49 protein-coding genes, 1 tRNA gene and 1 pseudogene (2 of these 51 only partly in view) are annotated in these 57671 nt (G+C 43.4%); 45 read left to right on the top strand and 6 right to left on the bottom strand.

Going from position 1 to position 57671, the window contains the following annotated elements; translation table 11 throughout:
• Nucleotides 1-552, top strand: partial view of a histidine phosphatase family protein gene (locus DESDI_RS09970; RefSeq protein ID WP_015262488.1) — the 3' portion only. The gene continues 111 nt to the left of window position 1, outside the view; 552 of the gene's 663 nt are visible here — the last part of the coding sequence; its start codon lies beyond the left edge, outside the window; the stop codon is at nucleotides 550-552.
• Nucleotides 553-610: 58 nt separating this feature from the next.
• On the opposite strand, the gene DESDI_RS09965 is transcribed toward DESDI_RS09970, so the two are convergent.
• The gene (locus DESDI_RS09965; protein WP_015262487.1) at nucleotides 611-1657 is read right to left on the bottom strand and encodes a phospholipase D-like domain-containing protein; all 1047 of its coding nucleotides are present in this window, start codon (nucleotides 1655-1657) and stop codon (nucleotides 611-613) included.
• A gap of 396 nt (nucleotides 1658-2053) precedes the next feature.
• Nucleotides 2054-3520, bottom strand: a complete 1467-nt coding sequence (locus tag DESDI_RS09960) for an ISLre2 family transposase (RefSeq protein WP_015262486.1) — start codon at nucleotides 3518-3520, stop codon at nucleotides 2054-2056.
• A gap of 194 nt (nucleotides 3521-3714) precedes the next feature.
• On the opposite strand from DESDI_RS09960, the gene DESDI_RS09955 reads away from it, so the two are divergent.
• From DESDI_RS09955 to surE, 8 genes are all read left to right on the top strand, one after another.
• On the top strand, nucleotides 3715-6042 hold the full coding sequence (locus DESDI_RS09955) for a M28 family metallopeptidase (protein ID WP_015262485.1): 2328 nt from the start codon (nucleotides 3715-3717) through the stop codon (nucleotides 6040-6042).
• A gap of 61 nt (nucleotides 6043-6103) precedes the next feature.
• Nucleotides 6104-6346 (top strand): YkuS family protein, encoded by a 243-nt coding sequence (locus DESDI_RS09950; RefSeq protein ID WP_015262484.1) that lies wholly within the window; start codon nucleotides 6104-6106, stop codon nucleotides 6344-6346.
• A gap of 197 nt (nucleotides 6347-6543) precedes the next feature.
• The gene (locus tag DESDI_RS09945) at nucleotides 6544-7824 is read left to right on the top strand and encodes a class I SAM-dependent rRNA methyltransferase (RefSeq protein ID WP_015262483.1); all 1281 of its coding nucleotides are present in this window, start codon (nucleotides 6544-6546) and stop codon (nucleotides 7822-7824) included.
• A 64-nt stretch (nucleotides 7825-7888) separates the two neighbouring features.
• Nucleotides 7889-8350 carry a Fur family transcriptional regulator gene (locus DESDI_RS09940; RefSeq protein WP_015262482.1) on the top strand — a complete coding sequence of 154 codons (462 nt, stop codon included), beginning with the start codon at nucleotides 7889-7891 and terminating at the stop codon, nucleotides 8348-8350.
• Nucleotides 8351-8516: 166 nt separating this feature from the next.
• Entirely contained in the window at nucleotides 8517-9668 is a 1152-nt protein-coding gene (locus DESDI_RS09935) for a tetratricopeptide repeat protein (RefSeq protein ID WP_015262481.1), read from the top strand.
• Between the two features lie 170 nt (nucleotides 9669-9838).
• Nucleotides 9839-10411 (top strand): GTP cyclohydrolase I FolE, encoded by a 573-nt coding sequence (gene folE / locus DESDI_RS09930; protein ID WP_015262480.1) that lies wholly within the window; start codon nucleotides 9839-9841, stop codon nucleotides 10409-10411.
• A gap of 62 nt (nucleotides 10412-10473) precedes the next feature.
• Complete coding sequence (locus DESDI_RS17645; protein WP_015262479.1) at nucleotides 10474-10647, top strand: YpmA family protein; 174 nt, start codon at nucleotides 10474-10476, stop codon at nucleotides 10645-10647.
• A gap of 14 nt (nucleotides 10648-10661) precedes the next feature.
• Nucleotides 10662-11423 (top strand): 5'/3'-nucleotidase SurE, encoded by a 762-nt coding sequence (gene surE, locus DESDI_RS09925; protein WP_015262478.1) that lies wholly within the window; start codon nucleotides 10662-10664, stop codon nucleotides 11421-11423.
• Between the two features lie 146 nt (nucleotides 11424-11569).
• Here the strand turns inward: surE and DESDI_RS09920 are convergent, their stop codons facing one another.
• Nucleotides 11570-11794 (bottom strand): alpha/beta-type small acid-soluble spore protein, encoded by a 225-nt coding sequence (locus DESDI_RS09920; RefSeq protein ID WP_015262477.1) that lies wholly within the window; start codon nucleotides 11792-11794, stop codon nucleotides 11570-11572.
• A 120-nt stretch (nucleotides 11795-11914) separates the two neighbouring features.
• Between DESDI_RS09920 and DESDI_RS09915 the strand changes: the two genes are divergently transcribed.
• Entirely contained in the window at nucleotides 11915-12172 is a 258-nt protein-coding gene (locus tag DESDI_RS09915) for a hypothetical protein (protein WP_041219397.1), read from the top strand.
• Nucleotides 12173-12193: 21 nt separating this feature from the next.
• On the opposite strand, the gene spoVB is transcribed toward DESDI_RS09915, so the two are convergent.
• On the bottom strand, nucleotides 12194-13735 hold the full coding sequence (gene spoVB / locus DESDI_RS09910; RefSeq protein ID WP_015262475.1) for a stage V sporulation protein B: 1542 nt from the start codon (nucleotides 13733-13735) through the stop codon (nucleotides 12194-12196).
• A 267-nt stretch (nucleotides 13736-14002) separates the two neighbouring features.
• Between spoVB and iadA the strand changes: the two genes are divergently transcribed.
• The 4 genes from iadA (at nucleotide 14003) to DESDI_RS18425 (ending at nucleotide 19135) form a co-directional block, all read left to right on the top strand.
• A complete protein-coding gene (gene iadA / locus DESDI_RS09905; RefSeq protein WP_015262474.1) occupies nucleotides 14003-15223 on the top strand; it encodes a beta-aspartyl-peptidase in 1221 nt (406 codons plus the stop codon).
• 25 nt (nucleotides 15224-15248) lie between these two features.
• The gene (fusA, locus tag DESDI_RS09900) at nucleotides 15249-17270 is read left to right on the top strand and encodes an elongation factor G (RefSeq protein WP_015262473.1); all 2022 of its coding nucleotides are present in this window, start codon (nucleotides 15249-15251) and stop codon (nucleotides 17268-17270) included.
• A gap of 306 nt (nucleotides 17271-17576) precedes the next feature.
• Nucleotides 17577-18947, top strand: coding sequence for a sigma-54-dependent Fis family transcriptional regulator (locus DESDI_RS09895; RefSeq protein ID WP_041219899.1), 1371 nt, complete (start codon nucleotides 17577-17579; stop codon nucleotides 18945-18947).
• Nucleotides 18948-19009: 62 nt separating this feature from the next.
• Nucleotides 19010-19135, top strand: a complete 126-nt coding sequence (locus DESDI_RS18425; RefSeq protein WP_015262471.1) for a hypothetical protein — start codon at nucleotides 19010-19012, stop codon at nucleotides 19133-19135.
• A gap of 179 nt (nucleotides 19136-19314) precedes the next feature.
• Here DESDI_RS18425 and DESDI_RS09890 read toward each other — a convergent pair.
• Together DESDI_RS09890 and DESDI_RS09885 are read right to left on the bottom strand one after the other, a co-directional pair.
• Nucleotides 19315-19388, bottom strand: a tRNA-Trp gene (locus DESDI_RS09890).
• Between the two features lie 325 nt (nucleotides 19389-19713).
• On the bottom strand, nucleotides 19714-21180 hold the full coding sequence (locus DESDI_RS09885; protein ID WP_015260846.1) for an ISLre2 family transposase: 1467 nt from the start codon (nucleotides 21178-21180) through the stop codon (nucleotides 19714-19716).
• A gap of 229 nt (nucleotides 21181-21409) precedes the next feature.
• Between DESDI_RS09885 and DESDI_RS09880 the strand changes: the two genes are divergently transcribed.
• The 31 genes and pseudogenes from DESDI_RS09880 to DESDI_RS09735 all read left to right on the top strand — a co-directional run.
• The gene (locus tag DESDI_RS09880) at nucleotides 21410-22252 is read left to right on the top strand and encodes a PHP domain-containing protein (RefSeq protein ID WP_041219897.1); all 843 of its coding nucleotides are present in this window, start codon (nucleotides 21410-21412) and stop codon (nucleotides 22250-22252) included.
• Nucleotides 22253-22392: 140 nt separating this feature from the next.
• Nucleotides 22393-23280 carry a BON domain-containing protein gene (locus DESDI_RS09875; protein WP_015262469.1) on the top strand — a complete coding sequence of 296 codons (888 nt, stop codon included), beginning with the start codon at nucleotides 22393-22395 and terminating at the stop codon, nucleotides 23278-23280.
• 248 nt (nucleotides 23281-23528) lie between these two features.
• Complete coding sequence (locus tag DESDI_RS09870; RefSeq protein ID WP_041219895.1) at nucleotides 23529-24503, top strand: metal-dependent hydrolase; 975 nt, start codon at nucleotides 23529-23531, stop codon at nucleotides 24501-24503.
• Nucleotides 24504-24655: 152 nt separating this feature from the next.
• A complete protein-coding gene (locus DESDI_RS09865) occupies nucleotides 24656-27268 on the top strand; it encodes a DNA translocase FtsK (protein WP_015262467.1) in 2613 nt (870 codons plus the stop codon).
• A gap of 144 nt (nucleotides 27269-27412) precedes the next feature.
• The gene (locus tag DESDI_RS09860) at nucleotides 27413-27778 is read left to right on the top strand and encodes a DUF1540 domain-containing protein (RefSeq protein ID WP_015262466.1); all 366 of its coding nucleotides are present in this window, start codon (nucleotides 27413-27415) and stop codon (nucleotides 27776-27778) included.
• Nucleotides 27779-27969: 191 nt separating this feature from the next.
• Nucleotides 27970-28410, top strand: coding sequence for a DMT family transporter (locus DESDI_RS09855; RefSeq protein ID WP_015262465.1), 441 nt, complete (start codon nucleotides 27970-27972; stop codon nucleotides 28408-28410).
• A gap of 121 nt (nucleotides 28411-28531) precedes the next feature.
• Nucleotides 28532-29752, top strand: coding sequence for a M48 family metallopeptidase (locus DESDI_RS09850; protein WP_015262464.1), 1221 nt, complete (start codon nucleotides 28532-28534; stop codon nucleotides 29750-29752).
• Between the two features lie 25 nt (nucleotides 29753-29777).
• Nucleotides 29778-30407: a 3'-5' exonuclease KapD gene (gene kapD / locus DESDI_RS09845; protein WP_015262463.1), complete on the top strand. Its 630-nt coding sequence runs from the start codon at nucleotides 29778-29780 to the stop codon at nucleotides 30405-30407.
• 92 nt (nucleotides 30408-30499) lie between these two features.
• The gene (locus DESDI_RS09840) at nucleotides 30500-30844 is read left to right on the top strand and encodes a toprim domain-containing protein (protein ID WP_015262462.1); all 345 of its coding nucleotides are present in this window, start codon (nucleotides 30500-30502) and stop codon (nucleotides 30842-30844) included.
• A gap of 213 nt (nucleotides 30845-31057) precedes the next feature.
• Nucleotides 31058-32347, top strand: coding sequence for an aminotransferase class I/II-fold pyridoxal phosphate-dependent enzyme (locus tag DESDI_RS09835; protein ID WP_015262461.1), 1290 nt, complete (start codon nucleotides 31058-31060; stop codon nucleotides 32345-32347).
• A gap of 16 nt (nucleotides 32348-32363) precedes the next feature.
• Complete coding sequence (locus DESDI_RS09830; protein ID WP_015262460.1) at nucleotides 32364-34685, top strand: ATP-dependent DNA helicase; 2322 nt, start codon at nucleotides 32364-32366, stop codon at nucleotides 34683-34685.
• A 189-nt stretch (nucleotides 34686-34874) separates the two neighbouring features.
• Nucleotides 34875-35666 carry a site-2 protease family protein gene (locus DESDI_RS09825; protein WP_242825385.1) on the top strand — a complete coding sequence of 264 codons (792 nt, stop codon included), beginning with the start codon at nucleotides 34875-34877 and terminating at the stop codon, nucleotides 35664-35666.
• A 71-nt stretch (nucleotides 35667-35737) separates the two neighbouring features.
• Entirely contained in the window at nucleotides 35738-36094 is a 357-nt protein-coding gene (locus DESDI_RS09820; protein ID WP_015262458.1) for a hypothetical protein, read from the top strand.
• Between the two features lie 70 nt (nucleotides 36095-36164).
• Entirely contained in the window at nucleotides 36165-36794 is a 630-nt protein-coding gene (locus DESDI_RS09815) for a ribonuclease H1 domain-containing protein (RefSeq protein WP_015262457.1), read from the top strand.
• A 53-nt stretch (nucleotides 36795-36847) separates the two neighbouring features.
• Nucleotides 36848-38542, top strand: a complete 1695-nt coding sequence (locus DESDI_RS09810) for a M3 family oligoendopeptidase (RefSeq protein ID WP_015262456.1) — start codon at nucleotides 36848-36850, stop codon at nucleotides 38540-38542.
• Between the two features lie 14 nt (nucleotides 38543-38556).
• Nucleotides 38557-38964 carry a PaaI family thioesterase gene (locus DESDI_RS09805; protein WP_015262455.1) on the top strand — a complete coding sequence of 136 codons (408 nt, stop codon included), beginning with the start codon at nucleotides 38557-38559 and terminating at the stop codon, nucleotides 38962-38964.
• 12 nt (nucleotides 38965-38976) lie between these two features.
• A pseudogene (locus DESDI_RS09800) lies at nucleotides 38977-40157 on the top strand (amidohydrolase family protein).
• A 238-nt stretch (nucleotides 40158-40395) separates the two neighbouring features.
• The gene (locus DESDI_RS09795) at nucleotides 40396-41082 is read left to right on the top strand and encodes a response regulator transcription factor (protein WP_015262452.1); all 687 of its coding nucleotides are present in this window, start codon (nucleotides 40396-40398) and stop codon (nucleotides 41080-41082) included.
• Nucleotides 41057-43150: a sensor histidine kinase gene (locus DESDI_RS09790; RefSeq protein ID WP_015262451.1), complete on the top strand. Its 2094-nt coding sequence runs from the start codon at nucleotides 41057-41059 to the stop codon at nucleotides 43148-43150. Before DESDI_RS09795 ends, DESDI_RS09790 begins: the two co-directional genes overlap by 26 nt.
• 198 nt (nucleotides 43151-43348) lie before the next feature.
• Entirely contained in the window at nucleotides 43349-44293 is a 945-nt protein-coding gene (locus tag DESDI_RS09785; protein ID WP_041219394.1) for a hypothetical protein, read from the top strand.
• Nucleotides 44294-44446: 153 nt separating this feature from the next.
• A complete protein-coding gene (locus tag DESDI_RS09780; RefSeq protein WP_015262449.1) occupies nucleotides 44447-44785 on the top strand; it encodes an arsenate reductase family protein in 339 nt (112 codons plus the stop codon).
• Between the two features lie 10 nt (nucleotides 44786-44795).
• Nucleotides 44796-45218 (top strand): YbaN family protein, encoded by a 423-nt coding sequence (locus tag DESDI_RS09775; protein ID WP_015262448.1) that lies wholly within the window; start codon nucleotides 44796-44798, stop codon nucleotides 45216-45218.
• Nucleotides 45215-45670, top strand: a complete 456-nt coding sequence (locus tag DESDI_RS09770; RefSeq protein WP_015262447.1) for a type II toxin-antitoxin system RatA family toxin — start codon at nucleotides 45215-45217, stop codon at nucleotides 45668-45670. The genes DESDI_RS09775 and DESDI_RS09770 overlap by 4 nt, the downstream gene beginning before the upstream one ends.
• 73 nt (nucleotides 45671-45743) lie before the next feature.
• Complete coding sequence (locus tag DESDI_RS09765; RefSeq protein ID WP_015262446.1) at nucleotides 45744-46886, top strand: PGRP and LysM peptidoglycan-binding domain-containing protein; 1143 nt, start codon at nucleotides 45744-45746, stop codon at nucleotides 46884-46886.
• A 388-nt stretch (nucleotides 46887-47274) separates the two neighbouring features.
• The gene (locus tag DESDI_RS09760) at nucleotides 47275-51522 is read left to right on the top strand and encodes a 2-hydroxyacyl-CoA dehydratase (RefSeq protein WP_015262445.1); all 4248 of its coding nucleotides are present in this window, start codon (nucleotides 47275-47277) and stop codon (nucleotides 51520-51522) included.
• A gap of 82 nt (nucleotides 51523-51604) precedes the next feature.
• Nucleotides 51605-52798 carry a uroporphyrinogen decarboxylase family protein gene (locus DESDI_RS09755; protein WP_015262444.1) on the top strand — a complete coding sequence of 398 codons (1194 nt, stop codon included), beginning with the start codon at nucleotides 51605-51607 and terminating at the stop codon, nucleotides 52796-52798.
• Nucleotides 52799-52834: 36 nt separating this feature from the next.
• Nucleotides 52835-53005: a hypothetical protein gene (locus DESDI_RS18085; protein ID WP_015262443.1), complete on the top strand. Its 171-nt coding sequence runs from the start codon at nucleotides 52835-52837 to the stop codon at nucleotides 53003-53005.
• A 109-nt stretch (nucleotides 53006-53114) separates the two neighbouring features.
• Nucleotides 53115-53894, top strand: a complete 780-nt coding sequence (locus tag DESDI_RS09750) for a GntR family transcriptional regulator (protein WP_041219392.1) — start codon at nucleotides 53115-53117, stop codon at nucleotides 53892-53894.
• Nucleotides 53887-54543, top strand: coding sequence for a cobalamin B12-binding domain-containing protein (locus DESDI_RS09745; RefSeq protein WP_015262441.1), 657 nt, complete (start codon nucleotides 53887-53889; stop codon nucleotides 54541-54543). The genes DESDI_RS09750 and DESDI_RS09745 overlap by 8 nt, the downstream gene beginning before the upstream one ends.
• Nucleotides 54540-56786: a DNA helicase RecQ gene (gene recQ, locus DESDI_RS09740; RefSeq protein ID WP_015262440.1), complete on the top strand. Its 2247-nt coding sequence runs from the start codon at nucleotides 54540-54542 to the stop codon at nucleotides 56784-56786. The genes DESDI_RS09745 and recQ overlap by 4 nt, the downstream gene beginning before the upstream one ends.
• An 85-nt stretch (nucleotides 56787-56871) precedes the next feature.
• Nucleotides 56872-57671, top strand: partial view of an MFS transporter gene (locus tag DESDI_RS09735; protein ID WP_015262439.1) — the 5' portion only. Its footprint extends 394 nt past the window's final position; only the first 800 of its 1194 coding nucleotides appear in the window; the start codon lies at nucleotides 56872-56874; its stop codon lies beyond the right edge, outside the window.

Raw genomic sequence — 57671 nt, 5'->3', positions numbered from 1 at the left:
AAGCTCGGTCAGCGTCTCCAAGGAGAAGGAATTACGAGAATCTATTCCAGTGATTTGCCTCGGGCCCAAGCTACGGCTGACGAAATCAGGCAGGAACTGAGCTTGCAGGAGGTTATGATTCATCCTAGTTTGCGTGAATTATCCTTCGGAGAATGGGAAGGTAAGAGCTGGTGGGAGTTGCGGAAGCTCCATCCTGAACTGTTTACGATTTGGGATAAAGGGCCTCATCAGATCCAGATTCCCGGAGGGGAAACGATGTGGGAGGTAACCGACAGAGCTTGGCACTTTATTCAAGAACTTCCACGACTCCATGCGGGTGAAACACTTTGTATCGTCACTCACGGTATGACCCTGCAGTTGATTGTTAAGAAAGCACTAGGAATTCCAGTAGAACAGTGGGAAGATGTTCCTTGGCAACATAATACGGCTGTTAATATTTTTGAGTTTTATGATGATGGTCATATTAAACCCTTGGTGCTCGCTGATCATTCTCATTTAGATGATGAAATTAAACCTGCCAGTGGTTTCACCACAAAGAACAAGCCAGAATAGGATGCCTCCTATCTGGCTTGTTGCTTTTCGTATCCTGTACATTTTCTATCTCGGCTTCTTAGGAAGGGTTCTGAGGGGGAGAAGTAGGGGAGCTTTTACCCCAATCTTGGTCATAGTGCATAATCAATTCCTGGGTAGCGTTGGGCGAGGGAACAGTAAGAGAGAGCTCATGGTTCATAACAAAGGCTTTGTATCCCCATCCAGAGCTACTAAAGATAAAGGTATTACCATCAAATATCCCATAATTCAAATCCAAGGGAGCCTGAGCTTTCGAATCGTAATAGCGAAGCTGCACTCCAGCTTCCTTAAGCTTTTGTAAAGTTTCAGGATAGCTACTGGGCATGATACCAGAATCGAGGATCAACTTCACATCTAAGCCCTTTGCGGCAGCTTCGACGAAGGCATTGACTATCTCTGTATCAGTCGCATGAGACACAATGGCCCAGATGGTTTTCTCGCTGTTCTTGATCTGATCAAGAATCTGATTTTTAACATTAACATCAGCAGCCACGATGATATTATCTTCCCCTAAATCAGTATCTTTGGGAATATCCAGGGAGAGGGTCGTAGTAAAAATCCAATCGCGATTAAATACGTTAGCTAGCTTCGCTACTGAACGCCCTGTTAAATTAACGGCTAGATGATGAGTGTTAAATCCATCGTTGGTCCAAGGGAATGAATAAATGATAGCATCCTTTAAATCAACAATAAGGAACTTGACCTCATTCGTTTGACCTTTTTGGGCAGGGTAATATTGAACAGAGATGTTCTGACTTTTAAACTCATTTAAGGTTGATTTATTGGCTGTTTCAAATTGGTCGAGGAGAATTCGAACTTCTATGCCGCTCGATGCCTTCTTGATGATTAATTCCTTGATAGCTACATCAGAGAGTACCTTTTGCTCGATGTATATTGACTTTTGGGCAGAAGAAATTAGCTCTAGGGTTCTATCGCGGACAGTATTACCGTCAAAATACAAGGCTTCGGCGGCAAGATTGGAGATGGGAGCATCGTCATCTTTTACAAACAGGTTCTTAATATTTATTGAGCAGCCTGTAAGGAAAAGGCAAAGTATCAGGATGATAGGTAGAAACCGTTTCCTCATAAGTTCTTCGACTCCTAAGTAATTTTAAAGCACTCATCTCAATTTACTATGGTTCAAAAAAAATTTTGAAATTAGAAACAGTTGAGCCTTCCATAACATTATAGCATAAAGAGCTCAGTACAAAAAATCTGGTTGGCATAGAGTTGGTGTCAAGTAGACGTGGGCAAAAATTCTATTCCTCGTAGTTGTGTAGATACGTAATAAAATCCCTTTATTTTCAGAATGCAGTCCAACTCTGGGGTAGACTTGACATGGGACCCCACGGCGGATGCTTCCATGGGTCAAGGCATGGGGCTCACAAGATGTATTCCTTTGGGGTAGGCCCCATCCCCCTGATTTAGGGTAGCATCAACCGCCCCCATGTCAAGTCTTGATCTGGGGTCTTTTGGTTAAACCTTACCGGTAGATCATCTCGCTAAATGTTTTGAGATTGAACATATTGCGAATGACTTTTCTTCCGTTTGTTACTGAACAGTTTGTGTAGGGCAGTTCTCCTCTATGTAGCGTGTATATTGACTTCTTAACAGCCTTCTTCAGTCCGCTTTTGCTATTCGTTATTGTTTCTACAAAGCGCTCAGCGAACCGGTCCGGGAGCTTTCCTGACACTAGGGCTGCTATCTTTTCCTTGAAGCCTTCTCCCATTTTTAAAGCGATTATTTTGGAGAGATGGGTTGCTCCTTGTTCGCTCCAGCTTTTTGCTCCTTTCATGCGGGAAGCGAAGACCCTCACTTGCCTTTCCATCGTGCCTAAATTCCTGTATTCTAAGCCCTCAGGGGCTTTGGGTAACGTAATATCTTCTCTGTCCTTATAGGGTACTATCCCGTCAATATTATTTCTTATGTAGCTTTCTAGTCTACTCAGTTTTTCTACCTCTTTAGCTACTCCGCCGCTTTCATATTTGAGCTCTTCAAGCTTCTCGAATACCTTTTCAAATTCTCCTTTCTTAAGCCATTTAAGGAGGGTTCTTCTGGCCTTTTTGTCCGATACATTTCGGGTGACTGCTTGGGCAAGATGAAAGGGGTCGAGTTGAAATTTATCCGTTTCTTGGTCATGATCTCGTCTTATCCAAGATGCTCCATCTCCATTTAGGACCCGATAAACAATTTCATCGACATTGTAATTCTGAGATAGTGTCGCATCTCTTAGTTCTTTCATCTCTTCAGCTTTCATGTAACCTGCAAAAGCCATTTTACCCACGGTTTCATACTCTTTGGATGATGGATATCTTGGCTTCCAGCCTTCATATGTGACGCTGATCTTAAGCTCTTTTCTCCCTCTGGAACTTCCCTTTTCTCTGCTCTTTCCTTGCATGGATAACCACAAGCCATCTGCTTCCTCAAAGAGAATGGGAACTTCTTTGCTCCCGCTTAATTCGTTTTTCTTAAAGGAGTCCACCCGTACCTTTTCTGCTTCAATTTGTTTTTCTCCCACGGCTTGAACGATGTTCCAAACTCCCTGGTGACTTATGGTTTGATTCGTTAAGGTTGAAACTGCTTGTGCTACCTCTCGGTAGGACATTTCACAACTGTATTCCAGGATTTTCTCTACGAGATTGGGAGACATAAATCCTATTGTTTCCATTCCCAAAGCTTCATCCAAAAGATAAACATACTCCTGACTGCCATCGTCTTTGGCTTTCCTATATATTGCTCGATCGACTGGCACTTCTCCCATCAGGGTCTTTATTGAGGTTGACTTTTTACCTCTATGCCTTAGAACTGCTTTATCCCTGCTCTCTGCAAGCTCGGCATCCATTTCTTCCAGAAAATTTTGGAGGAGCAGTTTGGCAACCTCACAACCTATTTTATAAAAATCTTTCTCAATATCCTTGAATGTTATCTTTTCTTTGGTTAAACTATTCATGTCACGCACCCCTGTATTTTGTTTGTGTGGTAACTACAAACTACAAGAAGTTCGTGATTTTGGGAAGAGTTTTTTTAGCTCTTCCCCTATTTTTTTGCTCTTTTGCCTACGATAATTTTACTCTAAGTGGCATAGAATTTCCCCTTTTCACATAGACATACTCAAGTACAGAAATGAAAAGGGGCAGGATCTTGATGAGGAAAAATAGACATGGATTTCTCTTGTTAGTCATAATCCTGTTTGTATTTTGTTCATTAACCATTAAGGAAAGTATAACGCCACAAGCTGGGCATGTCGCTTCGACACCAGTCAGAGGGGTAGCGGAATTTTCAGCAGATAAAGCCTATGAACATATCCGTCATTTATCGGAAAATATTGGACCTCGACCAGCCGGAAGTAAAAATGAGCAGAAGGCCGCCCAATATTTATATTATATTTTAGAACAAAATGGCTGGAAGGTAAGGGAGCAGCCCTTCAGCAAAATTGTGGTACCTAACAACCCCTTGAAGCCTGAGCATAAAATACAAGTGATTAATAGCCGAAATATAATTGCCGAGTTACCGGGAAAGCGACCAGAGACGATCCTTCTCGGTGCCCATTATGATAGTGTCGATGTGTCAGCTCCCGGAGCCATTGATAATGCTTCGGGTGTGGGTGTGTTGTTGGAAATCGCTAGGGTATTAGGAAAGCAAGAGCACGAGAAAAGCTACCAAATTGTTTTTTTTGGAGCAGAAGAGAGTGGGCTGGTTGGTTCTAGCTATTATACTGCTCAAAGTGATCTGTCCGCTATCCAGTGGATGTTGAATCTGGACATGGTGGGCATCCCTTTAGAGATAGACATAGCTGGAAAGACCTCCACTCCTCCGGAGTTGGTTCAACAAGTAATAAGGATCGTTCGTCAGGAACAAATTCCTTTCCATGTGAGCCGAGATTTTGCAGTAATGACTAGAGAGGGATCTCAAGGGGGAAGTAGTGATTTTAGTCCTTTCTTAGATCAAAGCATTCCCGCCCTGGGACTTGGTATCGCGGGTCCTGCCGATGGATCTTACCATCGCCCCGAGGATCGTATTGAGAAAGTCACCCTCCAGAGCTTGGAAACCATGGGTCAATTGATATCCAAGCTTGTCGAACAGGTTGCAGTGACTGGTAGTGGTCAAAAGAGCTGGGATACTTATTACATGCCCTTCCAATTGGGCTCCTACCTGTTCATTATCCCGACCCTTGGGTTAAGAATTCTCTTTGTTTTGGGCGTTTTCTTGACTATTTTCACGATTGTGCATAGCTTAAGAGCAAAGGAGTCACTGTTCACAGGAGATGTTAAAGGATATTTGTTTATGGGGATAGGAATTCCCTTGGCCGCAGTATTGGTTAGCTTAATGAGTGGCACAGGGGAGTGGCTTTGGCAGCTCATCAAAGGAAGAATGTTTATTTGGCAAGCTTATCCTGAGGTGTTTTTAGTTCTAAGAATTATCTTGGTTGTCTGTTCTATGCTTATCGCCTTGCGGATTCTGTGTAGTTTACCCAGACTAAAGGAGGGAAAGCTTTATTGGTTAGTAGGAACGGTGCTGCTCCTGCTTCTGACGATAGTGCTAGGACTTTACCGGATTGATTTGGCGTTTCCGTTCCTCTTTTGGCTCATCTGCTTTAACCTGTTACTCTATTTCCCGAGCATAATTTGGGTGTTGATCGGGCCATACTTTATTTATCGAACGCATTGGGAGCTTTTAAATTCTCAACAATGGTCAAGTTTTTATGAAACTATCCATGTCTATCCCCTTCTCTTTAGCTTGTTGTATGGCATGCTCTTAATACCTGTTCTTTTTGGGGCAATGTTTGCCATCGGGCAAGGTAATAGACCTTGGGACAAGGTTCTTCAGCGCTTGTCTCTTCCGGCCCTTGTTTGTTGTATGAGCATTATCCTCGGTGCTGGATTGATTCCTAGTTATAACAAAGTCCATCCCCAGCCAATCCGGGTCCAAACGATTTGGACTGCTGCGGAAGGGGTGAAATTAGGAATCTCCAGTAGTGATACCCTCCCCCCTAATCTAATCAAAGGGCTGGATTCCAAAGGATTAAGGCTAGGAGAAGACCGTAAAAATCTCGAATTACCCATACCTGACGAAAAAGCTCCCTTGCAGGCGGAGGTCTCCGTCTCGGATACGGGCGAACGTATTTTGAACTTCAAACTGGCTATGAAATATAGTCGTGATCCCTATAGTGTGAGAATCAAGTTAGAAAGTCATAAGCCCTTTACTATCCTCGAGATGGATGATTTTGTACCAGTGGCAAAACTCCCTCGCAAAATTTCCTTGGAGGGAAAGGAGCATAAAGGGGCTTACTCCTTGATTTTAGAACGAACTCCACCTCATCTTGGAGCCATACAATGGAAAATAGGAGCCACAGGAATTGTTCGCTGTAGTGTGGAGATTCTCTTGGCAGACCCCTCACCCCGCTATCTCATCGAGATTCCCCAAGTCTCACCAAATTATGAAGAAGTATATCTTGACGTTTTTGAATTTTAATTGCCAATTTCCTCGGCATAGATTGTCAAAGTTATGGAAGAATAATGGTGAGGAGGTTGATATGATGTACAAAAAGATTGCTGTCGAAGATGGCCTCACCAATGTATTACAGGAATTACATACGGCCGGATTCCATACCATGCCCTTAGAAGACGATGTATTAAGAAATGTAAGTGCTATTGTAGTCAAAGGAGATGGAACTGATATTTTGGCTGAGGAAGCGAAATTTCGGGTGCCGGTGGTTCATGCGGCGGGGCGAAGTGCCGAAGAAATCGTGGAGATTTTGCGAGACCGTTTATCTTAAAACGTAAAATTACTTTGAGGAAAGTATAAAAGCTTTCCTTTCTTTAATTTTCGCGGTATATTTTAAAGAGAATATTAAGACTTGAAGATGGTTCTCAATCTTAGCTGCGTTAGAGAATCATAGTTGAGCTATATCTAAAAAACGAAAATGGTTAAGGTTTTTCCATTGGAATACCTAAAGAAAGGTCGGGCACTCCATTGACAGATGTAAAAGTTTTTTTAGTAGCCAATCGCCGAAAAAGATTGGAACAAGGACATCCTTGGATTTATAAATCCGAGATTCAAAGGATTGAAGGGGAGGCGAGCGCTGAACAGGATCTCGTACAAGTCGTCAATCATGCGGGATTTTTTCTCGCCCAAGGCTTTTATAATGCCGACTCTCAAATTGCGGTTCGGATCGTTTCTTATAATCAGGAAGAGAAGATTGATCAAGAATGGTTTCTCCAGCGGGTTAGGCAAGCCTGGTCAAGACGAGAAAGGCTCTTACCCGAAGCCAGCTCCTGTCGAGTCATCCATAGTGAGGCGGATTTTCTCCCGGGAGTGATTGTGGATAAATATGAGGATATCCTGGTCGTGCAAATCCTTGCGAAAGGGATGGACAAAAGGAGAGAATGGCTGTATTCTGCCCTTAGACAGGTCTTTACCCCTCGTGGGATCTATGAACGTAGTGATGTGCATGTACGCGAATTAGAAGGGCTTGAGCAAAGAGCGGGTTTCATTGGTGAACCCTTTGATACTCAAGTCACGGTCGTGGAAAACTCGTTAAAGATTACTGTAGATGTTGCTGAAGGTCAAAAAACGGGATATTTTTTTGATCAGAGAGAGAATCGAGCCTCCCTTAGGTCACTGATGAAGGGCTGGGGGTTGAGGAACGGGGTAACTCTTAGGGAAAGTATTCCCTTTGATCAGCGGGGGAAAGAAATTAAAAATCCATTCTGGGATGGAGCAGAGGTTTTGGATTGCTTTTCACATACCGGCTCTTTCATGCTTCATGCTTGCTTATATGGGGCTAAAAAGGTAACCAGCGTGGATATCTCGGCTAAGGCTATTGAAATGGCCAAACACAATGCTTTGCAAAATGGTTTTTTGCATCGAGCGGATTTTGTTCTTGCCAATGTGTTTGACTATCTACGCGAACAAGTAAAGGAGGGAAACTCCTGGGACGTGGTCATCTTGGATCCTCCAGCCTTTACTAAGAACCGCAAGGCCTTAGAAGGAGCTCTCCGCGGTTATAAAGAAATTAATTTGCAAGGCTTAAAGCTTGTTCGTCCCGGCGGAATCTTAATTACCGCATCCTGCTCCCACCATCTTAGTATGGATAAATTTTTGGAGATGGTGCAAAGTGCGGCAGTGGATGCCAAAAAGATTTTAAGGCTGATTGAGATTCGCCGTGCTGGGGTGGATCATCCTGTGCTTTTAGGAAGTCCTGAAACAGATTATCTTAAGTTCGCCGCTTTTGAAGTTTTGGACCGTGGCTAAATTGGGTAGTACAAGTGCGCAGGACTCGAAAATTTGCAATGAAGTGATGATGGGGGAGACGCGGGTGTTTAAACTAGAAGAACGTAAAGATGAGTATCAGAAAATATGTGATCTTTTACGTCATCATTCCTATAAATTAACCCCACAAAGACAAACCATTTTGAAAGCCTTTTTAGAACATGAGGATCAACATCTGAGTGCGGAAGATACGTTTATGATGGTTAAGCATAACTATCCTGATATTGGGCTAGCCACTGTCTATCGGACTTTAGACCTTCTAGCGGAGCTGGGCATCCTCCAGAAAAATGATTTTGGCGATGGTCGAAGTCGCTATGAATTTAATCGTCAAGATGAACATCATCACCACCACCTAATTTGTGTTCAATGCGGTGAGGTTTCAGAGTTCGATGAGGATTTGTTAGAATCCTTAGAAGCTCAAATCGAGAAACGCAATGGTTACCATGTCATAGACCATGATCTCAAGTTCTATGGTTATTGCGAGAAATGTAAGAGTGCGTTAGACTAACGCGCTTTTTGCTTTATCATCACGATTCTTAAGGCCAAAAACTAAGATTACGTGGGATCCTTTGGATTCAAGGCATGATTTGACGGATGTTTTAGGGAGTTGAAAGAAGGAAAATTATTCCAGTCGCTCGAAATATACACAAAACGAGGTAAAGGAGCGACGCCTTATGTTTCCTCTAGCAACAGAAAAAAATGCGCTAAGAGAATATTCATGGCTTACCCGTCTGAAGAATTCCTCTTGGCTATTTAGCGGCAAAGACAGTAGATCCATGGAACAGTGTTTGGTGCTGTTGCAGCAAGATGCGGACAAGCCCCAATTTGATGTCGTTAAGCAAGTTATTGACCCGCAGGCTTATCAAGAAGCCCGGGATTATTTAGAACGAATCTGGGGTAGGTATCCCAGCAATGAGGGAGAAATTCAATATTTAATGGCTCGCTGCTATATGGGCCAGGGCTTGATTCAAGAAGCCTTAGTATGCTTGAATAAAATATTGGCTGCATCACCAGAACGTTCAGAATGTCTCGAGTTACAAGCAGATTGCCTATTGGAAAAGGGGGATTGGCAGGGAGCTGCTGATGCTCTGAGTAAGGCCATTCGGACCAATCCAAAAAAGGCAGAAACTATTTATCGTCTAGGAACAATCTATTCCTTACATGGCGAAAATCACGAAGCTTTATGTTGTTTCCAAGGGTGTTGCGAACTGAAGCCGCACAACTCTCTTTATTGGGAAATGAAAGGAGAGACACATCTTCAATTAGGGCAGATGTCCCAAGCGATTTTCAGTTTTGAAAAAGCCCTTCGTTACGATTATTATCCGGATCTTAAAGCGCGTTTAGCTTATTGCTATATCCAAGTCAATGAACATAAAAAGGGAATACGCTTATATCGCCAGGTTTTAAAACACGATCCCGCTCATTATGATTCTTTATGTAACCTTGCGGCTGTTTACCAAAACCTAGGTCAATCACTTGAAGCGCTGCTACTACAAGAACGGGCTCATAGTTTATGTCAGAATGACCCCGTTTTACTCAATAACATGGCTTATACCCTTGTTCAGTTGGGAAGAACAAGAAAAGCTACGGAATATTATCAAGAGGCACTTCACTTGGCCCAAGCGAATGCGGTAATTTTATATAACCTAGCCGTCTGTTATGCGCAGAAAGGGAATTGGGAGGGCGGGATTGAGATTCTCAATCGTTTATTGAAAATTGACCCGGAGCATTCCGAAGGGTGGGCGTTGCTCGGTAACATCTATGATCACCTTTTAGATTATGAATTAGCCGTCGATTGCTATAACAAGTCATTAAAATTAGCGTAAAAAATAAGAAGGCTTTAAGCCTTTTTTCTTTTTCTGATTTCTAGTTGCCTTTTTTTGTAGATTTGTTATGATTTGCTAGGAGAATGAATAGCAGTCTGCTAAAATATAGGGCAAGTATCTTATTTTTCTTAGAGTGATAATTCCGATAATTTATCCCTACGGGAGGAGTAGTGGAGAACTTGAGTATTGATTTAGAAAAGATTGAAGAAGCGGTAAAGATGATTCTGGATGCGATTGGCGAAGATCCCCAACGGGAAGGATTATTAGACACGCCCAAACGAGTTGCCCGAATGTATCAAGAGGTCTTTTCCGGAATTCATGAGGATCCCAGCCAACATTTAAAGGTGCAGTTCTCCGAAGATCATGAAGAAATGATCATTGTCAAGGATATTCCGGTGTATTCTATGTGTGAACATCATCTTGTTCCCTTCTATGGTAAAGCCCATGTGGCCTACATACCTCGCAAAGGAAAGATTACAGGTTTGTCAAAGATTGCTAGGGTAGTTGAAGGGTATGCTAAACGACCGCAGCTACAAGAGCGTTTAACTGGGCAGGTTGCGGACTCCGTGATGAGTATGCTCAATGCCAGAGGGGTACTTGTCGTCATTGAAGCAGAACATATGTGTATGACCATGCGCGGAGTTAAAAAACCGGGTTCACGGACCTTGACTTCTGCAGTACGGGGGATTTTTAAAACCAATGAAGTGACTCGTGCCGAAGGGTTTGCGCTCATAAAGCAATAATGCTAGTAATTAACTCAGCTGTTTCTGGCAACGAGAAGGCTTAAGGCTAAAGGAAGAGAATTATGGATAGAAAATCGGGAAAGATAGAGCTCATAGGAACCCAAAAACTTAAAATGAATGCAGAACTCTACAAAGTCGTAGATTTTCTGAACAAGAATCTTAAAGAACATCAATTAATGTTTGGGCTCAGCAAGAAAGAAGATACTATGACTATTTCGGTATATGAAGTAGAGTAATTTGGAGTGTAGCAATGCATATTTTATTGACGAATGATGATGGCTATTTTGCCCAAGGGCTGCAAACCTTATATTCAGTCCTCGCGAACGAAGGATATCAATTATCTATCGTAGCGCCGGATAGTCAACGATCGGCCACAGGACATTCTATCACCTTATTTGAACCCTTATTTATTACCAAGCACCCACTTGAACATGGAACTGGATATGCTGTCAGTGGTAAGCCTGCGGACTGTGTAAAATTGGCCATCCAAGGAGATATTATTCCGCGGCCGGATTTGGTGATTTCAGGGATTAATAATGGCCCGAATTTAGGTACGGATGTATTCTATTCCGGGACAGTTTCTGCTGCCATGGAAGGAGTGCTGCTGGGAGTACCTGCCATAGCAGTTTCTTTAGCTGCCTTTTCTGCTTCAGATTATAAACCGGCTGCTGATTTTGTGGCGAAAATCCTGCAAGAACCCAACGTATTCAGCTCAGACTTACTCAATGTTAATATTCCACCCCTGTCCGAAAACGAATGGAAAGGGGTTCGCATCACTAAGCTTGGTAAAGCTGTCTATGAAAATGTCTTTGAACATCGAAAAGCCCCCTATGGCAAGGAATATTATTGGCAGGCAGGTACTGTATCACCGGAAATGGATCAAGAAACAGACCTTTATGCTATCCACGAAGGCTATATCTCATTAACCCCAATGCACAGTGACTTAACCGATTATAAGAAACTCAAACAAATGCGTGAGGGTCTTGCTTCTTTTAACTTCACAAATGAATAGGAGTACAGACTTGCTGTACTCCTTTGCTTGATTTAACACCGGACTAACCCGCCCTAAATCCCCCTATCGGCAGTGGTGGTAAAGGGCGGTTAAGTCCAGTAGGGACTCGACTATCGTTCAGAGTGCCCCTCTGGACGAAGTCTCGTTTAAAGATTATCGTTTTTAAGACTCTCTTCAGCTCGGCGAATCATGGCTTTTACCATGCTTCCACCGATTCTACCTCCTACATGACCACATTCGCGAGAAGTCATGTTGGCCCAACCTTGTGATTCGATTTTTTCGGTTAGACCTAATTCGGAAGCAACCTCCATTTTGAACTCGTCCAAAACAGACTTGGGCAAGATGCCAGCGGAGCGGTTAGTGCGACTCATAGATATCCATCTCCTTTCATCTGTTTAATCGAGACAATTCTATCTTTTGCAATGATGAAAGGAAATATAGTAAAGAAATTCTGGAGAATTTAAGCTTAATTGTTAAGGGAGGAAGCTGTGTTGATTATTGGAACCTTTTTGTTTTATTTTTTCTTGTTCCTTTTTGTATTTTCCTCCCCAGAAAAACTCAAAAACAGAGATAAAAGGTGGACTAAGATTTTAGTCTTACCCGCTATTTTTGCCTTATTGCTAAGCGTGCTCACCGTAATAAAGGTTTTCTTTATTTATAAAATATTATTGATTATTGTTGCGGGGATAACGATGCTCCTGACCTATTGGCAATACGGAAAGGAAATCAAGCAGTGGCTTGAAAAATAATCTTTTAGGCAACAGTCAACTTTAGCGAGGAATAAATTTACCTAACCATGGGATTCTGCGTAAATCATCACGATTGATTCCACCGTTTAGGAATAATATTACGAAGTAGATTCCTGTGCCCAGAATGATTTCCGGGAAAAAGGCTAGAGGATGGAAAGTAAAGAAGGGATGGAGGAGTCGGAAGGTTAACATCATACCGATTCCGCCGATGAGGGGTTGCAGTATGAATTCCCTAAGGTCCACAGGCATCCCCGTATAACGGACAATCGCTGCTAGGTTTAAGGTTGACGAGACAAAAAAACCGCAGACATAAGCGAGGGCGGTTCCTTTGAGTCCCCAGAGAGGGGAGGCTGTTAAGGTAAAGAGGATGGGGATACGAACCCCAGCGCCAATGATGGAGTTAAGCACCGGGAGTTGCACTTTTCCCAGGCCTTGAAGAATTCCGGTAGAGGTTTGTTGAAGGTAGGAAAATATCCCCCCTAAGGCCAGCAGGCGTAGAACATTGCTGGTATTTTTGCTTTTAAAGAAGGCACTGAAGGGGTCGGCAAAGAAAAACAGGATAATCAGACTGGGAACCCCAATGAAAATCGTTAGGCGAATTGCTTGAGCACTGCGGAGCTTGACGATTTGCATCTGCTTTCTGGCCGCTGCTTCCGAGATGGCGGGGACGAGGGAGGTAGCCAAGGCAAAGGTAAATACGCTGGGGAAATTGAGTAAGGTAAAGGCTGCTCCGCCAAGTTGACCAAACAGTGTCGTGGCTTCACGGGCAGTATAGCCTGCTACTTGTAAGCGTTGAGGTATCAGCATAGCATCTAAGGAGGATAAGCCAGTCGAAAAGAGCCTCCCGATGGTTACCGGATAAGCTAAGTGAAAAAGCTCTTTCATGGTTTGAAGCGGGTGCTCCGATTCATTAGCATGAGAAGGCTTTTTGTTTTTTTGGAGCTTATATTGAAGTATAATGACGCACGAGCCAACGATTTCTCCGGCTAACATACCTAAAGCTAGACCTGAGGCTGCCCATTCTATACCGCGAGGCAATAAGGTATAGGCAGTCATAAACCCAACCGATACTCTTACCAACTGCTCGCAGATTTGACTGATTGCTGTGGGAAGCATGTTTTGCATGCCTTGGAAATAGCCTCTAAAGGCAGATGAAATTGAGACCACAAAGATTGCCGGAGTACAAATTAAAAAAAGTCTGAGCACACGTGGATCGGGAAATAAACGTTCTGCTAGATAAGGGGAAATAAAGAAGAGAACGAGTGAAATCACGGCACCCGAACTGGTCAAGAAAACAAGGGCTGTACGGAAGATAGATTGAGCCCGTGCCGTATTATTCAGGGACACAGCTTCAGAGATCATTTTAGAAACAGCTAACGGTATACCTGCAGTAGTAAAGACAAGAGCTAGCATATACATGGGAAAGACCATGTTAAATAGGCCAAAAGCCTCTCCACCGATGTGGGTCATGATTAGGTATTGATAGATAAATCCTAAGACACGATTTAAAAAATTTGCGGTCAATAGAATGACAGCACCGTAGACAAATGTTCGTTTCGTCATCCTTCCCCCAACCCCCAAGTCCCACATATCCAGAATAACTTTATGCCTAAGGAAGGAAAGAAATGACAATTTTATGAAAGATTGTCTGAAAGGATGTCCTAGGTGTTAGAAAATTAATGATTTTCAAGTGCAATGGGTAATAAGAAAGGATTTTTATCTTTAGTGGAGAAATACTCTACTATTGCTGATTTGCTCAAACTTTCTAACTAATTAGAATAAGATTGAGGAGATTGAGCATTCTACTTCCCATAAAGGGAGGGGTTACCTGTGTGGAGCTTAATCAAGAATGCTAAAATATTTGCACCGGAACCACTTGAGGAACATGATCTTCTTATTGTGGGAAACCACATTGCTGCCCTAGGTAACGATTTATCTCTTCCTTCCTACATCAAGGGTCAAGTCTATGATCTGGATGGGAAGTACCTTGTGCCGGGTTTTATCGATGCTCATGTCCATATTTGTGGTGGTGGTGGAGAAGCGGGACCCAGTTCAAGGACACCGGAGGTCCAACTCTCACAGCTAACTCGAGCTGGGATCACCACAGTAGTAGGTTGCTTAGGGACGGATTCTTTATCCCGTTCTATGGAAGGACTTTTAGTTAAAGCTAATGCCCTTGAAGAAGAAGGATTAACGTGCTATGTCTATAGCGGAGGATATCAAGCAGATCGCATGCTTTTTGATAATCTCAGTAAGGACCTAGTCTTAATCGATAAAGTCATTGGGGCGGGTGAGATTGCTATCTCTGACCATCGCTCAGCCCAACCCCAGATTTCCGAGCTGGAACGCCTTGCTGCAGGAGCTCGTGTAGGAGGGATGCTAGGACACAAAGCGGGAATTGTTCATATCCATCTAGGTGAAGGTAAAAGAGGTTTATCCCCCATCAGGAGAATTGTGGCGGAAACTGAAATTCCTATTACCCAATTCATGCCAACACATATCAATCGAAAGGAAAAGCTCTTAGAGGAAGGTGTAGAGTTTCTAATAGCGGGTGGCACAATTGATCTAACAGCAGGTTGCGACGATTTTGAACCCCATTTACGAGTTCCCTTCGTTTTAAATACCCTCTATGAACAAGGATTATTAAATGACCGTGTAACCGTCACTTCCGATGGAAATGGTAGCTTACCTCAGTATAATGAGGCTGGCGCCTTAGTCGGGATGGGAATTGGTTCGGTTCATGTTCTTTGGCGCGATGTTCGAGAGGCCATAGTTCAGTATAAGATACCCCTAGAAACAGTTTTACCAACGATTACTACCAACCCTGCCCGTATTCTGCATTTAAAAGGAAAAGGCATGATTCGGCAAGGCTATGATGGTGATTTAGTTGCTTTGACCGATGATCTTAGGATTGATAAGGTTTGGGCTAGGGGTAAATTAATGATTCGTGACCGTATGCCTGTTGTTTTTGGGATGTTTGAGACATCATTGGCGAGTCATCTTCAGACTGTAGAAACTCCACGATTAGTCAAAGGTAAAGATCCTTTCTAATACACATTAAGGAGGTTGATTTGTCTTGAAGACCTATGACACTATGAATCTACGCAACATATGCCTAGTAGGGCATGGGGGGGCAGGGAAGACGTCATTGTCGGAAGCTTGTCTCTTCAGCTCAGGCGCTACTACCCGGATGGGGAAAGTGCCTGAAGGGAATACTATGTCGGATTCTTTGCCGGAAGAAATTAAACACAAGGTGTCTATCAGCACGAGTCTTATTCCTGTAGAATGGCAAGATTTTAAAATTAATATCCTTGATACTCCAGGATATTCTGATTTTTTTGGAGAGGTCAAGTCTGCCCTGAGAGTGGCAGAGAGCGGGGTTGTTGTTCTGTGTGGCGTATCAGGTCTAGAGGTACAAGCTGAGCTTATACTTGACTTGATGGAAGAGCAGAAATTGCCTCGCGTTATTTTTATTAATAAGCTAGAGCGGGAAAACGCCAGCTTTAGTAAAACAATTGAACAATTGAAAGAGTCTTTTCCGAATACGCGATTTGTGCCCTTGCATATCCCCTTGGGTCTTGAAAACGATTTCCAAGGAGTAGTTGATATTCTAGAACAGAAGGCTTACGTCTATGAAAATGACGCCAGTGGGAAATATACTTTGAAGGATATCCCATCAGAATATGCTTCTGTGGCGGAAGAATATCGAGAAATATTGGCAGAAGCTGTGGCTGAAGCTGATGACGATATATTGACCAAATACCTAGATGGTGAAGTTCTAAGCAATGAGGATCTTCGCCAAGCCTTAAAAAGTGCTCTCGAACAAAATTTAATTGTGCCAGTCCTCGCGGGCTCAGCTCTGAAAAATATAGGGACTGGAAATTTGCTTGATTTTTTTGTCCAATATGCACCGGGTCCTCAGGTGAGAGAAGAACGAAGCGCTCTTGTCTTCAAAACCTTGGCAGACCCTTATGTTGGCAAAATGAGCTTTGTTCGAGTCTATGGAGGAAAGATTCAGGCTGACAGCTTAGTCTACAATACTCTGAAGGAAAAAGAAGAAAAAATTAGTACTCCTTTTATACTACGGGGTAAAAATCAGGATCCTGTTCAATCCATACCCGCCGGAGATATTGCTGTTATAGCTAAACTCCAAGACGCTGCCACAGGGGATACCCTTTGTTCCAAAGATGATCCTGTTCAATTGAAAGGTATTGATTTTTCAATCCCCCGTTTACCTGTTGCGATCGCGCCTAAGAGCAAGGGTGATGAGGATAAACTGGGCAATGCTCTGGTCCGCTTAACTGAAGAAGACCCCACCATGCGGGTAGAAAAAAATATTGAAACTAAAGAGCTGATTCTTTACGGTATGGGTGAGATGCATGTGGAAATCCTCATGGAAAAGCTCCAACGGAAGTTCGGGGTGGGTGTCGAGATGAAAGTTCCTCGCGTTCCCTATCGGGAAACCATTAGAAAATCCGTGAAAGTGGAAGGTAAGCATAAAAAGCAGAGCGGCGGCCATGGACAATATGGTCATGTCTGGCTCAATCTTGAACCGATAACAGATGATGAGTTTGTCTTCTCTGAAGAAGTTTTCGGCGGGGCTGTACCTAGACAATACTTTCCGGCCGTCGAGAAAGGAATCCGTGAAGCTATGCTGGAAGGTGTATTGGCTGGATATCCTGTCACAGGATTTAAGGCTACTCTGACCGATGGCTCTTATCATAGTGTGGATTCTTCGGAAATGGCCTTCAAGCTGGCCTCCATCATTGCCTTCCGCAAAGGAGCTGAGATGGCTACTCCTACCTTGTTAGAACCGATTGTCGAGGTCGAGGTCCGGGTGCCGGAGGCTTATATGGGTGATGTCATCGGAGACATCAATGGCAAAAGGGGTAGAGTTTTGGGAATGGATGCTGATGGCAAATTCCAAGTGATTAAAGCCCATGTCCCGCAGTCCGAAATGATGCGTTATGCCATCGATCTCAAATCAATGACCCAGGGTCGTGGAAGCTTTGATATTCGCTTTCTAAAATATGATGAGGTGCCCTCCCGCATAAGCGAAGGAATAATCAACGAATTGAAAGCAGCTCAAGGCAATTAAAGAGACGAGCATAGTAAATCATCAGCTTTAGGAATTTGAAATTTATGATAGAAACAGTCAGTTCACCCTGGCTGTTTCTTGAATTTTGATGGAAAGCATACACAATACATTATACATTTACTGTTCAGAATTCTGTGCAGAGGCACTTAGTACCGTTAAATAAGAATCATAAAATAAATATAATTAAATAAATGATTCAGTTCCAGAAGGGGATTCGCTTAATGCGTTGAATATTCAAATTATTAGATATATTATAAATATTATAAGAGGTAGAAGAGTGGAGGGCTCAAATTGAGACGGGTGGAGATGAGAGACAGCCTACGGATTGAAGAGGAATTACATGTACTTTATAATTCAATTCAAGAAGGCATTGAGGTTGCAGGAAAAGATGGTACCATACAATATGTCAACCCCTATTTTAGTCGTTTGACAGGCATATCACCTCATGAAAGGATCGGCAAGAACATCTTTGAACTCTCGCCGGAAGGTGCCTTAGCAAGAGTATTGAGAACACACGAGCCCATCTATGCTCATCGTTCGACTATTGAAGAATGCGCTACAAATGTGATTGCCAACGCCTATCCTATTATTATCGAGGGAAATATTGAGGCCGGCTTAGTGGTTTTCAAGCCTCTAACCGACGCCTCCAAGCTGAGTGATGAGCTTGAAGTTTATAAACAAAGAATTCAAGTCCTATCAAATCGGATCAATCAAATGGCGCCCAGTATTTATAGCTTCGATGATATTTTGGGTAGTCATCCCGATTTTGTGTTTGTACGCAATAAAGCTCGCCGTGCCGCCGAAACCAATACCCCCGTGATGATTAGAGGGGAAAGTGGTTCAGGGAAGGAGCTTTTTGCCCATGCTATCCATAGTGGCAGTTTACTAAGCCACAATCCTTTTATGAAAATTGATTGTGCAGATCTTCCCGAAAGCCTTTTAGAAAGTGCACTCCTTGGTTATGAAAAGAACAGCCAAGGAAATAGTAGTGATCAGAAGTTAGGTAAACTGGAGTGTGCCAGTGGCGGAACTCTTTTTCTTGACGAAATTGGTTTGCTTAATGAACATATGCAGAATAAATTGCTTAATATCCTCCAAAAAAAGAAATTCCAACCGCTTAATGGATTACGAACCATTGAACTCGATGTCCGAATTATCTCAGCAACGAACCGTGACTTAAAGCATATGGTAGAGAATGGTGAATTCTCAGAGGATTTATATCATCTACTCAACGGGGTTGATATCCCCATCCCTCCCTTAAGGAAGCATAAGGAAGATGCTCTGACTTATGCTCAGAATTTTATCTATAAGGCGAATCGGAAACTGGGTAAGAATGTCATTGGTATAACAACTCAAGCAGAGCAGCTTTTGCTAGACTATCATTGGCCGGGAAATATCCGCGAGTTAAAAAATGTGATAGAAATGGCGATGGATTCTGTAGAAGGAGATATGCTCAATATTAAGGATTTTGCGAGTTTGATTGAGGTTGTGAATAAGACCGAGGAAATTCACTTTCGTGAGCCGATGGCTCTTGATCAATTAGAGAAAAAAATGATTCGTCTGGCCTTAGAACGTTACGGTAATTCCGTGGAAGGGAAAAAACGAGCTGCTGGAGTTTTGAAGATTTCTTTAGCTACTCTCTATAATAAGTTGAAAACTTTAGAAGATAATGCTTGAATTAATGAGTATGCTTTTGTGGAAAATCGCTTATCCTATAGATAAAAAAGGAGGGATTTTCCATGGGGTTTTTCAGTTCCAAGGGTAGAGACCCTAAGAAGAAGTCTGACCCGGACAAGAAGCAGCATCGACGCGGCGATGCTATCAAAGAAGATATGGAAGGATTCAAGGACTTGTATTGGCCCTAAGGGGTCTGCTTAGGTCGTATCTATGTTATGATTTATAAAAGCTCTCAACCGATCGGTGAGAGCTTTTATAGTTTATTCTCAAGCTTAAATAATGACGCAAAGGGTAGGGCATTCGATGGCAAACAAAAAAGTCGGTAAAAATCACCGACTTAAAAACTCAAGGCAAATTATAAAAATTTTGGCAGGGGATGCAGGAGTTGAACCCACACTAACGGTTTTGGAGACCGCTGTTCTACCATTAAACTAATCCCCTACAGATCAATACTGACGACAAATGAAATTATACTTCAAGGCGAAGAAAGTGTCAACTAAAACTAAAGAAAAGTTGGTGTCAAGTAGACGTGGGCAAAAATTCTATTCCTCGTAGTTGTGTAGATACGTAATAAAATCCCTTTTGCTTCCAGATGCAGTTCAACTCTGGGGTAGACTTGACATGGGACCCAACGGCGGATGCTTCCATGGGTCAAGGCATGGGGCTCACAAGATGTATTCCTTTGGGGTAGGCCCCATCCCCCTGATTTAGGGTAGCATCAGCCGCCCCCATGTCAAGTCTTGATCTGGGGTCTTTTGGTTAAACCTTACCGGTAGATCATCTCGCTAAATGTTTTGAGATTGAACATATTGCGAATGACTTTCCTGCCGTTTGTTACTGAGCAGTTTGTGTAGGGCAACTCTCCTCTATGTACCGGGTATATTGATTTCTTTACGGCCTTCTTTAGTCCGCTTTTGCTGTTCGTTATGGTTTCTACGAATCTCTCAGTCAACCGGTCCGGGAGCTTTCCTGAAACTAGGGCTGCTATCTTTTCCTTGAAGCCTTTTCCCATTTTTAAAGCGATTATTTTGGAGAGATGGGTTGCTCCTTTTTCGCTCCAGCTTCTTGCCCCTTTCATGCGGGAAGCGAATACCCTCACTTGCCTTTCCATCGTGCCTAAATTCCTGTATTCTAAGCCCTCAGGGGCTTTGGGTAACGTCATATCTTCTCTGTCCTTATAGGGTACTATCCCGTCAATATTGCTTCTTATGTAGCTTTCTAGTCTACCAAGTTTTTCTATCTCTTTGGCCACTCCGCCGCTTTCATGCTTGAGCTGCTCAATCTTTTCGAATACCTTTCCAAATTCCCCAGCCTTAAGCCATTTTAGGATGGGTCTTCTAGCCTTTTTGTCTGATACATTTCTAGTGACTGCTTGAGCAAGATGAAAGGGATCGAGCTGAAATTTATCTGTTTCTTGATCATGATCTCGTCTTATCCATGATGCTCCATCACCATTTAGGACTCGATAGATAATTTCATCTACATTGTAATTCTGAGATATTGATGCGTCTCTTAGTTCTTTCATCTCTTCCGATTTCATGTAACCTGCAAAAGCCATTTTGCCCACGGTTTCGTACTCTTTAGATGACGGATATCTTGGCTTCCAACCCTCATAAGTAACACTAATCTTAAGCTCTTTTCTGCCTTTGGAGCTCCCTTTTTCTCTGCTCTTTCCCTGCATAGATAACCACAGGCCATCCGCTTCCTCAAAGAGAATGGGAACGTCTTTACTCCCGCTTAATTCATTTTTCTTAAAGGAGTCCACTAGTGCCTTTTCTGCTTCAATTTGTTTCTCTCCCACAGCTTGCACGATGTTCCATACTCCTTGGTGGCTGATGGTTTGATTCGTTAAGGTTGAAACCGCTTGTGCTACTTCTCGGTAGGACATTGCACAACTGTATTCTAAAATCTTCTCTACGAGATTAGGAGACATAAAGCCCATTGTTTCCAATCTCAGAGCCTCATCCAAAAGATAAACATACTCTTGACTACCATCGTCTTTGGCTTTCCTATATATTGCTCGATCGACTGATACTTCTCCCATCAGGGTCTTCATTGAGGTTGACTTTTTGCCTCTATGTCTTAGAACTGCTTTATCCCTGCTCTCTGCAAGCTCTGTATCCATTTCTTCCAGAAACTTTTGGAGGAGCAGTTTCGCAACTTCACAACCTATTTTGTAAAAATCTCTCTCAATATCCTTGAATGTTATCTTTTCTTTGGTTAAACTATTCATGTCACGCACCCCTGTATTTTGTGGCTTTAGCAACTACCAAACTACAGGAAATTCGTGATTTTGGGAAGAGTTTTTTAGCTCTTCCTAAATTTTTTGCTCTTTTGCCCACGATAATTTTACTCTAACTAAAGAAAAGTAAATAAAAACTGGCGATATCCATTGTTTATAAAAAGCAGGATTTTGCTTACTAAAAAAGAAAGACTATGTTTAGTGGTGGAAAGTAGTGGAGGTGGGCCATACGCAAATCGATCTGCATATTCATACTAGGGAATCCGATGGATCTCTTTTAGTAAAAGACGTAATCCGCGAGGCCTTCGAGCGTGAAGTACGTATTTTAGCTTTGACCGATCACGAAACGACTAATGGGGTCCAAGAAGCCATCGCCTTAAGCCGCGAGTACAATATAAAAATTATTCCGGGGGTTGAACTGGTTACAGCGTATAAGGGGCAAGAGGTTCATTTGCTGGGCTACTTTAACTTTGCAGGTTTCTTGCATTCTGATCTACAGTCGCGCCTCAAAGAACTTCGCGAGCAGCGCACGGCTTTAGCTTATGACATGGTCAAGCGTCTTCAGCGAGATGGATATACATTAAAATGGTCAGAAGTAGAAAGGATTGCCAATCCAGAGGGAGCTGTCAGCAAAAGCCATATTATGAGAGCTCTGCATGATCATGAAAATGGGACGATCCAGTGGCCCAGTATTGCTAAATTATTTCAGCCATACGGGGTTGCCTATCTGCCTTTTTTAGAGCATTCCTTTGAAGAAGCGGTTCAATTGATCTACGCGTGCGGCGGGGTACCAGTGTTGGCGCATCCTGGTCTCATAGGAAACCAAGAGCTAGTGGGGGAGCTATTGTCCTATCGCCCTATCGGGTTGGAAGTATATTATGGCTACTGGGATCAGCGCGAGACCTTAATCGATCACTATGAGAAATTAGCGAAGAGCAAAGCCCTATTCACAACGGGGGGGAGCGATTTTCATGGCCTTAACGGCCCGGTAACCATTGGCGAAGTGGATGTTCCATTGTCGTGTGCTCAGGATCTGGTGAGTTATCTTAAACTTGACCTTTAATTTGTCTCGGCGGTATTTAAGAATCAAGTATTTTTACCCTCAACTTAAGGATAAAAACATCCCGGAGGAGAGAAACTAGCCTTAGGCAACAAGTGCGAAGACAGTGTCTTCGGGTTACTATAAGCTGGGGGGACAAAGTTATGCTAAAAATACGGCCGGAAGAAAAAGTGCATGAAGACATTAAAATTCTCATTCAAACACATTTTGGGGAAACTGGGCAAGGGATCCATATAGAGGTCAAAGGGGATAAGGTTTCCTTGTGGGGAACTGTGGATAATCTAGCTGAAAAGGATTTTATGGGTCAAAGAATTCGTCGCGTTGATGGAGTGGGCGAAGTGGATAATTCTTTAACTGTTGCCAACGATGGAAAGGTTACGGATAAAGACATAGAAAAACAGGTCAACGAACGTTTTGCTCAATCGAATTTCGAAGAGATTATGCATTTGGGATGCCGAGCCAGCAGAGGAATTGTGACCCTGCTCGGCCATCTCGAGACCCAAAGTAGTGAGAGACTAGCGAAACGCATTGCATCTCAGGTTAGGGGAGTTAAGGAAATTCGCAGTGAAATCGATTTTCTCGAAAATGCTGTGGACGATGCCACCCTTGTTAACCGAGTAGAGGATGCTATGGTTGCGTCTCCTTGGGTGAATGCCCACGAAATCAAAACAGAGGCCCGTAATGGCCTTATTACCCTTACGGGTTTAGTAGATTCACAGGAGGAAATGGAGTGGGCAGTGGATACGGCTTATCAAGTGCCGGGTGTGAAGGCCGTGGTCAGTGAACTCTTCTCGCGACATCGTTCTCAAGGTGAAGATCTCTATATGACCGAACAGCTCGTGCGTAAATTGGGTCAGCATGGTATGAACTCCCGCAATGTTCGAGCCTTTGTCCAGGGTGGTATTGCTTATTTAAGTGGTGAGGTCTACTCAGATGAGGACAGAAGATGGGCGGAATCCATGGGTCAGCACGTGGAAGGGATTAAGAGTACGAACAGCGCAATTAAAGTAGCTTCCCACTCAAGCAAATAAGTTTTAACAAAAGCCCAGATATAGTTAAATTGAAGGGCAAGGCTCAAATGCTTTCTAGTGCATTTGGGCTTTTTTCTTTTTGCATCTGTTTCCGAAGAATAGCATGATAGATATGGAAGAAAAGTAATTTAAAACTATAATTTCTTATAATGACTAATCCATATATGAATTGATGTGTGATATAATGAAAACGTTCGTTAAAAGATGGCGAAAGAGAGTCTGTGGAATTTTTAAAATCGGATAATTATCTGGAGGTGTTGAACATCGACCCCATCACTCATGGTCTAATTGGGGCAGCCTTATCGAGTCTTTCCGGGCACCCTATGCAGCTTAACGATCCAATTTTTATTGGTTGCACATTGGGGGCTATGGTTCCCGATTTGGATATTGTTACACACCTAAAAGGCAGAATAAATTATCTGTTGAAACACAGGGGAGCGAGTCATTCATTACTTGCTTTAGGGGGAATGGCGCTCGGTCTCGGTAGCCTTGTTCATTTTATTTTCCCAACCAGTGCTTGGCTAACGGTTGTTTTTTGGACTTTATTAGGAACTTTATCACATGGGATTGCTGATTTGCTAAATTCTTACGGCGCGCAATTGCTATGGCCTTTCTACAAGAAAAAGTTTACTGTAAACATGGCGATGGTGACTGATCCCGTCATTTTTGTCTTATTTCTCTCATCCCTAATCTTTTCCCTTCGGCGACCGGAGCTGGCAATATACTCGACTATGACGGTTTTAACGGTCTCTATGATCTATCTTTTGATTCGGGAAATAGATCGCTTAAACACCCGAAAGAGGCTCTCGCAGGCCTTCGCAGTGTGCGTTGGACAAATTAAGGTTCTTCCTGCCATGTACCGTCCTTTTAACTGGTCCTTTTTGCTGTATGAAGAGGATAGAGTATCCTTTGGGATTATGCAGAAGAAGGAAGGAAGGATTCTCAAAAGTTTACCGCAATGGGATGTTGAAGATCCATGGATTAATAACGCTTTAGAGGGCGAACTGGCTGATATTTTTAACCAATTTACACCCTATTATCACGTTATTCGTAAAGATGTTGGGCTGGAGGCAAAGATCCAGTTCGTGGATCTCCGCTATTGGAATAAAGAAGATTTCCTCTATAAAGGTGAAGTCTTGGTTTGTGCCGATGGCAAGATTACTGAAGAGAGATTCTTTTCCTTTGGAAACAAGGATTCTCAAGGAATCGTGTTAGAGTATTAATTTAAAAGCAAAGAACACAGGATTTCCTCTGAAGGAATATCCTGTGTTTTCCTGTTGTACTAGGACTTTCAGGCAATAATGCCATAGAAGCAAAAATTTCTTTGACTATATTTTAAACATAAAGGATAATTGAAGGTGGTGGAGGTGGGACCGTGTCGAAAAGAAGAAGAAAAACCCTGCCCATCCGGCAAGGGTTTGCTATAGTATTGGCCTTATTAGGATTTCTGACATTAATGGGTGAATTGGGTATCACTGGCGGAAAGGCGTTTTACCAGCTTCTTAAATATCCATTGGGGGATAAGGCTTGGCTGGCGCCCTTCGTATTTTTTCTTTTAGCCATGGCAGTTTGGGGATCGACCTTATTTGTGAAACGGCAAGGGTCACCTTCTAAACGAGTTAAGTCACAGCTACGTAGCAAGCCAAATGGAAAACTTAAAGTTAGGCATCTTCAGGAAGAGCCCTTGGCAGAAGCATCTTATTTTAATCAAGGTGTTGAACTTCCGAAAGGGAAGCTTGTCTCCTTAAAAGGGTTTGATGACTATTTTTCTTCAGACTTAGAGTTAGAGCCTATCGAACCCTTGGTTGAGCTAGATTCCTTGGGCAAGGATTTTACTACCTATTTCAAGGAAGGACAGGAATTATCGTTCCAGACAATGGGTACCCGTCTAGAAACCGTCAAGGGATTTTCCAAGTATTTTGAAGAAGTTAGTACTGAAATAGAGCAAGAGCTTTGGGATGCTCAGCCGATTGCTGATGAGCCAGCTAAAAATACAACAGCTTTTCCCAGTAAGCGCGAATGGGATAAACCAAGCTTTACAACTTTGGGTTCCGATTATTATCCGGGGCAAGTCGCACAGCTCAAGAAGAATGACCACAAAGACCAAATATTCAAAGGGGTTTCTCCTGAAGAGCGGGCAGCTTTACTTGGCAAATCAAGAATTTCTGAAGAAACAGCCTTTGATAGCTATGCAAGGTCTGAAACCATCCAAGCTTTTGAAGAAAGAGCAGAACCGACAGATGAAGACCCAGTGAAGCACATAACAGATCCCCTCCGGAATGAAAGTAGCGTTTCAAAGTCAACCCTTGGGGAAGAGGCTATTGGGTTGCCAACAGAACCAGAAGAAAATACATATTCTATGAATGAGAGTGATGAGTCTTTTCTCGATAACGATACCATGTCCATAGAAGTAATGTCGCTAGAAGAAGAAAATGAAGAAGAAATTTTGGTTCAAGCAAAGGAAGATCTTACAGAAGAACTCATACCTTCAGTCGAACCACAAAATGTTGTCGAAGAGCAGAGGGTTATTAAGCCCAAGGCTTGGAAATTGCCTAGCTTTGACCTTCTGGATATCCTTCCACAGGTCACAGTTGTTTACGATCAAGATACTCAAAAACACTTAGAACAGGTCTTGGAGAATTTTGGAGTTCACGCTAAAGTCATTCGGGTTGCCAGAGGTCCCGTAATTACCCGTTATGAACTGGCTCCTGCACCTGGAGTTAAAATTAGTCGGATTGTTAATTTAGCTGATGATATTGCTTTAGGTTTAGCAGCTCGTGATGTGCGGATAGAAGCTCCTATTCCCGGAAAATCCGCCATTGGTATTGAAGTCCCCAACAAGCATCCACGACCCGTTCCTTTTCGTGAAGTTCTTGAGACTCCAGAGTTTAAAGCAGGATCTGCAAAGCTGCGGGTTGCTCTTGGAAAAGATATTGGTAATCAGTCTATCGTAGCAAATCTCGCAAAAATGCCGCATCTCTTAGTGGCAGGGGCGACCGGATCGGGAAAAAGTGTTTGTATTACTGCTATCATTAATTCATTGCTCTTTAATACCTGTCCCGATGAAGTTAAGTTTTTAATGGTTGACCCTAAAATGGTTGAACTAAGCATCTATAATGGGATTCCCCATCTGTTGGCACCTGTGGTCACCGATCCGAAGAAAGCTGCAGCTGCATTAAAATGGGTGGTTAAAGAGATGGAAACTCGCTATGAGCTTTTCGCCGCTTCCGGGGTACGGGATATTGAACGTTATAATCATATGAAGGCTCAAGAACAGGGACAAAGAAGGGTTCAAGGTAGCGAAGAAGCACGGATTGTGCCGGCGATGCCTTGGATTGTGGTCATTATCGACGAGTTAGCGGACTTGATGATGGTAGCTGCCGACGATGTGGAAGAGTCGATTTGTCGACTAGCCCAAATGGCGCGGGCGGCAGGAATCCACTTGGTTATCGCTACCCAAAGACCCTCAGTGGATGTTATTACTGGAGTAATCAAGGCGAACATTCCCAGCCGAATTTCCTTTGCGGTTAGCTCTCAGATCGACTCCCGAACCATTCTCGACTCCACAGGGGCAGAGAAATTATTAGGACGTGGGGACATGCTCTATTCGCCTCAAGGTATTAATAAACCGATGCGGGTTCAAGGGTGTATGGTGACTGACGATGAGGTGCAGAAAGTTATTGCTTTCTGGAAGGCTCAAGGTTCACCTGAGTATCTTGATCCGGAAGGATTTATCAACGTTTCTCCCTCGGCCAAGGGAGAGAGTGCAGGTCCCGATGATGAACTCTTTATTGAAGCGGGTCATCTGATCATCACAACGGGCATGGCTTCTGTTTCTTACCTGCAAAGAAAGCTAAAGCTGGGTTATGCCCGCGCGGCAAGACTCATTGATTTGTTAGAGGATAATGGAGTAGTAGGTGGCTATGAAGGAAGTAAACCACGCCAAGTCCTACTCAACATGGATGAGTTTGAAGACCGTTTTGGCTAATGATAAATATCGAGCATATTATTATATATTAGAGAAGGAAGGTCCTTGAAAAAGGATGCCTTCCTTTTTTTTAGGAATAAAGAGGAAAATGCGGGCAATACTAACGGTAATCCATCGTAAGAAGAGTCAGGAAGGAGTAGGATTATGAGCATTCAACTAAAATGTGATGCGGTTAATTGCGTGTATAATCGCAGTCAACTTTGTTCAGCAGAGGAAATTGAAGTTCAAGGAGGTCAAACCACAGGGGGAGATAATACCTTCTGTGGAACATTTAATTCGAAGAGTCTGGGCAACTACGTGTCATCGATGGGAAATATGAATTATAGCGGGTCTTTAAAGCAGATGGTATCTTCAGAGCCGGTTATGGACCCTAAGGTTCATTGTAAGGCAGTAAATTGCACCTATAATTCTTCAGAAATGTGCCATGCTGACCAAGTTGCCATCCGTAATGAAAGCTCACATTCTCCTGAACAAACCGTATGCGAAACATTTTATCCGCAAATAAGTTGATCTCCAAAAAACAAGTCTTAGTTTAAGATGCTCGAACTGAGGATATAATTAACTTAAAGCTTGCCTGTCCAGGGTAAGCTTTTTTGTAGTCTTTTCGTTATAGTCTTTTGTGGAATAAAAGTTGTATAATAGATTGGATAGTGCTTTAGTTCGACTAGAGCAAGCGCTAGAGCTAATGAAGGAGATTGTCCATGAAAGCTTTTTTTGTATTCGTTGCCTTATTCGGAGGAATGTTACTTGGAATCCAGACCCCGATCAATGGAGCCTTAGGTAAGCGGATCGGGAGTATAGAGGGAGCGCTGGTTTCCTTTACTATTGGGATGATTTGTTTGCTATTTGCTGTATTCTTCTTCGGCAGGGGTAATCTCAGTCAAGTTACCCAAGTGCCTAAGCTATGGCTGGTTGGAGGAGCCTTAGGTGCCGTTGCTGTGACTTGCTCGATTCTTTCTGTCCAGCGGATTGGGGTGACGAGTGTATTAACCGCTGCAGTGCTCGGTCAAATTATGGTGGGACTTATCATCGATCATTTTGGACTACTCGGTGTAGCTAAGGTGCCCGTGGATAGCTTACGTCTACTCGGAGTAATCGTGATGATGGGTGGTCTGTTTCTGGTTCTCAAACCAAACGGCTAGTAATTTTTTCTTTTATCATGATCTACGCCATATTTCCCTTTGGGAGACATATACATAGTGGTATACTCAATTTCTTGTCTGTAATAGGTTCAAGGCACTGATGCCAAGGAGGAGTAGAGGATTGAAAACCCGTAGTACGATGATTTGGATGCCACTCATGAGTTTCGCTCTCCTCTTTAGCCTGCTGTATTTATGGTATGTCCTTTTTCCTGGGCCTATTCGGCCAGAGGCAATACAACTCTTTGGCTTGGATCAGGTTCAGCAAGGACAAGATTATAGTAAAGGAACGAGAATGTCCTACATTCTCAGCTTTATGGTGCAGGCTCTTTTCCTGATAGGATTTCTAGCCTCAGGTCGAGCCAGCAGTCTTTCCCAATGGTGCGAACAGAGGAATCAAAACAATCCATGGCGTGGCTATATCGTGTTTTACCTGATAATCTGGGTGATACTAGCTTTAATACGTTTGCCATTTGCGTTTTTTAGTTCCTTCTACTGGCAGCATCTCTGGGAATTCTCTACCCAATCCCTCGGATCATGGGGGGTAGATTATTTAAAACAATCCCTGCTTGATATTGCACTCGGCGGAGTGGGTGTCATCCTCTTATTTCTAGCTTTTCATACCTGGCCAAGAATCTGGTGGATAATTTGCGGTGTTTTCTTTTCTCTATGGTTGGTTATGCAAAGTATACTTTGGCCCATCCTGATTGCGCCTATGTTTAATCATTTTCAGCCAATTGAAGACCCGATAATTACCGAAATGGTTTATGAGCTCGCGGATAAGGCTAATTTAGAAATAAAGGAAATCCAGGTTATGGACGCCAGCCGAAGAACGACCAAAGCCAACGCTTATTTCGCCGGGGTGGGTGGGACCAAACGAATTGTGCTTTACGATAATCTTCTCAACCAGTATTCCTTAGCAGAAATAAAAGCTGTTATTGCTCATGAAATGGCACACTGGCAAAAGGGTCATATTGCCAAGGGACTCACCTTAGGAATCTTGGGAAGCTTTCTGGTGTGGGGTGGAGCGTATCTTATTCTTCGTGCGTATATTTCTAAATATCATGTTCCACCGCTAATCTGGGCTGTGTTGCTCTTGTTTGTTTTGCTTACCAATTTTGTCAGTGCCCCGTTACAAAATTCGATTTCTCGACAGATGGAAATTGAAGCGGACCAATCAGCAGTCTTATTGACGGGAGACCCCTCGGCGGCTATCCATTTGCAGACGAATCTTGCCTTGAAGAATCGCTCTGATTTATCCCCTCCTAGATTCGTCGAATGGCTGAGCTACACCCATCCTTCAGTGCTGACAAGAATAGAAAAAATCCGCGAAGTTACAGAATAAATTTTTAAGGAGTGGAGATTACATAATGGACTTTTTAGTTGTGGATTTTGAGTTTTCCGTACCGCGCAGTTATGGTAAGCCCCGGGCCTGGTTTTCTGAAATTATCGAAGTGGGTGCCATTGTTCTAGATCAGAATGGCAAATTAGGGGATAAAACCTATAGCGCTTTTGTGAAACCGCAATTTTGGCCTCGTCTAGCAGACGAAAGCTATGGGATTACGGGTATCCGTCAGGAGGATGTGGATCGTGGGGTTAGCTTGGAAGAGGCGATTAGCCACCTTCAAGAACTGGCACCACAGCGTGATTCTTATCTAGTTGCCTGGGGAGATGCAGATCGTAAAGTACTGGGTAGTGTCTGTGAAAAATATGGTTTGGCATATCCGTTCATCTGGGATAACTACGTTGATTTAGCGGAAGAGTACAAAGCTTATCGTTCACTGGATCGTTTGCTTTCATTAAAAAGGGCCATTGAAGAGAATGGTATCGAGCAAATTGGGATTCTCCACTCGGCTTTAGACGATGCTATCAATGCTGCGCAGGTTATGGGGAGAATGATGAGTGAAGGCTGGTCTGCCCAAATTAATGAAGAGAACTCAGTACCGGATGAGAAAAAGATTGCGGAGAGCATTTCTCAGAGGAACATTAATATTGTTTAAAAATGTATGAAGCGAAGGACTTTTTAGCCATCCTAGACCTAACGATTTGTTTAGGTCTTTTTCCAACAAATAATAGGATTGGAGGAAAGCGGATGTCTAAAATCATTATTGTCGAAGGAAAAACGGATAAAGAACGTCTTCAGGAAATTTTAGTTGAGCCCGTGGAAATACTCTGTAGTCATGGAACCATGGGTTATGAAAAAATTGAAGAATGGGCCACCGAACTTGAAGAGTCAGAAGTGTATCTTCTGGTCGATGCCGATGACTCAGGAGAGAAGATCCGCAAAAATCTCCAACAAGAGTTGCCAAATATTCATCATCTATACACCCATCGTATGTATCGAGAGGTTGCTACGACCCCCTTAGAAGTGCTTGCTCAAGTTTTAGAGCACGCTCATTTTGAAGTCAGGGAAATTCGCTCAGAAGAAAAGATCTAAGCAGATGACGGTTGTCGAAGGTCAGCCGTCATTCCTTGTATTAATCATGTATTCTATATACTCGTGTAAATGGGGAGGAACTTTTTGAGTTTGTATCGAATCATAAAGGGATCTTTAGATAGAATATATACTCTTTAGGAGATCAGAGCATTTATTTGTTGAATAATATAGAATAAGACAAAGAATTGTGCCAAAGAGAAAGGAAGAAATCTCATGCATGATATCGCAAGGGAACTCAATGAGCAGATCAAAAATGAAAATCCTCATGTATACGAGCTCCTCTCAGATTTAGGAAGAAATTTATATTATCCCAAAGGAATCTTGACTCAGACCGATGAAGCCAAGGAAAAGGCTTATCGTTTTAATGCTACGATTGGAATGGCTATGGAAAAAGGGCAACCCATGTACTTGCCTGTTATTCAGGAGACTCTGTCCGAGTACAACCCTCAAGATATTTATACCTATGCACCGCCCGCCGGCAAACCAAAGCTTAGAGGAATCTGGAGAGAAAAATTACTGAAAGATAACCCCTCTCTTCTGGGTAAAACCTTTACACAACCGATCGTTACCAATGCCTTAACTCATGGTTTAAGCATCGTCGCCGATCTTTTTTTAAATCCCGAAGACACTTTAGTTCTTCCCGATAAAATATGGGGTAACTATACTCTGATTTTTGGGACCCGTCGGGATGCGAAAATTAAAAGCTTTAGCTTTTTTACCGGGGACGGAAAGTTCAATGCTCAGGGAATGAAAGACGCTTTGCTGGGCCAAAAAGAGCAAGGCAAGGCGGTCCTGCTCCTCAATTTCCCGAATAATCCTACGGGCTATACTCCCGTTGAAGAAGAAGCCGAAGCTATTATCGAAGCCTTGCTGGAAGTCGCTGAGCAGGGCATTAATCTGGCGGTTATAGCTGATGATGCATACTTCGGACTCTTCTATGAGGATTCTATCAAAGAATCCCTCTTTGGTCGTATCGCTAATATCCATCCCCGTATTCTGGCTATTAAAGTGGATGGTCCCACCAAAGAAGAGTATGTATGGGGATTCCGGGTGGGCTTTATCACCTTTGCCGATGCCAGTCCCGTTCTATGTGAGTGCTTGGAAAATAAGGCTAAGTCTATTATCCGTGGCACCATTTCTAATGCGTCACACCCTGCACAAACTTTTGTTCTTCATGCTTTGGAGTCGCCAGACTTTGAGAAGCAAAAGCAAGAAAAGTATAAGATTATGGAAGGTAGAGCCTTAAAGGTCAAAGAGATATTAAATAGCGCCCTCTATCAAGAGCTCTGGGATTATTATCCCTTTAACTCCGGCTATTTCATGTGCCTTAAGCTTAAAGGGGTGAAGGCAGAGGAATTAAGACTGCATTTGCTTCAAGAGTATGGGGTGGGCGTTATTGCCTTGGGTGAATCAGATATCCGTGTCGCTTTTTCCTGCGTAGAAGAAGAAGACCTAGAGGAACTATTTGCGTATATCTATCGAGGTACTAAGGATTTAGCATAACAAGGAGTAGCAAGTCTTGGACAAAAAACAAAGGGTTTCTGTTCGAACCCTAGTGGAGTTCGTCTTAAGACAGGGTGATCTGCAAACAGGCTTTAGGAGTGCGACTAGGTTGATAGAAGGGACCCGTGCTCATCAGATTCTGCAGAAACAGCGCGGGGAAGATTATCAACCTGAGGTCGCTTTACACACGATTTATCACCAAGACGAGCTTACCTTAGAAATACATGGGCGAGCAGATGGAATTTTTCGAAGTGAATCAGGGGTTGTTGTCGAAGAGATTAAATCGACTTCTCTGGAGTTAGACTTAATCGACCAATCCTACAGCATTTTGCACTGGGCGCAAGCTCAGTGCTATGCTTATATATTGGCTAGTCAAGAAGAACTGGCTCAAATACAGGTTCAATTAACGTATATTCACCTGGAGACCCATGAGACTAAGGAGTTTATGAAGATCTTTAGCTGTGAGGAATTAGAGAACTTCTTTACGGATTTGGTTGAGCGCTATTGTGCATGGGCTAATCGGCTTTCTGCTTGGGTGCAGCTTCGCAATGGGAGCATCGCTCAGCTGGAATTCCCCTATCCCTCTTATCGCAAGGGACAACGAGAGCTTGTTGTTGCTGTCTATAAAACGATTAAAGAGGGCAATAGGCTGTATGTCCAGGCACCCACGGGTATCGGCAAAACACTGGGGACGATTTTTCCAGCCTTAAAGGCTCTTCTTGAAGGTGAAGAGGCGCCGGTTTTTTATTTAACGGCGAAAACCATTACCCGTACCGTTGCCGAGAGCTCTTTGTTGATGCTTGAGCATCAAGGATTGTCTCTCAAGAGGCTCACCCTTACGGCCAAGGACAAGATATGCTTTAATCCTGGTTGTGATTGTAATCCGGAAGACTGTAGCTTTGCCAAAGGGTATTATGACCGGCTAGGCCTAGGATTAGCAGATATTTTTCAAGTGGATGTTTGGAACAGAGAGCAGATTGAACGCTGTGGTAGGCTTCATGCTATCTGTCCCTTTGAATTCTCCTTGGAATTATCCAATTGGGCGGATCTTGTCATTTGCGACTATAATTATGTTTTTGACCCTAGAGTTTTTCTCAAACGCTTTTTTCTTGAAGGTGGGGCCTACACTTTTTTGATTGATGAAGCTCATAATCTCGTTGATCGAGCACAGGAGATGTTTTCTGCAGAACTCAATAAAGAAGAGCTCCAGCATGTTAAAAATCTCGTGCAAGAGGAAGAACCGGTTTTAGGAAAGCGACTCCAAACGGTGAATAGGAATCTTCTGAAGCTTAAAAAGCAAGGACTTGAGGTGGCAAAAGACGCTCCCACATCCTTGTACTCCTCCTTAGAACGAGTTGTTAATGAAGTTGAGAAGATCTTTAAGAAAGAGGAAAACTCCCCCTGGAAAGAGAAATTAACAGAGCTGTATTTTAGTATTCAGGCCTTTTTACGGACAGCAGAAAGCTTTGATGAACATTATCTTACCTATTATCAGAGTACAGAAGAGGACTATAGGGTTAAGCTTTTTTGTGTAGATCCCGCCAAGCGGTTGAGTGAGGTCTTAAACAAGGGACGTGCGGCGATTTTCTTCTCAGCGACCTTAAGTCCCCTAGAGTATTTCATTAAAATTTTAGGGGGAGAAAAGACCTCGTATAAGCTGCACTTAGCTTCTCCCTTTCCGCCGCAAAATCTCTGTGTCATGATTCAGAAACAGATCTCCACAAAATATAAGCAACGCTCCTTGTCCTTGGATTCGGTCGTGGAAGCCATAATAAGTCTTGTTCGTGGCAGAATAGGTAATTATCTAGTCTATTTTCCTTCCTACGAGTATCTTGAGCGCGTTCGGGAGCGATTGATGATGCTTCATCCTGATCTCAAGCTCTTACCCCAAACCTTTGGAATGGCGGAGGAGAATCGAGAAGAATTCCTGGAAGCTTTTCAAGCAGATCCTCAAGAAAGTCTGGTAGCCTTGGCCTTGCTGGGAGGAGTATTCGGAGAAGGGATAGACCTCACCGGAACTCGCTTGTCCGGAGCGATCATCGTCAGTGTAGGACTCCCACAGCTTGGCTTAGAACGGGATATAATCCGCAATTACTTTCAGGAATGTTATCGGCAGGGTTTTGAATATGCTTATATGTACCCTGGGATGAATAAGGTGCTCCAAGCCTGTGGAAGAGTAATAAGGACAGAACAGGATCGCGGGGTTATTCTGTTAATTGATGAGCGATTTGCGCGCTTAGGCTATAAACAGCTTTTTCCTAAGGAGTGGAAGGATGTCCACTATCTCCAAGACAATGGTCAGATACAACCCATACTAGAAAGGTTCTGGAGATTATAGATTGTTGAGTTATCCTTCGCCCACCCAAAGTGCATAGAGTTAAGAGTATAGAGGATAAAGTCAAGGAAGGAGAGATGGAACATCGATAAGTTTAACCATGAGAATAATAGACAAGAGCATTGGATTGAAAATAGGGAAGGATTCTCTCCCGAACGAGAAGATGAGCTAAACCTGGATGGTGAACATAACGTGGCTCCTCAAAAAGAGCGGAAGAAGGGGTTAATGGCTATAGCTGCCTTTGTCATAGCCCTTTTGATAAAGGGGAAATTCTTAATTGTTTTTCTTTTGTCGAAGCTGAAGTTTCTCTTCATCTTTCTTAAGCTTAGTAAATTTGCTACGACTGCAGTTTCTATGCTCGCAACGGTCTGGATCTATGCCGTTTTTTATGGCGCAAAATTTGCCTTGGGATTTGTGGCCTTGCTTTTTGTGCATGAAATGGGACATTACCTTACAGCCAAGCGAGTGGGGTTAGCGGTATCAGGTCCCGTATTCATTCCCTTTCTTGGGGCTCTCATTGGCATGAAGGAGACTCCCAAAGATGCAGTTATGGAAGCTCAGGTCGGCTATGGAGGCCCTCTCTTTGGCAGTCTTGCAGCGGTACTCTGCTTGTTTCTCTATTGGCTAACAGGGTATGAACTGGCCTTGGTTCTCGCTTATGTCGGTTTTTTACTTAATATATTTAACTTAGTTCCCGTCCATCCTCTGGATGGAGGACGAATTGTTGCCGCCGTTTCCCCCTACCTATGGCTCGTCGGTCTCCCGATATTAATCTATCTTATGATTCGGTCCTTCAATCCCATCCTCTTAATTATTGTGTTCTTAGGCTTATTTCAGGTCTATAACCTCTGGAAGAAGCGACATGAACTATCAGTCTATTATGAGGTACCCTTGAAGGAGCGAGTTCAGTTTGCCATTCTTTATTTCGGCCTAGTGGGTTCCCTTGGTATGGGACTAAGCTATACCTTGGAGCTTCTGGCTTAGCTTAAGCGAAAGGGATTGAAAACAACTCCCTAAGGATAAACTAAAGCAAATAAGGATGGGGAGGAATAATCGTGGCAGAAAACCAAAAACGCTCGGGAAATCTTGAAAATCTAGATAGCCTGATCATGAGCTTTTACTATGAACAAGGGGCACCCTCAGGGATTGGGTTTGAAGTCATCGAGCAATTATCCCATAACGAAGAAACCCTTTGCATGGCGATGAACGTTGCCACTAAGATTAGCGATAACCTACCGGATGAAGCTAAGGAAATCATGGTCAAAGAAGAAGTTCCTTTATATCGAATTTATACAGACCATACAGGATTTTGGGGTGAGTGGTGCGATACGGAGACCTTGGATGTGGAGCAGGAGATAAATAAACTTCTCAATCAAATCGCCGAGAACCTCAAGGAAGTAGCCACTAATTAAGATGTATTGCGAGGCGGTCTACCCTTGTGTTACCATTAAAGAAAAAGTTAGCAGATGAGGAATATATTTCATGGGGAATCAAAAACCGAAGTTTTACGCTGTCCGTGACGGTCGGGAAAAGGGAGTATTTACCTCCTGGGAAACGTGCAAGAAAGCAATCCATGGTTATTCTGGAGCAGTTTATAAATCTTTTCCCACTCGGGAAGAGGCCCAAGCTTGGTATAATGGGGAATCACTGTTCCAAAGTTCAATAGACACTGAGGAGTTAAATTCGGAGAGTAGTTCTTTTCCAGCGGATTATGAAGTCTATACCGATGGAAGTTTTGTCAATGGCCAGTATGCCTGGGCCTATGCTTTTGTCAAAGAGGGTAGAGTTCATTATGAAGCTAGCGATGTGGGTAAGAATCCCGCGGCAGCAACCATGCGAAATGTGGCTGGAGAGATTGCGGCAGCCCTCTATGCGGTAAAAAAAGCGTCCCAGCTTGGGGTTAAAATCCGCATTCTTCATGATTACGCCGGAATCGCTCATTGGGCGACGGGAGAATGGAAGGCAAGAAACGAATTTACTCAAGCTTATGCCAAGATGATGAACCAATATCGTGGGATTTATAGCTTTGAAAAGGTAAAAGCCCACAGTGGCAACGAATTCAATGATTATGTTGATAAAATGGCAAAAAGTGCTTTGGGTATTACAAATTAAGGAATTAGGATTGTTTAGATCCAAGCCAGTGAGCTTTATATGGGGGTAGTGAGATGAAATTTCAAGATTTTCCTTATGCACGTCCTGATATAGAAAAGTACCAAGGAGAATTCCGGACTCTTCTGGAGCAATTTAAGGAAGCGGATCATTTTCAAGAGCAGGATGGCATTCTTGTTAAGCTGAATAGCTTGCGTGGAGAGTTTGACTCCATGATGCAAATTGCATCGATACGTCAATCCATCGATACGAATGACACCTATTATGAGCGGGAACAGGAGTTCTTTGACGAAAATCTACCTATCTACCAGGGACTAATTTCGGAATTTTATCAGGTATTACTGGATTCCCCATTCCGCACGGAGTTAGAGAAGAAATGGGGGCAACAGCTGTTCCGCATGGCCGAACTCACCTTAAAGACCTTTAAACCGGAAATTATCGAAGATTTGCAGATCGAGAATAAATTGTCCACTGAATATACTAAGCTGATTGCCTCGGCTAAGATTCTCTTTGAAGGGGAAGAGCGCAATCTATCAGGTTTAGGGCCATTTTTGCAGTCCCCGGACCGGGAGCTTCGCAAAAAAGCCAGTTCAGCGAAATACGCTTTTTTTGCTGAACACGAAGAAACCTTGGATTCTATTTTTGATCAATTGGTAAAGGTTCGGACACGGATTGCCCAGAAGCTGGGCTACCCCAATTATGTGGGATTGGGGTATGCTCGGATGCTGCGCACCGATTATAATGCGGAAATGGTGGCTAAGTTCCGCAAGCAGGTTCAAGAGGATATTGTTCCTGTAGCTTCGCGTTTGCGGGAACGTCAACGACAGCGTCTGGGGTTACAGGAATTATATTACTATGATGAAAAGATTAGCTTTAATTCAGGGAATCCTAACCCCCATGGTGAACCCGCTTGGGTTATTGAGCAGGGCAAAAGGATGTACACAGAATTATCTCCGGAGACGGAGGAATTCTTTGCCTATATGGTCAATCACGAGCTTATGGATCTGGTCACCAAAAAGGGGAAGGCTGGCGGTGGGTACTGTACCTATATCAGTAAGCATCGGGCACCCTTTATCTTTTCGAATTTTAATGGAACCTCTGGAGATGTGGATGTCTTGACCCATGAAGCGGGTCACGCTTTTCAAGTGTATTCCAGCCTCCATTATACCCTACCGGAATACCAATGGCCGACCTACAAATCCTGTGAAATTCATTCCATGAGTATGGAGTTCTTTGCCTGGCCTTGGATGGAGCTGTTTTTTGAAGATGAAGCCGCTAAATATCGCTTTAATCATCTAAGTGAGGGGTTACTCTTTATTCCTTATGGAGTGACAGTCGATGAATTTCAACATTTTATCTATGAAAACCCCGATGCGACTGCGGAGCAAAGAAAAACGGCTTGGCGTGCTATAGAAAAGAAATACCTACCCCATCGAGATTATGAAGATAATGATTATTTGGAGAACGGGGGATATTGGCACCAACAGGGTCATATCTTCGGCAACCCTTTTTATTATATTGACTACACCCTTGCCCAGATTTGTGCGTTTCAGTTTTGGAAGAAATCCCGGGAAGACGAAAAGCTGGCCTGGCAGGATTACTTAGGGTTATGTAAGGTTGGCGGAAGTTTGTCATTTCTGGATTTGGTTAAGTTGGGGAATTTGGTTTCTCCCTTCCAAGATGGATGTGTTCAATCAGTTATCGGTACCATTGAAGAGTGGCTTAATGAGGTGGATGATCTAAAGTTTTAGTCCTGGAGGAAAACATGGCAAGTTTAGATGTGCTAGGAACTAGTAATATATGGAGATACTTAGGGATTGATATTATCACGAATGAACAAGGTAAACGAGGAGTCAAGATTAACAATACAGATGATCTTAAACAAGTTCATGGAAGCCTGCATGGAGGTATTATCGCTACAGCCATCGATACCGCTATGGCTGTAGCAGTTAATGAAACGATCGGACCTGATCACTATGCGGTTACTGTAGAACTGAAGGTGAATTATCTTTTGCCTGTTGTAGATTCAGATATCTATGCTTATGCCAATCTCGTCAAAGCAGGAAAACGGCTTTTTATAGGGACCATCAATGTGTACGATGAAAACGATAGCCTAGTGGCTATTGGCTCCTCGACTTTTTCCCTTATTACTCGTACCAAGGATATAAAGTAAAAAGGAGCAGAAATGTATATTTCCTGCAGTGCAGAAAAGAAGATATTAGCAATACCCGATCAGGGATCGGCAATGGTGTCTGGGTATTGGACACCTGAATTAGGCAGAATTGATGGACCGATTCACTTGAAATGGGAGAAGGGCAAGGTGAGTTCTCTTTGCCCCGCTACCGTCTCTCTGGAGTGCCATGCTTCTTCTGAAGAACTTCCTTGGCAGTCCTATCCATTATGCCGGGATTTATTGATACTCATGTGCATTTAGCTTTAGACAGTATCGACTTTTTCCAATGTCTTGAAAACTGGCAGGACTCCGCACAGATCGAGAAGGGTATTCAAGATGTTTTACGTCATTATTTAGAGTTAGGTATTGTTGCTATACGCGATGGGGGAGATTTGCCCGGCTTTGCTTGGGCTGCTAAGCAGCGCCTTGAAAATCAGGAATGGCTAGGGCCTAAGGTAGTCTCGGTACGGGAAGCAGTGACCAGACATGGCATGTATGGGCGTTTTCTCGGTCGTGGTTTTCAAAATGTGCAGGATTGGCAACAACTTAAAGAGGAGTTCTTCCGTCAAGGGGCAGACCAGCTAAAAGTAGTTGTGACAGGAATTGTTTCCTTTAGCCATTATGGACAAGTTGGACCGGCTCAATGGAGTATCAAGGAGCTCGGAAATTTAGTGGATTCCGCTCACAAAAGAGGAATCTTAGTTATGGCTCATGCCAGCGGGGAAGAGGGAATCTCCAGAGCGATTGCCGCCGGAGTGGATTCCATAGAACATGGGTATTATATGACTTCTGCACACCTAAAGAAGGTTAAAGAGGGTGAGATTGCCTGGGTACCTACGGTTGCTCCTATAGGTAATCTTTTAAAATATCCTTCAGGCAGATATTCTCGTTCGGAAATGGATAATTTGCGTCGAATACTCAATGACCATCTTAAACGAGTTAAAGAAGCCTACGATATGGGTATACGGTTAGGAATGGGCACGGATGCAGGTGCCTATGCTGTTCCGCATGGCGGTTCTTTCCTGGATGAAATGAGCTGGATGGAGGACGCTGGGATTCCTACGAACGATATCTATCGCCTGGCTACTCAAGAAAATGCCCGAATCTGTGGGTTACCGGAGTATGGCAAATTGGAAGTGGGGACCCCCTTAAGCTGCTTACAACTTCAAATTCCCAAGCGCTTGGGAATTTGACATGCCTAATATGATGTGGTTTTTGGGATATGCTACTGTAGGCCTTTGGGACCCACAGTAGCATATTTTGACTAAAAGACTTCCCTGACGCTTGGGTTGCTCTAATATAGTATCAACCTTAAGAACTTCTTAAGATTTATGCCTGAAGAATAATAAGAATTAAAGGGTATCATTGCTCTAAAGTAATAAATAAGGGCGTGATGCAATTTGTACGAAGTTGGTGAGAGGAGTACCCTAAATGAACATTCTTGTATGCGATGATGATAAAGAAATAGTCGAAGCTATTAAAATCTACTTAACCCATGAAGGATACACAATCTACAAAGCCTTTAATGGCCTTGAAGCCCTTGAGGTTGTCGAAGCAGAGACGATTCATCTGGTGATTATGGATATTATGATGCCTCAAATGGATGGGATCAGAGCTACCATGAAAATCAGAGAGGAGCTAAATATTCCAGTGATTATACTTTCCGCTAAATCCGAAGATACGGATAAAATCATGGGTCTCAACATGGGCGCAGATGACTATATTACCAAGCCCTTTAATCCTCTGGAATTAATCGCTCGTGTCAAATCTCAGCTACGAAGATATACGACCTTAGGAAGCATGGAGTCTCAAACCAATATCTATCAGTCCGGTGGTTTGGTGATCGATGACGAAAGCAAATGCGTCACCGTAGATGATGAAGAAGTCAAGTTAACTCCGGTTCAGTATAAGATCCTGATGCTACTGACCTCTAATGCGGGGAGAGTTTTCTCCATTGATCAAATCTACGAAAACGTCTGGAATGAAACAGCTTTCAGTGCCGAAAATACGGTTGCCGTTCATATTCGCAAGATTCGGGAAAAGATTGAAATCAATCCGAAGGAGCCCAAATATTTGAAGGTGGTGTGGGGAATTGGATATAAAATCGAAAAGCTTTAGCCATTCACCTCTTGTAAAGGTACTGGCTTTTATCCTTATGGTGTTCTGTTTTACGCAAACAGTAACTCAAGCTCTTGTCATCATTAATCGCAGCAACTTTGACGTTTCCTTAGAGAAAAGCTATTACCAGAGCGAGAGCTTCATTCAAGATAGTAGTAGCATTATTGACGATCTAAGACATCTCAGCCAATATAAAAATGAAGAGCATATCCTAGCAGGCGGGGATATCTCAGAAGATGACCTAAGGAATAAATCAGATAATCTCTTCTGGGAGTTCCGGGACCGCTCAGAAAAATATAATCCTAACCAGTCGGAAGCGGAAAACTATCGCGTTTTCCAAGAAGCCTATCCCAATGAAATCGCCGAACTGAAAGCACGCATGATTCAAGAGGATCTCTATGAATATCATTCTATTTTGCAACGGCTCAATGAGTATGAAGGATTAAAGTATTTTGTGAAAGATGGGGATTTTGAATTCTCTAATAATGAGACCCATCTTATCGAAGGGTACACCTCGTATCCTGCTTCAATCATTTTCGATGGTTATACCCGGGAGGTTTTTCCGCGGGAGATCGAAGCTAATCCTCATTTCTATTGGCTTACTCCAGATTATTACTCCCAGGATTACCCTGATGCGTTGTATGTGGGCTTCACCGAGGATTTTTTAAACCCACGTATTATCGACTGGCAGAGTGATAAAGAGGTTGCTAGTCAGGCCTTTAACCGGATGGCTGTGTTTGGAGCAGGTTTTATTATCACCTTTATTTATCTGATTTTTATCTGGGGTAGAAATTCTCGTGAGGACCAAGAAGTTCACTTCTATCCTTTGGAGCGAATCTATAACGATATCACTAGTTTGATTTGCCTTGGCTTAATTACCCTATGGATTGCTCTCGGTATCGAGCTGTACCGTGATAGATTAGGTGCAGAGATATTTAACTTCATAACGTTTGGCATCGCGGCCTTGGGACTGTTCTTTGTCTTATCCTTGGTTAAGCACTTGAAGAATAGAACCTTACTCAAGCACACGTTAATCTATACGGTATTTCATAAGCTATTTTCCGGACTTAAAGCTATTTATGATAGTGGGAGTCTGGGCGTTAAGACGGCTATTATTGCTATTGGATACCCTGCCTGTGTCGCTTTGACCTTCTTCATGTTCCCCATCACCATCGGGGTGGCGGTTTGGTTGTCCTATAAGAAAGTCAAAGAATTTAAGGCCATTAAAGAAGGGGTCAAGCGAGTTAAGGAAGGTGAGCTTACTCAGAAGATCGATATCACGGGAACGGGGGAGCTTGCTCGACTCGCCGATGATATCAATTCCATAACTGATGGACTTAACAAGGCTGTAGAAAATGAGATCAAAAGTGAACGATTGAAAACGGAATTGATTACCAATGTATCCCATGATATTCGAACCCCTTTAACATCTATCATCACCTATGTAGATTTATTAAAGATGGAAGAGGATCCAGAGAAAATCAAGGAATATGTGGAGATTCTCGATCAAAAATCACAGCGCCTAAAGGTGTTGACCGATGATCTTTTTGAAGCCGCCAAGGCCTCCAGTGGAGATATTCCTGTAACCTTTGAGAGAATTGATATCGTCTCGCTTTTGACGCAAGGTTTAGGAGAATTAGATGAAAAAATCCAAGAACGCAGGTTAGATTTTAAATTGAGTTACCCCCGAGAAAAAATGTGGATCAAAGCTGATGGACGGCTCTTGTGGCGATCTATCGAGAATCTCTTCTCCAATATTTTCAAATATGCCCAAGAGGGTTCGCGAGTATATGTCGATCTTGCGGAAGCGGGTCCGGGCGTCAGATTGACGATCAAGAACATCTCAGCCTATGAACTTAATATATCTGCCACGGAGTTGATGGAACGGTTTAAACGAGGAGATGAATCAAGAACGAGTCAAGGAAGCGGATTGGGGCTCTCCATCGTGCAAAGCTTGATTGAGATACAAAAAGGAAGCTTTGCCATTGAAGTGGATGGAGATCTCTTCAAAGCGGTTATCTTTTTGTACAAAGATGAAAGCAAAGAAACTCCATTATCTTCTGAATAGATGAAATAATAGACAATATTTACCAAGGAGAATCAGCTTGTCCCAGCGAAACTCTTAATCACACTATAAGAAAGCATAGAAGCTTTTATAGGTAGAAAGTATTAGGGCAACCAGCGGTTCCGTCTTACTTGAACAATAAGTTTGGGGCACGGCGGAGCCGGGTTTTCTTTACAAAACCTGAAATTGGGGTGATTAAAGATGCTTCTTCAAAGCAAGATGCCGCGCAGCGGTGCACGAGCTGAACAACCCTTGGTCTATCAGAAAAAGTTTAGAAATTTACGTTACCCTGATGAGGCTGTGGAGCTTCTTCAGCAGGTCATAGATCAATTTGCCAAGGCAGATAAACATTCCTTACAACAATTGATTGTATATCTTCGCCAAACTGCAGATGATATCCGATTTAAGCATTATCACGCGCGTTGCTTGTATACTCTTATTCCGCCTGAAGATGCTTTAGCCTTTTGGGTATGTTATGTCTTGGGCAGCCTCCCTGAAGATATCCGTTTTGCAAACTTTACCGGAGAAGTACTGGAATTGCTAAAAGTTTTATCCCTTGCAGACCAAGGAAGCTCCGGGTTGCGACAAGCCCCCTGGGCAAAAATAACTGGACCAAGCCATGAGGTGAGCTTAGCTTTAGCCCTTATCAAAGAGGAGTATCCCATATTCTTTCATAGCATCACGAAAGACCCTCTTCTCGTACCTTTGTTGGACTTTGGGTTAAAAGCAAAAGAAGGAAACCTTATGATTATACCTCGGCTCCATTGTCTAGGCATCTTTCAACCCGGTAAGGCAGGGGAGGATTCCCTTATCCCTATTCTCCATGCTTTGAGTCACATTCTCCATTATGTTCTAACCGAGGACGTTTTGGTGATGCCTCCGGGATTTTTGAACATGTATCAGAAAATATTTGATGATTATTCCAAGAGCCCAGAGGAATGGGAAGAAATTTTTGCGGAGATTTTTATCGCTTCACTGCTTTATGAAACCGAATACATGTCGTTAGTAGCTTATATGGAGCTTTGTCAGGAGGACCAAGTCGTTATAAGAAATTATTTTACTTGGTTGGAAACGATATTCTCTTCCAGTCTCCAAGATAATATGCAGAAGATCATCCACCAAGGGAATGAATTAAGAAGAGCATAAGCGACCGCAAGGCCTTTCCTCGACCATGGAAACATGTCAGGAAAGGCCTTTTTTTAACGGATAAACTATGGTATTTTTAATACGTATGCTTCAGAAGCATTGTACTTGGTGGATATAAAATTGCAACTTCGACTTGAGTAAGGAGGAAGTCCTTTGAATATACAAATCTTTGGCGTTAAAAAATGCTTTGATACTAAAAAGGCGGAGCGATATTTTAAGGAACGAAACATTAAGTTTCAGTTTATCGATCTCAATGAAAAAACCTTAAGTAAAGGTGAATTACAAAGTGTCAAAGCCTCTGTCCCCTTGAATGATCTAATCAATAAGCAGGTTAAAGAATACAAAGCCTTAAACCTTGATCAGATCCGCAGTGCTGAGATTCGAGAAGAGCTTCTCCTTGCGCACCCCAAGCTCTATGTTACTCCTATCGTTCGTAATGGCAAGAAAGCTACGGTGGGTTATCTACCGGAGATTTGGAAAGAGTGGGAGTGATGGGAATTCTATGCTGAAATCAATATTGATAGGGGTGGGGACCCTGAGTGTTGTACTTGGCGTCATCGGGATATTTTTACCCATTATTCCCACCACTCCCTTTGTTTTATTGGCGGGTGCCTGCTATATGAGAAGTTCTGAAAAGCACCACAAGCGGCTTATGGAGAATCCATGGCTGGGACCCTATCTAAAGGATTATTATGAGGATAAGGGCATCCCATTACACGCCAAACTACTTTCCATCACCCTCCTTTGGTTGTCCATGACAGCTTCCATGGTTTTTTTGATTGAGCTTCTCTGGGTGCGTATTCTGCTTAGTGGAATTGGAATTGGGGTGACAATTTTTATACTTAGTCAAAAAACTAAGACACCAGAGCTGCTCGAGAACCCTCATGATGAAAGCAACGTGCAGGAAGGATCGACTAAAGAATGAGTAGAATACAGGCCAGGGATTCCTATGAATATCCTTATCCTCCGCAAAAGGTCTATTCGATACTTGCAGACATTCCAGGTTATAAAAGCTGGTGGCCTGGAGAATTTCGGGTTCGCATCTTGGAACAAACACGCGACCATCTTCACGCTAAGATTGAAGTGTGGGCTTCAGGGGGATGGTTTCGTTGTGAAACCACAGCCTTGAATTTTCCTCATCGTGTTGACATCCGCTATTACCAAGGGGTAGTTCTAGGAGAGAGTTGGTGGGATCTTGAGGAATTAGCAAACGGTAATACTAAGGTTAGCTATTCCATAAATTTAGAGCCCCATGGGAGAGTGATGGGTTACGTGGCGCGAATTATCAATATTTCAGCGCTGCATTCCTTTCAGTTCCAGCGGGTGCTAAAGCGCTTACATCGCCATCTCGATTCACTTCAGGCCCAAGAGAGCTAACCAAATTTCTCTTGCTGTTAGCCCTTTTCCAATAGCATTCCGGAGTCTTTTGCATAGGATATACGGAAAATCTATGGAAAGGGGTGTAGCTATGAATTATGTGGTCAAACCTGGGGAAACTCTTTTTGACATTGCATGCATGTTCAATACCACTGTCGAAGAGCTTCTCATGTTAAATCCGCAAATCAGTGATCCAATGTGTCTTTTCCCAGGTCAAGTAATTTGTGTTCCAACTCAAGCTTATCCTATGAATTCGCAAATGCCCATGGATGGGCAAATGGGTGCGCAACCCAACCCTTGCCCCGTTCTGAGACAGGGTTCTCAAGGCCCTTCAGTAGTACATTTACAACAACTTCTTACTTCTCACGGCTTTAGCCCGGGAGCTATCGATGGAATTTTTGGACCGAGAACGCAAGCAGCAGTCATCGCCTTCCAACAAAGCAGGGGTTTAGTAGTCGATGGTATTGTAGGTGTTCAGACCTGGACGGCTTTGGGAGTAAACTGCATGACTCCACCGCCAACGCAACCTTGCCCCACCTTGCGTCAAGGATCTACGGGACCTGATGTGGTTCGCCTGCAACAACTGCTTACATCCCATGGCTTTAGTCCGGGAGCGATTGACGGTATCTTCGGACCTAAGACAGAAGCCGCTGTTATCGCTTTCCAAAGGAGCAGGGGGTTATTAGTGGATGGCATCGTCGGTGTTCAAACATGGACGGCATTGGGTGTCAATTGTATGACCCCACCACCACCGCCACCAAGTCCGTGTCCCACACTACGTCAAGGATCTAGGGGACCTGATGTTGTTCGCCTGCAACAACTGCTTACATCCCATGGCTTTAGTCCGGGAGCGATTGACGGTATCTTCGGACCTAAGACAGAAGCCGCTGTTATCGCTTTCCAAAGGAGCAGGGGGTTACTAGTGGATGGCATCGTCGGTGTTCAAACATGGACGGCATTGGGTGTCAATTGTATGACCCCACCACCACCGCCAACGCAACCTTGCCCCACCTTGCGGATGGGATCCCGCGGACCAGCTGTTAGAGAGCTACAGACCCTTTTAGCAGCTCAAGGTTTTAGCCCGGGTGGCATTGACGGAATTTTTGGATCCAAGACGCAAGCGGCGGTGATTGCCTTCCAAAAGAGTAAAGGACTAGCACAGGATGGCATTGTAGGAATTAAGACCTGGACTGCGCTGGGTGTAAATTGCCGATAATGGCTAGGCTATAAGAAGAAACCAGATTGTTGCAGACGACTACTGCACAATCTGGTTCTTTTTTTGTGCCGTAGTGTTTTCCTTAACACATAGCTTAAGTAAAGGAAATCTAGATTTTATGTAGAATTATTATACGAATATAACAACTGTAAAACCTTTCTCAAGTGTGTCTCGAATCACAATACATTTCATATATTACTATTATAATATTGTCCAGAAGCCCCAAAATTTTATTGGGAATATTCTCCTGTGATAACTATTAATCCCGGAATACCCTAATCTATATGACGCAGATATATTCTGACAACTCATTAATTGTCTAGTGTTATGTTATAGTATATATACAGTATATATATTGCTTCGAATTGATTGGATAGGAGGAAAATGAATGGCCAAGGTGCTCAATGTTGGGCTCGATGTGGGTTCTACGACTGTTAAAATGGTTATTCTCAGTCCTGAACAAGGCATTGTCTATAAACAATATTTGAGGCACTTTTCGAATATCAAAGATACAGTTCTTTCGATGCTAGAAGATGCAAAGTCAATAACGAATGGACAACTCATCACCATGATGATTGCTGGTTCAGGTGGTTTTAATTTAGCTAAAAAGTTAGAGATTCCGTTCGTTCAAGAGGTTATTGCCGGAACCACAGCTGTTAAAAAGCTGATACCCCAGACGGATGTTGCTATCGAACTGGGGGGAGAAGATGCCAAAATCACCTATTTTGGCGAATCAATTGAACAAAGAATGAACGGCACCTGCGCCGGAGGCACAGGGGCCTTTATTGACCAGATGGCTGCGCTGCTGCAAGTGGATGCAGAAGGCTTAAATGAGCTGGCTAAAGACTACAAAACCGTTTATCCCATTGCCTCCCGATGCGGTGTTTTTGCTAAATCTGATGTTCAGCCTTTATTAAATGAAGGTGCCGCTAAAGAAGATGTAGCTGTTTCGGTTCTCCAAGCTGTAGTCAATCAGACCATCACAGCCCTAGCTCAAGGTCGCCCCATTCGTGGCAGAGTTGCTTTTCTGGGTGGGCCGTTGTACTTCCTATCCGAGCTACGCAAACGATTTGTAGAAACCCTGAAGCTGGAAGGGGATTATGCTATTTTCCCCGAAGATGCACAATATTTTGTGGCTATTGGTGCCGCCTTAGCCTCGCAAACTGAGCAGCCATTTTATTCACAAGTCATGTATGATAAGGCACCTTATCTCAACAACATCATTCATGATGAAGAATCCAACGCTGAGCCTCTCTTTATTGATGAGGAAGAATATATGGCATTTAAGGAGAGACATGCTCTCCATAAAGTGAATCGCACTGATCCCAGTCATTATTCAGGTAATGCCTACCTGGGAATTGATGCAGGATCGACCACGACAAAGGTTTCTCTCATTGATGAAGAGGGAGGCTTGCTCTATTCCTACTATGGAAGTAATATGGGCAGTCCCTTAGAATCAACCATTGATGCCCTTAAAGACATGTATGCAAGATTGAATCCAGATATCAAGATACGAAATTCCACTGTAACTGGCTATGGTGAACAGCTGATTAAGACTGCTCTCAAGGTGGATATTGGTGAAATAGAGACTGTGGCGCATGCCAAAGCCGCTGATTTTTTCCTGCCCGGAGTTAATTTTGTCTTGGATATTGGCGGTCAAGATATGAAGAGCCTGGTCATTAAAAATGGTGTGATTGATTCGATCATGCTTAATGAGGCTTGTTCTTCCGGGTGCGGATCCTTTGTGGAAACCTTTGCAAATTCCCTGAATATGGATGTGAGGGAATTTGCTCGCATCGGGCTACAATCCCAGAAGGCTGTAGACCTGGGCACTCGCTGCACCGTATTCATGAATTCAAAGGTGAAGCAGGCCCAAAAAGAAGGGGCAACGGTCAGTGATATTTCTGCGGGTATTTCCATGTCGGTTATTAAGAATGCTTTATTTAAGGTCATCCGTCTGCACAATACAGAGGAATTAGGGGACAAAATTGTTGTTCAAGGAGGAACCTTCTACAACGATGCTGTGTTGCGTTCCCTGGAAAAGCTCCTGGGTCGTCATGTCGTCCGCCCGGATATTGCCGGAATCATGGGAGCTTTTGGGGCAGCCCTTATTGCTAAAGAGCGTTTTACTAAGGAGTATGTGACTCACCTACTGCAAGCTGATCAACTTCAGGCCTTTGCCACGGAAACGACGATGAAGCGCTGTGGTTTATGTGGGAATAATTGCCAACTTACCCTCAAGCATTTTTCTAATGGTGAGACTTTTATTTCCGGCAACCGTTGTGAGCGTGGTGCCGGACAAGAAAAAGTCGAAAATGACCTACCCAACCTGTACGATTACAAATACAAGCGAGTATTTAATTATAAGTCCTTAGCTAAGGATGAAGCTTCGCGAGGGATCATGGGAATACCCCGTGTCCTCAATATTTATGAGGATTATCCTTTCTGGTTTACCTTCTTCACGGAATTAGGCTATCGAGTGGTTTTATCTGGGCGTTCAACGAAAAAGCTCTACGAAACAGGAATCGATACCATTCCTTCTGAATCTGAATGTTTCCCGGCCAAGCTCGTCCACGGGCATATTTCAGATTTGGTGAAAAAAGGGGTTAAGAAGATTTTCTATCCGTCCATTCCCTATAATATTAAAGAAGACCCTGAATCTAATAATCATTTCAACTGCCCTATTGTTACGTCCTATCCGGAAACCATCCGGGCTAATATGGATATTCTTGAGTCGGAAAACATTACTTTCTATCAACCTTTCCTACCCATTGACAGTCCTAAGCACATGAGAAAACGCCTTATTGAGGAGCTGGCTAAGGCTGAGGCTTTGACTGCACAGGAAATTACTCAGGCCATGGACAAGGCTTATGGGGAATTAGAGCATTATATGAGCGATGTTCGCCAAAAAGGTGAAGAAGCTCTTCGCTATATTGATACCCATGGTATCAAGGGCATTGTTTTAGGGGGTCGTCCCTATCACATTGATCCGGAGATTCATCATGGCATTCCCGAACTTCTGCAAGGCTTTGGTCTCGCGGTAATCTCTGAAGACGCTATTCGTCATATCACTAACCCCGAACGCCCTCTACGCGTAGTTGATCAGTGGATGTACCATACTCGGCTCTATGCTGCCGCCCAATTCGTTGCCGAACAACCTAATCTGGAGTTGATTCAGTTAAACTCCTTTGGTTGTGGCTTAGATGCAGTAACGATTGATCAGGTCAAGGAAATCCTCGAACAGTATGGTAAGATTTATACAGTATTGAAGATTGATGAAATCACGAATCTGGGAGCAGCGAGAATCCGTATTCGTTCTTTATTAGCGGCTGTCCAGGAGCGAGATAAACAGAATTTCATTCCTGAAAAACTTTATGATGCTGAAGATCGTGTTGTTTTTAGCGAAGAGATGAAGAAAAATTACACCATCATTGCGCCTCAGATGGCCCCTCATCAATTCCAATTTTTAAGGACGGGCTTCGAGAAAGCGGGATATAATTTAGAGGTCTTGCCTTCAGTAGACCGAGGCGCCATTGATGAAGGTCTCAAGCATGTTCATAATGATGCCTGTTATCCTACCATTATCGTGGTCGGGCAACTGATTGAAGCCTTGAAATCCGGAAAATATGATTTGAATCGGACAGCGGTGCTTATCTCTCAGACAGGCGGTGGGTGTCGTGCCACCAATTATATTGCCTTCATTCGGAAGGCGTTGAAGGATATAGGTATGGAGCAAGTACCGGTTATCTCTTTGAATGCCTCAGGACTAGAGGCCAACCCCGGCTTTAAGATTACGGCGAAGATGCTTCCTGATCTTCTTTGGGGAGTTGTTTATGGAGACTTGCTCATGAATGTTCTCCATCGTGTCCGCCCTTATGAAAAGGTACCCGGTTCCGCTAATGCCCTCTATGATCATTGGGTGGAGAAATGCCAAGTCGCCTTAAGGCGGGGGAACACAAAAGAAATCAAAGGGAACGTGTATAAGCTGGTCAAAGACTTTGATGAACTGGAAATCCATGAAGGAATGGTCAAACCCAAAGTGGGGATTGTCGGCGAGATTCTCGTCAAATACCATCCCACAGCAAATAATAACCTCGTGGAGCTCTTGGAGGCTGAGGGGGCTGAAGTGATACAGCCGGATCTCATGGGATTCTTACTATACTGTGCTTATTGCCACAAAATCAAATTCGATGTGTTATCGGGCAGTTTTAAAGCTATGTTTAATGGCATGTTATCGGTTAAGCTTATGGAACACTACCGGAAGGATGTGCGCAAAGCCCTCGCGGGAAGTAAGCGTTTTACTCCTCCCAGCACCATTCAAGAGATTGCTCGCTGCGCCGAAGAGCATATCTCCTTAGCTAATCAGACCGGTGAGGGCTGGTATTTGACTGGAGAAATGGTCGAACTCTTGCACACCGGTGTCATGAATATCGCCTGCTTGCAGCCCTTTGGTTGCTTGCCTAACCACATCATTGGCAAGGGAATGATTCGTTCCTTGCGTAAAGCTTACCCCAGTGCTAATATTACTGTGATTGACTATGATCCCGGCGCTAGTGAAGTGAACCAACTCAATCGGATTAAACTGATGCTCTCGGTAGCCAAAGAAAATACTAAGGCGGGAGAGGTCGCCAAATAGTTCAAAGTATCAATAGGTTAAAGCAAAGGCTGTTCATTATTCTTGAGATAATAGAACAGCCTTTGCTGGCGAGGGGGGTCCTATGGAAAGTAGCTCAAAAAGTAGTAAGACCAAGGAAATCTTGTATCAAGAAAGGTTAACCCGTTACCTTGATGCGATGCAGGGCAAAAAGCCGGATAAGGTACCCATCCGTTTACAGTTGAGTGAATTTATGGCCAAGTATGCAGGGATAGAGCTTCAAGAAATCTATTATGATTTGGACCGAAATATCGAGGCTGCTGATAAGATTCTAACGGATTTTGATGTAGATGTGACCATGGGTGGACCGAGCTTATGGTGGGGCGCTTTGCATGATGCAGTCGGAGCAAAATACTTAAAATTTGCCGGCCGTCAACTTTCTCCTAATCAACAGTTTCAATTTGTTGAGCAAGAATATATGGTACCAGAGGATTATGATGCTTTTATTGAAAATCCGACGCAATGGATTCTGGATACCTTTTTGCCGCGTATTCATACGGAGTTTTCTGACCCAGGTTCTTTCCGGGCCAATCTGGCGCTCATTAAAGGGTCAGCGGGTATGGTTATAGCGAACAACAAAAACCAGCAGGCGGTAACTCACTGGGCAAAGAATTATGGCATGCCTATGAGTGTCACGGGGATGGTGAAAGCGCCCTTTGACACTTTAGGGGATACCCTCCGTGGTCTGCGAGGGATTATGAAGGATTTGCGAAAACGCCCGGAAAAGGTTCTCGCAGCGTTAGAGGTGCTCATCGCTCATAATATTTATTATGGACTGGCAACCTCAGAAGGAGATCGGGTACTTCCAGTTTTTTTACCGCTACATCGAGGGAGCTATCCTTTTCTAAACCCCCATGAATGGAATACCTTCTATTGGCCCTCCTTGAAGAAAGTGATTGAGGGCCTTTGGAACCAAGGGAAACGCACCATGTTTTATGCCGAAGGAAATTGGACTCCCTATCTGGAAAGAATTCTTGAATTGCCGGAGAGAAGTATTGTTTTCCATATGGACCAGACAGATTCCCAGCAAGTCAAGAGGATACTTGGCTCGAGGTTCTGTATCAGTGGCAACGTTCCAAACTCGCTGATGGCCTATGGCTCACCTGAACAGGTCAGAGAATATGTCAAACGACTCTTACATGATTATGCTGCAGACGGTGGTTTTATTATCGATACAGCGGGTATCATGCAAACCGATGTGAAGGCGGAAAATGTCATAGCGTTGATCGAGACCACTAGGAAATATGGGGTCTACTAAGCACGAAATGCCTTGGACAAAAAAAGGAGGGGTAATATGTCAGATGTTATAGGGATTCCCAATCCGCCCCCAGGTACTTGTCTGCCTTGGGAAAAGATAACCGAGGATTATGGTCCCCCTGTAGGGGATGAAGCTCTTCTTAAGGGCCAGTGGGAAGAGCTCGATGCTTTAGCTTATCTTTATCTCTGGTGGTGGGTTCAGCGCTAAGCGAAAGGCTGATTTTTATTCTGAAGTTTAAAAAAGGGATTAGAACTAATTATCCCGAATATTTTATATGATAGACTTTACATAACGAATTAAAGCAAGGTGTTCAATGATGATTGAAGAACAATCCATAGATAAAAATTCAGTGATCCCTATTTACTATCAGCTTGCCAAGCTCTTGGAGGGACAAATCCTCAGCGGAGAACTCAAACCGGGTGAGGCCTTACCCACGGAGACAGAAATCGCTGGCCTTTTTGAGATTAGCCGCATGACAGTTCGGCGGGCCATTTCGGAACTTACTTCAGCGGGAATGGTCCATTCCCAGCAGGGCAAGGGGACCTTTGTTTCTTCGCCCAAATTAAACAATGTCGTATTTGAGTTGAATAATTTTAATCAAGAGATCAAGGACTTTGGCTTAAAGCTCAGTACCAATTTGTTAGGTGCTCATATCGTACGAGCGGATGAGAGGTTATTGAAAATTTTTCAATTAGATAATCCCAATACGCGTTTGCTCTATTTCCGCACCGTATTATCCGCTGAGGATGAGCGTCTCGCTTATGAACGCAAATACATCATTTATACGAAAAGCAAACCCATCTTGGAAACGAATCTAATGGACCCGACGCTTTCGGGATTAGTCACCGCCAACAATGATGTATTGCCTGTGAGCACGAAGAAGATTTTGCAGGTTTCAATAACGACTAAGGAAGAGGCATCAATACTTGGTATAGGGAGTAATGCCCCTGTTTTTGTCGTTGAAGAAACACTATTTGATCTGGAAAATAAGCCCGTCGGTTGGAGTAAATCTATTTATCGTGGCGACCGTTACCAATTAACCGGATATGATGGATGGCTGAGAAAGGATAATCATGGAGGGATGAATCTTGGATGACGAATTGTTAAATGCGCTGGCCGATCTGGATGAAGAGAAAACCATCGCCCTAGTTCAACGACACCTAAGCGAAGGGGACTCCCCCTTAAAAGTTGTTGAGATATGCCAACTGGGAGTCGAAATAGTCGGTCAACGTTATTGTAACGGGGAGTATTACCTATCCGATCTCATCATGTCTGAAGAAATATTGAGAGAAGTTATGGTCATCCTTGAGCCACTGATTACCTCTGAGGTTCCGGCTAACGGGATGACGATTATTCTGGGAACCATCGAGGGCGATATTCATGATTTAGGTAAAAACATTATCCATTATATGTTGAAATCCTCCGGGTTCCGGGTCATCGACTTAGGGGTGGATGTATCTCCTGAAGCTTTTGTTCGCGCAGTTAACGAGACAAAAGCGCCTGTGATAGGGATTAGTGTCTTGTTGTCGTTTTGCATTAGTGCAGTAAAAAGGGTAGTGGATCTACTTTCAGAAGCTGGCTTACGCGATCAAGTTAAAATTATTGCCGGGGGTTATCCGGTTAACGAAATAGTCAAGGACTACACAGGGGTAGATTATTATACCAATGATATTACTAACCTCTTTGACATCTGCCAGAAGATTAAAGCCGAAACATCATTTTCTGTAGGGGACTCGCGACGATGATGGACCAAGCTTTAGCAGAACTAAAACGATATTTTGGTTATGCACAATTTCGGCCGGGTCAACAGAAGGTTATCCAAAGCCTGCTGGAAGCTAAGGATACAGTTGCTATTATGCCTACCGGTGCCGGCAAATCCTTAGCCTATCAGATTCCCGCGTTGCTTTTTTCAGGGGTAACTCTGGTTATTTCCCCGCTCATCTCCTTAATGAAGGATCAGGTGGATGCTCTTGATGATGCAGGAGTCCCGGCTACCTTTATCAATAGCTCTCTATCCATCAATGAAGCGCGAACGAGGATTAATAAAGCTCGTAGTGGGGAATATAAACTGCTTTATGTTGCACCGGAGCGATTAGAGACAGAGAGCTTTCTGGTTTTGTTAGAATCTTTAAGCATCTCCTTTATAGCTGTGGATGAAGCTCACTGCGTCTCCCAGTGGGGACACGATTTTCGACCCAGTTATCGAGGCATTGGGGCTTTTGTGGAGTCACTGCCCAAGCGACCACTCATAGGAGCTTTTACGGCGACGGCCACCCAAGAAGTTAAGGAAGATATTGTTCGTTTATTAAAGTTGAGGAACCCCAATGTCTTCGTGACCGGTTTTGATCGTCCTAATTTGAGCTTTACCACCCTCCGTGGGGAGAACAAAAAGGTTTTACTCGCCAACTATTGTCTCGAACATCATCGGGAGTCGGGAATCATTTATGCTGCTACTCGTAAAGAGGTAGATCAGTTGCAGACTCATTTAAAGGGAAAGGGACTCTCTGTGGGTAAGTATCATGCGGGGATGAATGATCAAGACCGACAGAAATCACAAGAAGCGTTTCTTTATGATAAGGCGCCCCTTATGGTGGCTACCAACGCCTTTGGTATGGGGATTGATAAATCCAATGTGCGTTTTGTTATTCATTACAACATGCCCAAGAATATGGAGGCATACTACCAGGAAGCGGGCAGAGCAGGACGAGATGGGGAACCTGCTGCGTGTATTTTATTATTTTCCCCTCAAGATGTAGTGCTGCAACGTTATATGATCGACAACTCGACCTTTAACCCTGAGCGAAAAGCCAATGAACACAAAAAGCTTCAGGAGATGTCCGCTTATTGCCATACCACTCGTTGCCTGCGCAAAGAAATTCTTGAATATTTTGGTGAAACAAATGTCCCAGAGGAATGTGGGAATTGTGGCAATTGCACAGATGATCGGGAACTTGTCGATATTACAGTCGATGCCCAGAAAATTCTCTCCTGCATAGCCCGCATGCGCGAACGATTCGGGATTAATCTGGTTGCCGATGTCCTCAAAGGTTCCAGCAATAAGAAAGTCCATGAACTGCGCTTTGATCAATTAAGCACCTACGGATTGATGAGAGAGCGCAAGGTTCAAGAGATTAGAGACCAGATTAATTATCTGATTTCGGAAGATTATTTACGGCTTTCTACAGGGGATTATCCGGTCGTAAAACTAGGAAAAAATGCTGTACCAGTTCTTAAAGGGGATGAGCAGGTCTGGCAAAAGGTGTCCCGCAAAGTGAAGGTACTGGAAGAAGAACGGCTCACCTTGTTTGAGCATTTACGTCTATTGCGCAAGGAAGTGGCAGGCAAGGAAGGTCTACCACCTTATATGATTTTTGCGGATAGCACCCTAAGGGAAATGGCAAATTCTTGCCCGCAGAGCCGCTCCGCCTTTCTTCGCCTTGGTGGAGTAGGGGAACGCAAGCTGGAAAAATACGGTGATATCTTCCTGATCGGTATTCAGGATTATTTGGTGAAGAATCTCAATGAGTCTACTCTGAAGAATCCCAATGAATCTTCTCTGAAGGACCCCAGTGAGTCTACTCAGATGAAGCAACCGGTGGAAATATCTTCGAATCATCTGCATAGGGAATCACTGCCCTGGGAATCGACTCCAAGCCAGTCTAAGGCTGACAGCGGCAGCACAGAAAAAGAAAGTAAAGTTCCCAGCCATTTAGTTACTTACCAATTATACCAAGAGGGGAAAGACCTCGAAGAAATATGCAGAGTGCGTAATTTTAAGCTGGTGACCATTCAAGAGCACATAGTCCGGGCGTTCAAAGAAGGTCAGCCGATTCACTGGAGCGATTTTGTTCCTGTTGGGCAGGAAGAACTGATTTTGAATGCCATCACTCATGTGGGAACCGAAAAATTGCGCCCCATTAAAGACACTTTGCCTGAAGAAGTCGATTGGATGGCTATAAAGATGGTCATAGCAAAGAGTGAACTATAGTGACCTATGAGCCTACTCGACCAAGACAAAACTTTATTCATCACGAGATCATAAAAGGATAACGCACAAAGAGAAGAGGACAGGGATGCAGAAGAGGGATTTTACTTTATTTTTATTGATCAGTGCACTTTTGGGTATCACCCAGAGTATCGATACTTCGTTTTTTAACAATTTCTTGAATGATAGCTTTCACTTGACCGTTTCCCAAAGAACTTTGCTGGAAATACCCCGTGAGTTTCCTGGATTTGCTGTTGTTTTTGTTTCAACACTTTTGCTGTTTCTGGGTGACATCCGAATCGCCGTCGTAGCAAACGCTCTTGCTGCTTTTGGAATGTTCGGGATGGGCTATTTAGCCGGTGACTTTAATACAATGGTGATATGGCTTTTGCTCTACAGTATGGGTCAGCATCTCTATATGCCCATTTCCAACAGTATTGTCATGAGCCTTTCTGATGAAGCCAATATGGGTAAAAAGCTTGGACAGATCAACGGAGCAAATACCTTAATTTTTCTTGTTGCTAACTTGAGTTTCGCCTTAATCTTCAAGAAAGTCCAAGTGAACTATCAACTGATTTTTTTAATCGGAGCTATTACTTTCATCTTAGCTGGGATTCTACTGATGCGGATGAATCCTCATAAACCAACAAAGACAAAAGGATATAAGCTGATCTTTAAGAAGGAGTATTCGCTTTTTTATGTCTTGAACATCTTATATGGAGCCCGCAAGCAGATATTTCTCACCTTTGCTCCATGGGTGCTCATCAAGATATTTAACCAAGGGGTAAGTACATTTGCCATGCTGGGCTTCATCATCGCTGGTCTGAGCATCTTCTTTAAGCCTTTTGTTGGCTATTTAATCGATAAGTATGGGGAAAGATTTGTCTT

Source organism: Desulfitobacterium dichloroeliminans LMG P-21439, from assembly GCF_000243135.2.
Lineage (GTDB): Bacteria > Bacillota > Desulfitobacteriia > Desulfitobacteriales > Desulfitobacteriaceae > Desulfitobacterium > Desulfitobacterium dichloroeliminans.
The sequence above is the reverse complement of the archived record's forward strand: the minus strand, read 5'-3'. Positions and strand labels throughout refer to the sequence as shown.

Excerpts from the sequence above, each read along its gene's own strand:
- DESDI_RS09885 (WP_015260846.1), bottom strand. The coding sequence starts at position 21,180 with ATGAATAGTTTAACCAAAGAAAAGATAACATTCAAGGATATTGAGAGA.
- DESDI_RS09810 (WP_015262456.1), top strand. The coding sequence starts at position 36,848 with ATGAAATTTCAAGATTTTCCTTATGCACGTCCTGATATAGAAAAGTAC.
- DESDI_RS09765 (WP_015262446.1), top strand. The coding sequence starts at position 45,744 with ATGGAAAGGGGTGTAGCTATGAATTATGTGGTCAAACCTGGGGAAACT.
- DESDI_RS09960 (WP_015262486.1), bottom strand. The coding sequence starts at position 3,520 with ATGAATAGTTTAACCAAAGAAAAGATAACATTCAAGGATATTGAGAAA.
- DESDI_RS09895 (WP_041219899.1), top strand. The coding sequence starts at position 17,577 with ATGAGAGACAGCCTACGGATTGAAGAGGAATTACATGTACTTTATAAT.
- DESDI_RS09750 (WP_041219392.1), top strand. The coding sequence starts at position 53,115 with ATGATTGAAGAACAATCCATAGATAAAAATTCAGTGATCCCTATTTAC.
- DESDI_RS09755 (WP_015262444.1), top strand. The coding sequence starts at position 51,605 with ATGGAAAGTAGCTCAAAAAGTAGTAAGACCAAGGAAATCTTGTATCAA.
- DESDI_RS09815 (WP_015262457.1), top strand. The coding sequence starts at position 36,165 with ATGGGGAATCAAAAACCGAAGTTTTACGCTGTCCGTGACGGTCGGGAA.
- DESDI_RS09840 (WP_015262462.1), top strand. The coding sequence starts at position 30,500 with ATGTCTAAAATCATTATTGTCGAAGGAAAAACGGATAAAGAACGTCTT.
- DESDI_RS18425 (WP_015262471.1), top strand. The coding sequence starts at position 19,010 with ATGGGGTTTTTCAGTTCCAAGGGTAGAGACCCTAAGAAGAAGTCTGAC.
- DESDI_RS09920 (WP_015262477.1), bottom strand. The coding sequence starts at position 11,794 with ATGAGTCGCACTAACCGCTCCGCTGGCATCTTGCCCAAGTCTGTTTTG.
- DESDI_RS09785 (WP_041219394.1), top strand. The coding sequence starts at position 43,349 with ATGCTTCTTCAAAGCAAGATGCCGCGCAGCGGTGCACGAGCTGAACAA.
- DESDI_RS17645 (WP_015262479.1), top strand. The coding sequence starts at position 10,474 with ATGGATAGAAAATCGGGAAAGATAGAGCTCATAGGAACCCAAAAACTT.
- DESDI_RS09955 (WP_015262485.1), top strand. The coding sequence starts at position 3,715 with ATGAGGAAAAATAGACATGGATTTCTCTTGTTAGTCATAATCCTGTTT.
- recQ (WP_015262440.1), top strand. The coding sequence starts at position 54,540 with ATGATGGACCAAGCTTTAGCAGAACTAAAACGATATTTTGGTTATGCA.
- DESDI_RS09855 (WP_015262465.1), top strand. The coding sequence starts at position 27,970 with ATGAAAGCTTTTTTTGTATTCGTTGCCTTATTCGGAGGAATGTTACTT.
- DESDI_RS09875 (WP_015262469.1), top strand. The coding sequence starts at position 22,393 with ATGCTAAAAATACGGCCGGAAGAAAAAGTGCATGAAGACATTAAAATT.
- DESDI_RS09965 (WP_015262487.1), bottom strand. The coding sequence starts at position 1,657 with ATGAGGAAACGGTTTCTACCTATCATCCTGATACTTTGCCTTTTCCTT.
- DESDI_RS09860 (WP_015262466.1), top strand. The coding sequence starts at position 27,413 with ATGAGCATTCAACTAAAATGTGATGCGGTTAATTGCGTGTATAATCGC.
- DESDI_RS09950 (WP_015262484.1), top strand. The coding sequence starts at position 6,104 with ATGATGTACAAAAAGATTGCTGTCGAAGATGGCCTCACCAATGTATTA.
- DESDI_RS09835 (WP_015262461.1), top strand. The coding sequence starts at position 31,058 with ATGCATGATATCGCAAGGGAACTCAATGAGCAGATCAAAAATGAAAAT.
- kapD (WP_015262463.1), top strand. The coding sequence starts at position 29,778 with ATGGACTTTTTAGTTGTGGATTTTGAGTTTTCCGTACCGCGCAGTTAT.
- DESDI_RS18085 (WP_015262443.1), top strand. The coding sequence starts at position 52,835 with ATGTCAGATGTTATAGGGATTCCCAATCCGCCCCCAGGTACTTGTCTG.
- DESDI_RS09775 (WP_015262448.1), top strand. The coding sequence starts at position 44,796 with ATGCTGAAATCAATATTGATAGGGGTGGGGACCCTGAGTGTTGTACTT.
- DESDI_RS09795 (WP_015262452.1), top strand. The coding sequence starts at position 40,396 with ATGAACATTCTTGTATGCGATGATGATAAAGAAATAGTCGAAGCTATT.
- DESDI_RS09760 (WP_015262445.1), top strand. The coding sequence starts at position 47,275 with ATGGCCAAGGTGCTCAATGTTGGGCTCGATGTGGGTTCTACGACTGTT.
- DESDI_RS09770 (WP_015262447.1), top strand. The coding sequence starts at position 45,215 with ATGAGTAGAATACAGGCCAGGGATTCCTATGAATATCCTTATCCTCCG.
- surE (WP_015262478.1), top strand. The coding sequence starts at position 10,662 with ATGCATATTTTATTGACGAATGATGATGGCTATTTTGCCCAAGGGCTG.
- DESDI_RS09935 (WP_015262481.1), top strand. The coding sequence starts at position 8,517 with ATGTTTCCTCTAGCAACAGAAAAAAATGCGCTAAGAGAATATTCATGG.
- spoVB (WP_015262475.1), bottom strand. The coding sequence starts at position 13,735 with ATGACGAAACGAACATTTGTCTACGGTGCTGTCATTCTATTGACCGCA.
- DESDI_RS09805 (WP_015262455.1), top strand. The coding sequence starts at position 38,557 with ATGGCAAGTTTAGATGTGCTAGGAACTAGTAATATATGGAGATACTTA.